Origin of the sequence: Pseudomonas sp. 37 R 15 (genome assembly GCF_900004865.1) — a bacterium.
Taxonomy (GTDB): domain Bacteria; phylum Pseudomonadota; class Gammaproteobacteria; order Pseudomonadales; family Pseudomonadaceae; genus Aquipseudomonas; species Aquipseudomonas fluorescens_AM.
Genome location: NZ_CVTV01000056.1, coordinates 57,672 through 115,342, shown reverse-complemented (window position 1 = coordinate 115,342; position 57,671 = coordinate 57,672). Strand labels below are relative to the sequence as shown.

The following is a 57,671-nucleotide window of genomic DNA, read 5'->3' as shown; positions in this document are numbered from 1 at the left end:
CTCTGCTGAAGGCGCTTGGTTAGTTTGTAAGGCAATACCTACAGAAAACTCACAAAGTTTTCACACACCTGTCCCGATACTCCCGCCCGCGATGCCGCTCATGTTCTGAGCGGCCCGATGTTGCGCGCCTGTGCGCAACGATCATTTTCTGATGGGGCGCTGGATGGCGATGTTCAAACGCAGCACGACGACTGCGAAAGGCTTTGATTGGGCCGGCCTTGGCTGGTTATTCCTGTTTTTCTGGTATTTCTCGGGTATTACCCAACTGCTTATCCAACTGACCGGTACGTCCGGCTTCAGTGGTTTCCGCCAGGCATTCTTCATGAGTGCGCTGTGGCTGGCGCCGATGCTGCTGTTCCCGCGGCAAACGCGGGTGCTTGCCGCCGTGATCGGCGTGGTGCTGTGGGCCTGCTCCATGGCCAGCCTGGGTTATTTCTTCATTTACCAGCAGGAATTTTCCCAGAGCGTGATCTTCATCATGTTCGAGTCGAACATTTCTGAAGCGGGCGAATACGCCACCCAGTACTTTGCCTGGTGGATCGTGCTGGCGTTCATAGCGCACACGGCCTTCGCGGTGTTCCTGTGGACACGCCTGCGCCCGGTGTACTTGCCTCGCGGCCAGTCGATCGTGGCGGCCATCGCCATCGTATTGGCCGTGGTCGGCTACCCGCTGGTCAAGCAGATCGCCACCAGTGACACGATGGAACAGGCCATTGACCGCTTTGAAACGCGGATCGAACCGGCCGTGCCCTGGCAGATGATCGTCGCCTACCGCCGCTACACCGAACAACTGGACAACATGCAAGGCATGCTGACCAGTGCCAGCCAGATTCCACCCTTGAAGAACCTCAAGGACAGCATGGCCGGCCAGCCGTCCACCCTGGTGCTGGTGATCGGCGAGTCCACCAACCGCCAGCGCATGAGCCTTTATGGCTACCCGCGCAATACCACCCCGGAACTGGACAAGCTGCGCGACCAACTGGCGGTGTTCGACAATGTCATCACCCCGCGCCCCTACACCATCGAGGCGTTGCAACAGGTACTGACCTTCGCCGACGAAGAAAACCCGGACCTGTACCTCAAGACGCCGTCGATCGTCAGCGTGATGAAACAGGCCGGCTACAAGACGTTCTGGATCACCAACCAGCAGACCATGACCAAGCGCAACACCATGCTCACGACCTTTTCCGAACAGGCCGACGAGCAGGTGTACCTGAACAACAACCGTAACCAGAACGCCCGCCAATACGACGGCGATGTACTCGCGCCGTTCTCCAAGGCCCTGGCCGATACCGCCGAGCGCAAGTTCATCGTGGTGCACTTGCTGGGCACGCACATGAGCTATCAGTACCGGTATCCGTCGACGTTCGACAAGTTCACCGATCGCCAGGGCGTGCCGCCCGGAGTCAGCGACGCTCAGTTGCCGACATACAACAGCTACGACAACGCGGTGCTGTACAACGACTTCGTGGTCTCGAGCCTGATCAAGGACTACGCCAAGACCGACCCCAACGGCTTCCTGCTGTACCTGTCGGACCACGGCGAAGACGTGTTCGACTCTGCCGGCCATGACACCCTGGGCCGCAACGAAGGCAAGCCGACCGCGCCGATGTACACCATTCCCTTTATGGCCTACGCCTCACCCAAGTGGCGCGAAAGCCACGACTGGAGCTTCGCCGGCGACCTGCAACGGCCTTACAGCAGCTCGCAGTTGATCCATACCTGGGCGGACCTGGCCGGCTTGAGCTTCGATGAACTGGACCGCAGCAAAAGCCTGGTCAGCGACAGCTTCAAGCCGCGCCCCCTGCTGATCGGCAACCCTTACGAGACCAAGCAGAAAGCCTTGATCGACTTCAGTTTGATCAAACCGAAAAAGGCCAACAGCACCGAGGTGGTGATCAAGTAACCGAGAGGCTTGTAACAGAAAGATAACAATCATTCTCGTTTAAGCCTAAAGTTCCCCGTCTCCTTTCGTCTTTGAGCCATACCCGCCCTCTCCGGGGGCGGCCTCAAAGACGACAAGGAGTTCGCCGCGATGCTCGCGCCTTTTACCCGTTCCATCACCGTTACCCTGGGCCTGTTCAGCCTTGCGCTAAGCCCTGAACTGCTGGCCGAAACCGACCCCGAACAAGCCCCCGCCGGAACCCTCGAACTGGGCGCCACCCGCGTCACCGCCGAGGGACTGGGCGCGACCACCGAGCACACCGGCGCCTACACCACGGGATCGATGAGCACCGCCACCCGCCTGAACCTGTCAGTCAAGCAAACCCCGCAATCGATCTCGGTGATCACGCGCCAGCAGATGGATGATTTCAACCTCAACACCCTGACCGACGTGTTGCGCCAGACCACCGGCATCAACGTCCAGCACAATGACTCAGACCGCGTGTCCTATACCTCCCGTGGCTACGGCATCAACAACTTCCAGATTGACGGGATGCTCAACACCTTCGGCTACATGAAGAGCGACGCCGACACCATCATCTACGACCGTATCGAAGTGGTGCGCGGCGCCACCGGCCTGACCACCGGCGCGGGCGACCCCTCGGCCACCGTCAACATGGTACGCAAGCGCCCTACCGCCCAATGGCAGGCGAAAACCGGGATCAGTGGCGCCACCCATGACAACTATTACAGCTACCTCGACGTCGGCGGCCCGCTGGCCTTCGACGGCAAGCTGCGCGGACGCAGCGTACTGGCTTACCGTGACAGCCAATCCTTTCGCGATAACTATGCACTGCAGCGGGCAGTCGGCTACAGCATTCTCGAGGGCGACCTGTCCGACGACACCGTGCTGGCCGTAGGTTTTGACTACCAGGACAAACAGGTACAAGGCACTTCCTGGGGCACCGTGCCCTACTGGAACAGCCAGGGCGGCAAAGCCGGGCTGTCGCGCTCCACCAATATGGCCGCGCACTGGAGTTCCTGGCCACTGACCGACAAGACCACCTTCGCCACCCTCGACCATCGCCTCGGCGGCGACTGGCACCTGAAGGCCGCCTACACCCATCGCCAGAGTGATACCGATGGCAAGGTGTACTACGGCGGCGCAGGCTTGCCAAATGCCGACCGCAGCGGCATGACCGCCTAGGCCAGCCATATGCGCGGCACGTCGAGAATGGAAGCCATCGACCTCAACCTGGCTGGCAGCTACGCGCTGCTGGGCCGCGAACATCAGCTGATGATGGGTTATGGCGAGGCCGCGCAACGGGACATTTCGCCGTTCATGCGCAGCAATCTGCCCAAAAGCTACTACGCCATCGAGGACTGGAAGCACATGGGCGGTATCGGCAAGTTCACCGACGATGTCACCGACCTCAAGGGCGAGCACAGCAAGAAACAACAGAAGGCCGGCTACCTCGCCACTCGGCTAAGCCTGACTGACCGTCTGCACGCCGTACTCGGCAGCCGCTACGGCAGTTGGGAGCTGGAAAGCGCCACCCCCGAATACAACGCCAATGATCAACTGACCGCTTCCGGCAAAACCCGCCAGACTCATAACGATATGTGGACGCCCTACGCCGGGCTGCTGTACGACATCACCCCGCAGTACACCGTCTACGCGAGCTACACCGACATCTTCAAGCCGCAAAGCGCCAAAGACGTCAACAAGAAGTACCTGGAGCCGGTGTTGGGCAGCAACTACGAGGTCGGCCTCAAGGGCAGCGTGCTCAACGAGCGCCTGAACCTGGCGGCCGCGTATTTCTGGAGCACCCAGGACAACGTTGCCGAGCGCGATGACGCGGTGCCGCCCAACCCGGTCACTGGCGAGGAGTACTACAAATCCGGCGGCAAAGGTAACAAGGTGAAGGGGTTCGAACTGGAGGCGGCCGGGGAAATCACACCGGATTGGAACCTGACTGCGGGCTACACCTATACCCATTCGGTAAACGGCGCAGGCCAGCGCAACAATACCGGCCAACCGTTGAACCTGTTGAAAATATCCAGCGCTTACCGCCTGCCGGGGGCCTGGCGCAACCTGACCGTGGGCGGCGCGGTGAATTGGCAGAGCGGTATCCATGACTTCGGCAATCGGCCCACGGGCCAGCGCGATGACGAAGGCAACTCGATCACCACGCGGGCGAAGATCGAGCAACAGGGCTACACCGTGGTCAACCTGATGTCGCGCTACCAGTTCGACGAACAGCTTACGGCATCGATCAACGTCAATAACCTGTTCGACAAGAAATACTACGAGCGCGTCGGTTTTTACAATGGCGTGTATTGGGGCGATCCGCGCTCGATTACCCTGGCCTTGGACTGGAGGTTGTAGCGCCCTGCTCCGCGAAGTTGAAAAACATTAACTTCGCGGGCCAATTTCGTTAATTCCCACTTAATAAGCTAACGCCATAGTCGCCCCACGATCTGATCACGGAGTGACCGGACACTTATCACTTTTAATGGGAATACCGTCATGAAACTTTCGACACTGATGTTTGCCAGCCTGATAACCCTGACCTCCGCCGCGGCCTTTGCAGAGGGCGGTTCAGAGCGCTCCAGGGAGTTCTACAACAACTTCAGCTTCATTCAGCAAACAACCCACGGCAAGGCCGAACAGCAAGTTGTGTCGGCCGATGGCAAACCGACTAAAGCCACTACTGCCGAACCTGCTCAGCCCAACAGTTGATTTAATGCTGAGTTAATTCGCACGTACCCTGTGCCAACCCGCTCCTTTGGCAAAGGTTCTATTGGGCGCCATTCAATGGCGCCTTTTTTTGCAGTGCTTTTATTACAGCGCCTTGTTCCAGAACAACATGCGGCCATGGGCGGGATCAAATACCGAATCGTCAAAACCGAACTTGCGATACGCCGACTGCGCCAGCGCATTGCCTTCAAGCACTTCCAGGGTGATCTTGCAGCAACCGCGCTGCCGGGCGATTTCCTCGACCTTCTGCAGCATCTTCTGACTCAACCCCAAGCCACGAAACTGTTGCGCCACTACCACATCGTGGACATTGACCAAGGGCCGACAGGCGAACGTCGAAAACCCCTCGAAGCAATTGACCAGCCCCGCCGGGACACCCCCAACGAACGCCAGCACACTGAACGCATGAGGGCGCTTGGCCAGTTCCGCAGGCAGTTGCTGCAACAGATCGGCCGCCAAACGGTGGCCGCCGCCCATCGGGTCCTCAGCATAGTGGTTGAGCAGCGAACCGATGGCATCGGCGTGTACGGCGTTGGTGTAGCTGGCTTGCAGCACCAGGATGTCTGGGGTGTCCATTTCCTTCCTCGATAACGACAACCAGGGAACCGATTCCCTTTGAGAAGGGTAATTGTAAGCATGGAGTCGGCAGTAGATGAAGGAGATTAACGACAAATGTCTGACAGAAAGCGCGTAGATTGCGCGCATCCAATGCCTCAAACGAAGTGAACACGGGGTTCTCAGGTGCCGAAGCGCTGCAGCTGCATTTCGCGCAAGCGGCTCAAGGTGCGACGAAAAGGAAACGCCAGGTAGCCTTCGGTATAGAGGCGCTCCAGCGGTACCTGGGCCTCGATGAACAACGGCACTTTACGGTCATAACATTCATCCACCAGCGCGATAAAGCGGCGCACGCTGTCATCATGCCTGGACAACTCTGGCAATTGGCGATCCCCCGCAACCACGCGTTCGGCGCCGTCTTCGGTGCCACGGGCAATGCGACCAGGGCGCTGCTGTGCGCTGAGGTTGGGCACCTCTGCCAGCAGGATGGCCTTGAAGCGATCGCACAGCAGCATGAAATCCATCGCGGCCAGGGGTTGTTCGCAGAGTTCGGCGTAGCGGCACCACAGTACCGCGTCACTGGCCTGCACCGCCGCTATCGTGCGATGCCCCACGTTCACCACCTTCTCGTGGCTGACGGTTTGCCCGTCGCTCATCTGCCTGAACAACGCGGCCAGTACATCGGGCCGATTGACCCAGTAGCGCTGCAGGCCGACGCCGGGATGCAAGCGATGATCCTCGCCGCCGTCCACGGCCACCACCTGCATATGCCGCTTGATCGCCTCGATACCCGGCAAGAACCGCTCACGGTTGAAACCTTCGGCGTACAGCTGCTCAGGGGGTTGATTGGAGGTACACACCATCACCACGCCCTCCTCGAACATCACCTGAAACAGGCGGCCGAGAATGATTGCGTCACCGATGTCATTGACGAACAACTCGTCGAAGCACAGTACGCGCACGTCCCGGCTCAGTTCCCGCGCCACCGCCTGCAGCGGGTCCCGGGTACCGGTGAGCTGGAACGAGCGCTGGTGCACCCAGCCCATGAAGTGATGAAAATGCTGGCGGCGCGCGGGCACACGCAGGCTCTGATGGAACTGGTCCATCAGCCAGGTCTTGCCGCGCCCCACCGGGCCCCACAGGTAAACACCCGCAATCGGCGAACCGCCCTGGTGCAACGCCTGATGACAGGTTTGCAAGGCCTGCACCCCACGGCGCTGAGCGTCGTCGGGCACGAAGCCTTGCTGAGCGATAGCGTGTTGATAAGCGGCGAGCGGCGAGTCGAAAGTCATGGGTGCCAGTATGACGCACAACGCGAACGCCAGCCGCGCAATCTTCGCCCTCAGCCCAGTTCCGCACGCAGTTGGCGCGCCGCTGTGACCAGGTGAATCAACGCCGCTTCCGTCTCCGGCCAGCCACGGGTTTTCAGGCCGCAATCGGGGTTCACCCACAATCGCTCAGCCGGAATCCGCTTGGCTGCCTTGCGCAGCAAGTCAACCATCTGCGCCACCTCCGGCACCCGTGGCGAGTGGATGTCGTAGACGCCAGGGCCGATGTCGTTGGGGTAAGCGAAGGCTTCGAACGCATCCAGCAACGCCATGTCCGAGCGCGAGGTTTCAATGGTGATGACGTCGGCATCCATCGCCGCGATGGATTGGATCACATCGTTGAACTCGCTGTAGCACATGTGGGTGTGGATCTGGGTCTCGTCACGCACGCCGCAGGCACACAGGCGGAACGCTTCGGTGGCCCAGTCCAGGTAGTGTGGCCATTGCGCCTGACGCAAGGGCAAGCCTTCGCGGAACGCGGCCTCGTCGATCTGCACGATCCTGATACCGGCGGCTTCCAGGCCCACCACTTCATCGCGCAGCGCCAGGGCCAGTTGCCGGGCCTGCTCTTGGCGACTCACGTCCTCCCGTGGGAACGACCACATCAGCATGGTCACCGGGCCCGTCAGCATGCCCTTGAGCACCTTGCGCGTGAGGCCCTGGGCATAGCGAATCCACTCCACCGTCATCGCCTTCGGACGGCTCAGGTCACCATAGATCAGCGCCGGTTTCACACAGCGCGAACCGTAGCTCTGCACCCAGCCGAACCGGGTGAAGGCGTAGCCGTCCAATTGCTCGGCGAAGTATTCGACCATGTAGTTACGTTCGGCTTCACCGTGCACCAGCACATCCAGGCCGAGGTTCTCTTGCACCTCGACCGCGTGCCTGATCTCGCTGTGCATCGCTTCGACGTATTCGGCTTCGCTCAACTTGCCGGCCTTGTACGACTGGCGCGCCAGGCGGATCGACGCGGTTTGCGGGAACGAGCCGATGGTAGTGGTAGGAAACAGCGGCAGGTTGAGGCCGGCCCGTTGTTTCTCGATACGCTGGGCGAAGGGCGACTGGCGCTGGCTGTCGTTGGCGCTGATCGCGGCCACGCGCGCTTGCACGGCGGGCTTGTGAATACGCGGCGACGCGGCGCGCGCAGCCTGTACCTCGCGACTCTCAGCCAGCGCCGCCAGCACCTGCGGCGCTTCGGGCTGGTCGAGGGCCTGGGCCAGTACCGCGACTTCCGTGCACTTTTGCAAGGCGAAGGCCAGCCAGCTCTTCAACTCGGCGTCCAACTGGTCTTCGCGCGCCAGATCCACCGGGCTGTGCAGCAGTGAACAGGACGGCGCGACCCACAGACGCTCACCGAGTTTTTCCTGAGCGTGTTGCAACGTCGCCAGGGCTTTTTCCAGGTCGCAGCGCCACACATTACGGCCGTTGACCACGCCCAGGGACAGCACCTTATAAGCCGGCAAGCGATCGAGAATAGTCGGGTATTGCTCCGGTGCCCGTACCAGGTCGATGTGCAGGCCGTCGACCGGCAGATTGGCGGCCAGGCCGAGGTTTTCTTCCAGTCCGCCAAAGTAGGTGGCCACCAGTTTCTTCAACGGGTCACGCTGGATCAGGTTGTAGGCACGCTCAAAAGCGTTCTTCCACGCCTGCGGCAGATCGAGCACCAGGATCGGCTCGTCGATCTGCACCCACTCGACACCCAGTTCGGCCAGGCGCTGGAAGATCTGGCCGTACAGCGGCAGCAGGCGGTCGAGCAGGTCAAGCTTGTCAAAATCGCCGCCCTTGGCCTTGCCCAGCCACAGGTACGTCAGCGGGCCGATCACCACCGGCTTGACGGTGTGGCCGAGGTCGCGGGCTTCCTGGACTTCTTCGAACAACTGCTCCCACCCCAGGTGGAATTGCTGATCGACGCTGAACTCCGGCACCAGGTAGTGATAGTTGGTATCGAACCACTTGGTCATTTCCTGGGCGTGAGCGCCGGCGCAGCACGCATCGCTGACGCCACGGGCCATGCCGAACAACGTCTGCAACGTGGCCTGGCCATCGGCCGGGCGGAAACGCTCCGGGACCACGCCAAACATCAGCGAGTGGGTCAGCACCTGGTCGTACCAGGCGAAATCACCCGCGGGCAGCAGCTCGATGCCGGCCTGTTTCTGCAGGTCCCAATGGGCCTTGCGCAAGTCACGCCCCACGGCGCGCAGGCCGGCTTCATCGAGCTCGCCCTTCCAGAACGCTTCCTGCGCTTTTTTCAGTTCACGGTCGCGTCCAATGCGCGGAAATCCGAGGGAATGAGCGACTGCCATGATGTAAAGCTCCAACATATTTGTATGGGAGCTATTGTCGGGATGAGGCGATAGTGAAACAAACTCAATTTATTCCAGATGATCACAAATTTTTTTCATGATTGATTTAGGAGCGGAAACTTAACGGGCTGCGCCTGGATAAGGCCAAGACAGCTAAAAACCCTAGGGCACCCCTCTGCCATTGACTGATGGCATTACGCCTTGACACCATTCCTCGAAATAGTAGATAAGCCTATGTCTGAACAGCGGACGCTAATGATCTGCGGAGCACCCACTGAAACACCGGTTCAGTAATTGCAGAGTGACTGATCAAGTTATTTTTTCACCTAAAGTACCAGTCCAAGTCAACGTCAAAACCCATCTATGCCAGGAGGCGCTATTCAAAATGAGTATTCAAAATAAATTAGAAAATCTGGTTTTTGCCATTAAAGACAAGCATTCGCTATTGGACGCAGAATCACAAAGACTTCGCGCCCCGGCATTTGTCAGCAGCTTCAACCAAAACAACTATCACGACTGGTGCCGAGCGACGGTAGGCGATGCACTAATAAAGCTACGCCTATTTACCGAGCAAAACTTTAACTTCATTGAAACCATGGGCGTGCTGGCTGTTACACGCTACACTTTTGAACTAAGCATATGGCTACGTCTATTTGAGCTTGACCCCCAATACGGACTGGTATATGCGTCACAACTCATAGACAGTCAGCGCCGTTACTGGCAAGACCAAGAAGCACAACTAAAAAGGGAGATAGTGCTCCTGACGGCTCTGGGAGAAGAGGAAGAAGAACTCATCGCTTTGGAAACCAGGAAATACATTCAGAGCCGCACGTCAGAAGAGACAACAAGCGAGGGGCCTCAGTACCAAACCATTGCCGACATGATTGATCTTAAGGCAGCACGTAAATTTTCAATTTATGCCGATCAGGCAAAGCATAACGGGTATGGATTTATCGCTCATCAAATCGAACATACAGCTTTGCCCCAGGCAGAAAAATCCCTGGAAGAAATTCTGCTTAAAGAATCTTTTTTCCATGCATCCCTCCCACAAGCGATAGCTGATCTTATACCCAAAAGATGGAACTGGCGCGATATGGCCAAAAAAGTAGGAATGCTAGATGAATATGACTACATATACACGTTCACCAGCAAGCTGATGCACGCAACCCCGTCCAGCCTGACAACCAACGCTAAAAACCTGGAAGCACATGAAATTTATGTTTTCCTGAAGTTTGTAGAGATAAAATTTTCGGACGCGATTGAAGCAGCAAAAAAATACTAATCCACGTCTCTTCCCGGGCCTGCTGTGGGGTATGCGCTGCTTCTAAACGAAGCAGAGGCTGGACTGCCAAGTGCATACTCCTCTCTGGTCATCCCCTCTTCTGCTTCATAACGACCAAATCACGGCGCTGCCCTCTCAAGGAACGGTCACACTCAGGCGCTACGCTTAAAAGTAAGCACGCAAATTCCGCCCACTAACCTTTCGATCTGTTCCAAGTGCGGGCACAATGCGTGTCCTTTTTTGGCAGGCACCGCCGCAGGCTCTCAAAAATGATCAAAACGCCGTACTACCTCATCGATAAACAGAAGCTTCTGGTCAACATGCAGAAGATTGCCTACGTGCGCGAGCAGTCCGGCGCCAAGGCTCTGCTGGCACTCAAGTGCTTTGCCACCTGGTCGGTGTTCGACCTGATGCAGCAATACATGGACGGCACCACCTCGTCGTCGCTGTACGAGTTGAAGCTCGGCCGCCAGAAGTTCGAAGGTGAGGCGCATGCCTACAGCGTGGCCTGGGCCGATGATGAAATCGAAGAGATGCTGGACAACTGCGACAAGATCATCTTCAACTCCATCAGCCAGCTGCAGCGCTTTGCCGAGCGCAGCGAAGGCAAGACCCGTGGCCTGCGGGTCAACCCGCAAGTGAGCAGCTCCGATTACCTGCTGGCCGACCCGGCGCGTCCGTTCAGTCGCCTGGGCGAATGGGACCCGGTGAAGATCGAAGGGGTGATCGAGCAGATCTCCGGCTTCATGTTCCACAACAACTGTGAAAACGGCGATTTCAGTCTGTTCGACAAGATGCTCGGCACCATCGAAGAACGCTTCGGCGCGCTGCTGCACAAGGTCCAGTGGGTCAGCCTCGGCGGCGGCATCCATTTCACCGGTGAAGGCTATGCGTTGGACGCGTTTTGCGCACGCTTGAAAGCATTCTCCGAGAAGTACGGCGTGCAGGTGTACCTGGAACCGGGGGAAGCGGCGATCACCAACAGTGCGTCGCTCGAAGTCACCGTGCTCGACACCCTCTACAACGGCAAGAACCTCGCCGTGGTCGACAGTTCCATCGAAGCCCACCTGCTGGACCTGCTGATCTATCGCCTCAACGCCAAGCTGGCGCCAAGCGAGGGCGAACACACCGTGATGGTGTGCGGCAAATCCTGCCTGGCCGGGGATATCTTCGGCGAGTATCAATTTGATCGTCCGCTGGCCATCGGCGATCGGCTGTCGTTCATCGACACCGCAGGCTACACCATGGTCAAGAAAAACTGGTTCAACGGCCTGAAAATGCCGTCCATCGTAGTGAAACAACTCGACGGTACTGTCGAAGTGGTTCGTGAATTTGGTTACGACGACTACCTGTCCAGCCTTTCGTAAGCTGGCGGATAAAGGAGAGATAAAGCAATTGAAAAAGAACGTTCTTATCATTGGTGCAGGAGGTGTCGCCAAGGTGGTGGCCCACAAGTGCGCGCAGCACAACGACGAACTTGGTCGTATTGCTATCGCGTCGCGCAACATCTCCAAATGCCAGGCCATCATCGACAGCGTCAAGGCCAAGGGTAGCCTCAAGGTTCCCGCCGACATCCAGGCCTTCGCGCTGAACGCCCTGGACGTGGAAGCGACCAAGGCCCTGATCCGCGAGACCGACTCGCAGATCGTCATCAACGTGGGTTCCGCGTTCCTCAACATGTCGGTGCTGCGCGCCTGCATCGACACGGGCGTGGCGTACCTCGACACCGCCATCCACGAAGAGCCGGGCAAGGTCTGCGAGACCCCGCCGTGGTACGGCAACTACGAATGGAACCACCTGGAAGAGTGCAAACAGAAGAACATCACCGCCATCCTTGGCGTGGGCTTCGACCCGGGTGTCGTCAACGCATACGCCGCGCTGGCGCAGCAACAGCATTTCGACCGCATTGATTCGATCGATATTCTCGACGTCAATGCCGGCTCCCATGGCAAATACTTCGCCACCAATTTCGACCCGGAAATCAACTTCCGCGAGTTCACCGGACAGGTGTGGAGCTGGCAGAACAGCCAGTGGACCAGCAACACCATGTTCGAAGTCAAGCGCACCGACGACCTGCCGGTCGTCGGCTCGCAGAACCTCTACCTCACCGGCCACGATGAAGTGCACTCGCTGTCGAAAAACCTCGACGTGCCCAACGTGCGCTTCTGGATGAGCTTCGGCGAACACTACATGAACGTGTTCACTGTGCTGAAAAACCTCGGCCTGCTCTCCGAGAAACCGGTCAAGACCGCCGAAGGCCTGGAAGTGGTGCCGTTGAAAGTGGTCAAGGCCGTCCTGCCCGACCCTTCTTCGCTCGCCCCCGGCTACACCGGCAAGACCTGCATCGGTGACCTGGTCAAAGGCACCAAGGATGGCCAGCCGCGCGAGATGTTCATCTACAACGTGGCCGACCACGAAGAAGCCTTTGCCGAGACCGACAGCCAGGGCATCTCCTACACCGCCGGCGTGCCACCGGTCGCCGCCGCGCTGCTGGTGGCGCGTGGTGAGTGGGATGTGAAACACATGGCCAACGTCGAGGAACTGCCGGCCGAGCCGTTCCTGAAAGCGCTGGACGTGATGGGCTTGCCGACCCGTATCAAGGACGCGCACGGTGATCGGGCCTGGAATGCGCCTGCCTGACGGGTGATCGCTGGCCGAACAAAGAAATGCGCCCTCAGGGGCGCATTTTTTGTTGGGGCACGGATACCCAATAAAGCAACGCGATCGCTGTGGGAGGGGGCTTGCCCCCGATAGCGGTGCTTCAGATTCAGGTAAGCAGGCTGACCCACCGCTATCGAGGGCAAGCCCTCTCCCACACTGGATCCGGGTCTACCTGCAGGCACCCCGTGTGCTTTTACAGGTAAACTCCCCTCCTTTCCCTCTTCTGCACGGAGTTCGCCTTGCGTCTGTTCCACACCTCCGACTGGCACCTTGGGCAAAACCTGCACGGCCAGGAACGCGACTTCGAACACGCCTGTTTCCTTGAATGGCTGCTGGACCAGTTGAAGGTCCATCGCCCGGATGCGCTGTTGATCGCCGGCGATATTTTCGACACGGTCAACCCGCCGCTCAAGGCACAGGAGCGCCTGTATGACTTCATCATCAGCGCCCACGAACAAAATCCGACACTGACGATTGTGATGATTGCCGGCAACCATGATTCCGGTTCGCGCATCGAACTGCCCGCACCGTTGATGCGCCGCCTGCGCACCCACGCCCTGGGCCGGGTGTTGTGGCTCGATGATGGCCAGTTGGATGCCGAACGCCTGTTGATCCCGTTGCCGGATGCCAAAGGCAAGATCGCCGCCTGGTGCCTGGCGCTGCCGTTCCTGCGCCCGGCGGAAGTCACGGGCGCGCAGTTGGGCGATGATTACCTGCAGGGCATCGGCCAGGTGCATGAATGGCTGATCGCCGCCGCCAATGCCAAACGCAAAAAAGGCCAGGCGCTGATTGCCATCAGCCATGCGCACATGGCCGGTGGGTCGGTGTCGGAAGACTCCGAGCGCAGCCTGATCATCGGCAATGCCGAGGCGCTGCCGGCCAAACTATTCGATAGAAGTGTCGGCTATGTCGCCCTCGGCCATTTGCACAAGCCGCAGAAGGTGAATGGCGAAGAGCGCATCCGCTACAGCGGCTCGCCGATTCCGCTGTCTTTTTCCGAAATCGGCTACAAGCACCAGGTGCTCGACGTGACGTTCCAGGGCGAAAGACTGGTCAGCGTCGAACCGCTGCCGATTCCGCGTTCGGTCAACCTGCAACGCCTGGAGGCCGCGCCTCTGGCAGAGATCCTCAAACAGCTGGCCGACTTGCCCGATGTGGATTTGCTGGCCGAAACCCAACGGCACCCGTGGCTTGAAGTCCGGGTACGCCTTGACGAACCCCAGCCGGACCTGCGCCAGCAGATCGAAACCGCCCTGCAAGGCAAGGCCGTGCGCCTGGTGCGCATCGCCGCCGAATACGCAGGCGTTGGCCCGCGCGAAGACGGTGACGAAGAGCGTCTGGTCGAACTCGACCAACTCACCCCTCAGCAATTGTTCAGCCGCGCCTGGCAGGACAGCTATGGCAGCGAAGTGGATGAACAGACCTTGAAGGACTTCGCCGTGCTGCTCCAGGAAGTGCAACAGGAGGCTGAACAGCCATGAAGATCCTCGCCATCCGCCTGAAAAACCTGGCGTCCCTGGCCGGGCCGTTCGAAATCGACTTCACCGCCGAGCCGCTGGCCAGTGCCGGTCTGTTTGCGATCACCGGGCCGACCGGCGCCGGCAAGAGCACCTTGCTCGACGCGCTGTGCCTGGCGCTGTTTGGCGCGGTGCCGCGCCTGGGTGATACCGGCCAGGCCAAGATGCCGGATGCCGACAGCGACATTTCCATCGGCGACCCGCGCACCCTGCTCAGGCGGGGCACCGGCGGCGGCTATGCCGAGGTGGATTTCGTCGGCGTCAGCGGCCGCCGCTACCGTGCACGCTGGGAAGCCAATCGCGCGCGCGACAAGGCCAGCGGCAAGTTGCAGAACAGCCGCCAGAGCCTGATCGACCTGGACAGCGAACAGCTGCTGGCCAGTCAGAAAACCGAATACAAGACCCAGCTGGAACTGGCCCTGGGCCTGAACTTCGAACAATTCACCCGCGCGGTGCTGCTGGCGCAAAGCGAGTTCAGCGCCTTTCTCAAGGCCAACGACAACGAGCGCAGCGAACTGCTGGAAAAACTTACCGACACCGCGCTGTATACCCAACTGGGTCGCCGTGCGTTCGATAAGGCCAAGGATGCCAGGGACGTTCACAAACAGTTGCAGGACCAGGCCAGCGGTGTGGTGCCTCTGTCTGGCGAAGCGCGCGCCGAGCTGGATCAACAGCTGGGCCAGGCACAACAGCAACTCAAAACCCGGCAGGCCCAACTCAAGCAGTTGGAGTTGCAGCACACCTGGCTCAAGGAGTTGCGCGAGTGGCAGGAGCGCCAGCAGAGCGCCGCCGAGCAACTGCAGCAAGCCCAACAATTGTGGGACAGCCAAGGCCAGCAGCGCCAGGACCTGACGCGCCTGGACCAGCTCGCGCCGCAGCGCCATCACTTCGTGCGGCGCGCTGAACTCGACGCATTGCTGGCCCCGCTCGCCGCGCAGATTCAACAGCACCTTGAGCAACAAACCGCGCTGCACAGTCGCCAGGAACAGGCGCAACAACAGCAGGCCGCCGCTCAATCGGCCCTGGCCCAAGCCCAGCAGAACCAGGCACACGCCGCGCCCTTGCTGCGCCAGGCCTTCGAAGAACAGACCACCCTCACCCACTTGACCAAAGACCTGGCCAAGCGCACCGAGGACAAACAGCAGCATGAAAGCGCCTGCCGCGAAGGCCAAGCCTTGCTCAAGGGCCTGCAGGACAAGCAGGCCCAGGTCGCCGAGCGTCTGCAAAGCCTGGCCACCGAACTGGAGCGCAGCGCCACCCTCGCGCCATTGAGCGATGCCTGGACGGCCTACCGCGACCGCCTGCAACAACTGATGATAATCGGCAATCGCCTGAAACAGGGCGAGGCCGAACTGCCGCAACTTGAACAGCGCGTCAACGCCGCCGTCGAGCAATTTACCCAGCAACGCGAAGCCCTGGACCTGCTGTACCAGGAGGCCGGCGCCGAACCGCACGCGGTGGCCGAACAGATTCAATTGCTCGCCAGCCTCCTGCAGGACAATCGCAAGCAACAACGCGCCTTCGAAGACCTCGCCCGCTTGTGGGGCAGTCAGCAGCAGCTCGACACACAGGCCGGCGCCCTGGCGCAAAAACTCACCGACGCGGCGCAGCAACGCGAGCAACTGAACCAGACCGGCCTGCAAACCAAAGCCGAACTGACGGTGGCCGAGCAAACCCTGACGGTGACCAAACAACTGCTGGAGCGCCAGCGCCTGGCCCGCAGTGCCAGCGTCGAGGAACTGCGCGAACAGTTGCAGGATGACCAGCCCTGCCCGGTGTGCGGCAGCCACGAACATCCGTATCACCAGCCCGAAGCGCTGTTGCAGAGCCTGGGTCGCCACGATGAAAGCGAAGAGGCCGCAGCGCAGCAAGCCGTCGAGCGCCTCAAGGAAACCCTCACCGAGCTACGCGGCGAAGTGGGTGGGCTGATCGCTCAACAAAAGGAATTTTTGGCACAACAGGAACAGCTGGCGCTGCAGCAGCAGGCGTTGGCGCCAAGCCTTGAAGCGCACCCACTGTACGCGACGCTGTTGCATCAGGACGCCGTCAAGCGCACCGACTGGCTGGCCCAGCAACTGGCCCAACTGACGCAAAGCATCGCCCAGGACGAACAGCGCCAGGGCGCCCTGCTCAACCTGCAACAAAACGCCGGCCGTTTGCAGCAGCAGTTGCAGACCGCCCAGGACGCCAGCCAGCAGGCCCGCCAAGTGTTGCTCGACCAGCAGCGCGCCCTGGCCAGTGACCGCGAGCGCCTCGATACGGAGCTCGCCAGCTTCGCCAGCCTGTTGCCCGCCGCAACCCTGGAAGGCTTGCGCAGTGAGCCGGCGGCGACCTTCCTGCAGCTTGACCAGCAGGTCAGCCAGCGTCTCGAACAACTGGCCCATCAGCGCGATGAACTGGCGGAACAGCAAGCGCGCCAGCAGGCCATTGAAAAACAACAGACCCATCAGCAGCATCGCCAGCAGCAGTTGGAAGCACTGAATCTGCAGGTCGCGCAGCTCTGCACCCAGCAACACGACGCCGAGGCCAAACTCAGCGCCCTGCTCGGCGAGCACAAGAGTGCCGAACAGTGGCAACAGCAGCTGGACCAGGCCGTCACCCAGGCGCGGCAAAGCGAAGCCGACGCCAGCCAGGAGTTGCACGCGGTGCACACGGCGCTGGTGCAACTGGTCGCCGATCTCAAGGCCCTGCTTGAACGTCAGCAAGCGCTCGAGACGGAGCAACAGGCCCTGGACACGCGTATCAATGCGTGGCGCGCCGCGCACCCCGAGCTCGATGATGAAGGCCTGGCCCGTCTGCTGGCCTTCGACGAGGCCCAGGTCACAGACCTGCGCCAGCAGCTGCACACCCGCGAAAAAGCCGTCGAGCAGGCCAAGGTTTTGCTGCAGGAGCGCGAACAGCGCCTCGCCGAGCATCAGGCCTTGCACACCGGCAACCTGGACGCCGAACAGCTGGACACCAGCCTCGCCGCGCTCAACCAGCAACTGGCCGAGGGCGAGAAACACTGCGCCGAACTGCGCGCCCGCCAGGCCGAAGACCAGCGACGCCAGGACGCCAACCACGCCCTGGCCGAACAGATCGCCAAGGCCTATGACCAATGGCAGCGTTGGGCCCGCCTGAATGCGCTGATCGGCTCGGCCACCGGCGACACGTTCCGCAAAATCGCCCAGGCCTACAACCTCGACCTGCTGGTGCACCATGCCAACGTGCAATTGCGCCAACTGGTGCGCCGCTACCGCCTTAAACGCGGCGGCAGCATGCTTGGCCTGCTGGTGATGGACACCGAGATGGGCGACGAGCTGCGCTCGGTGCACTCGCTGTCAGGCGGCGAAACCTTCCTCGTCTCCCTGGCGCTCGCCCTCGGCCTGGCCTCGATGGCTTCCAGTACCTTGAAGATCGAGTCGCTGTTTATCGACGAAGGTTTCGGCAGCCTCGACCCCGAATCCCTGCAACTGGCCATGGATGCCCTGGACGGTTTGCAGGCCCAGGGGCGCAAGGTGGCGGTGATCTCCCACGTGCAGGAAATGCACGAACGCATCCCGGTGCAGATCCAGGTCAAGCGCCAGGGTAACGGCTTGAGCACCCTGGAGGTCAAGTGAGCGAGGCGCTGCTGTATTCGTTCCGGCGCTGCCCCTATGCCATGCGCGCGCGGTTGGCGCTGCGCTATTCAGGCGTACCGGTCGAGATCATCGAGGTGAGCCTCAAGGCCAAACCGGCGCAAATGCTGGCGTTGTCGCCCAAGGGCACCGTGCCGGTGTTGAGCCTTGGCGGCCGGGTGATCGAGGAAAGCCTGGAGATCATGCAATGGGCCTTGGCGCAGCACGATCCCGACGATTGGCTGCTGCAAGGCGACCCTGCGGTGCTGGCGTTGATTGCCGAGAATGACCAGGTGTTCAAACATCACTTGAATCGATACAAGTACGCCGAGCGCTACCCCGAACAACCGATGGAACATTATCGGGCCGAGGGTGAGGTGTTCCTTCAGAAGCTGGAGGACTTGCTGGCGGAGCGTGAGTATTTGCTTGCAGAGCGCATGAGTCTGGCGGACGCGGCGGTGGTGCCGTTCGTGCGACAGTTCGCCCATGTGGATCGTGAATGGTTTGCGGGGGCGCCGTATCCAAGGTTGCAGGTTTGGTTGCAGCGCTTTCTGGAGTCACCGCTGTTTATCGCGGTGATGGCAAAGCCCTGAAACCAACATCAATCAACCTGTGGGAGGGGGCTTGCCCCCGATGGCAATGTGTCAGTCTGCTTATCTGTAGCTGACCCACCGCAATCGGGGGCAAGCCCCCTCCCACAGGTTGATCTGTGTCAGCCCTGGGTCTTGTGATCCAGCGCAGCATAGAAGTTGGCGCTTTGTTGCAGGTACTTCTGGGTATAGGCAGTGGTGCTGGATTGTTTGCCGGTGACTTCCACGCTGGCTGCGGCCGGCAGTGCAACAGTCGCGGAAACAGCGGAAGCGGCGATGATCGAGAAAAGATTGAAGTTCATAGCGGTAACCCTCGTGTGCGTTCGTTTTGGTGGCCGGGGAGGCCTTGGAACCCAACTTACGCCCGAGGGTTGAACCTTAGAAATGCTTTGAAACAGTAGCCGTCATCAATAAAATTAATAGTAAAGCTCAGGCCCCGCGTTTTGGGGCCTGTGGCTTATTGACGCACCAGGAACTTGAGGTCACTCGGCGCATCGATCGGCAATTTCTGCACGGTTTTACCCAGCAGGCCGGTCTTGGGGTCGCGCTCGACCACCACGATTTCATTGCTTTTCTGGTTGGCGATCAGCAGGAACTTGCCGCTCGGGTCCAGGCTGAACTCGCGCGGGTGGTCGCCTTCGACCGAGCGACGCTGGATTTCCTTGAGGTGCGCGGTGGCCGGGTCGATGCTGAAGACGACAAGTTGATTGGCTGTGCCACGATTGCTGACGTAGAGGAACTTGCCATCGCTGGAGGCGTGCAGCGCAGCGCCGGCTTTATCGGACACCGGTTGGCCGGCGGCGAAATCCACCAACTGGGTTTGCGCAAGCTTGCCATCGTTGTAGTCGAAGACCGCCACCTGGGCGCTCATCTCGGTCGTCAGCCAGGCATGCTTGCCATCGGCGCTGAACAGCAAGTGGCGCGGGCCGCTGCCCGGTGGCAGTTGCACGGCGGCCGGCTCGGCCGGGGTCAATGGCAGCTCGTGGTTGGCCTTGGGGTCGTAGCGGTAGGCAAACACTTTGTCCGCACCCAGGTCCTGCACGAATACATACTTGCCGTCCGGCGACGACACCACTGAATGCACGTGGTTGGAAGCCTGGCGTTCAGGGTTCACACCGCTGGCCGGGTGCCCGCTCAACTGCACCGGCGCCGACAGCTTGCCGCGGGTGTCCAGCGGCAAAATCGCCAGGCTTCCGCCCGGGTCTTCCACCACCGAATAGTTGGCGACAAACAGATAACGCCCGTCGGCGGCCACGCTGGAGTGGGTCGGCTCATTGCCCAGGCTCTGCACCTGATTGATCAGGGTGAGCTGATGGTTCTGCGGATCGATGCGGTAGCTGCTGACGCGACCGACCACATCGTCCTGACCCGGACCGTTTTCGTTGACCACAAACAGCTGCGTCTGGTCCTTGGAAAGCGTCAGCCAGGACGGGTTGGCGGTTTTCGCCGCCAGCACCGGCTTGCCGCTGAACTGCCCGGTACGGCTGTCGAATTGCAGGCGATAGATCCCTTCGCTGCTGCCGGCGGTATAGCTGCCGACCAACAGTGCATGGGTATCGGCCGGTGCGGCCTGCACCGACATCGCGCCAACACTGCCGGCCATCAGCAGGGGCCAGAATTTACGCATCATCATCCGCTTCGTCCTCGTCGTTATTGTTGCCGGTGACACCACTCATGCAAACCAGGCGATGCTCGCCCGAGTCACCGGTAAGGGTCCAGCTTTGCAAGGTTTGATCAAACACCGCCGCGTTGACTTGCTCCAGACTGAAACTCCAGCGTTTCTCAGCGCGGCCATCCATGCAGGTGATCAGCAGCAGTTGGTCATCCAGGCTGAAATCAAAGGTATGCAACCCATCAATTTCGACCATCTGGCAATCTTTAAACGCATCGAGCAAAGTAGCGGTGTCGGCAGTCATGACATCAATCATCAAGGGGAAAGACCTCATGATAGGGCAAATTGCTGCATCAACCTAAGCCCCTGACCAGCATGGGGTAACCGTCTACCCCTTCGTCAACGAGAGATCATCCTTAAGTAGTCGAGCATCACTGTGATGTTTGATCGACAAACGTGGAGTCTCTCTTAATGCAACCGTCCCCCTCCAACGCACCACCCACTGACAGCGCCAGCATGGCCGGCGCCGTCAGCGTTGTGTTTGCAGACAGGCCGAACCTTGAAAGCGTTGTACTGAAAACACTGGCCGCAACTATTGACGAAAAATATCCGGGCCTGGCGCTGAATCTATCCCGTACGCAACTGGCCATGCCCGCTGCCGACGGCAGTTATACGTTCGAGCGGCTCACGACAAAAGCCCTCGACTATTTGGCAACGGGAGCACCGATAGACTTCAGCGACGTTGGGGCGCACGCATTTTTCCTCACCGAGAACGTCCCCCACCCCGTCAAGACACCCGCGGGCGAGACGCCGGACATCAAACAAATCGAGAAACTGATTCACGAATTGGCCTGGTCGCTGCCGATCGGGCTACAGGACGCAATGACCGATTACTGGAACCCGATCAGCGAACAACCCAGTCGTTGGAGCTTGCTCAGCGATGCCCTCACGCAAGCGCTGCAAATCAGCACCCTGAGACAACCGGGGCTGACCGATTTCGAGCGCGAGTCTGTGCAACAAATCATCGACCTTCCTGACAATGGTCAGCGCGTTACAAAATACGTAGAACAAAGAACACGGGTCTACGAGCTGGAAACCTACTTGAGCAGCAGCACCGGCAACGCGATTCTGTTTTCCCCTGAGCTGTTGCTCAGGCGCACCGTCGGGACACGTACCACCGTGCTGTTATGCCATCCCGGAGGGAAAATCGAACCCTTTGCCTCGATGGCTGCGTTCAACCAGCACTGGAGCGCCCGGATCAACGACCACTACCTCGTCGACTCAATACGCTGTAAGCGTTACGAATTTCAGAACCATGTGTTCGGGCATCAGGCAGAACTCATCCTGAATCAGCAGTTGAACAACGTCCAAGCCGTGCGCCTGCCCTGTAACCTTGGCCAGACCACTGCGCAAGCGCTTTACCATGAACTCAGCAACCCAGCGTCTTGTTTTACCAGCACAACCCACGTCAATTCGCAGTATCAGCGTTTCCTGAACCCGCAATTACCGCAGTGGCTGCACGGCGCCTCCGAGGCTCAGAAAAAAGACTACTGCCGTTATAGTTTCGGGGTAAGCAGCAGCAAATTGCTCAATAAGGGCCGTACCTTTCTCAGCGATATCCTGGATCTTCAGGCCTTTACCGTTGATGCGTTGACAAGGGCCCTGAGTGCAGAGCAACAACGCGCACAACCGGGCGCCGAGCAAGCTCCGTCACCCGATGCCTATGCCCCCGACAAAGTGCTGCTCACCTTTACCCACAATGCCACCACCTCCGGCACAACGCAGTCGGTGGCGGGCACGCCAATGAGCCTGACCGAACTGGCCATAACCAATCTGAAGGAATGCCCTCGTGTGCCCTTCACGCTGACACATCGTGACGGTCTGGCCTTACCCGACTGGTTGACGGCGGACTTCATCACCCGCACCGATGGTTTGATCAATACGATCAACATCGGCAAGACTTACCCCGAATACCTCAAATCGCGCCTGTTGAGCCCCGCCCCGGAAGTGACCGAGCGCAAGCGCCTGTTCGCCGAGCAGTTGCGCTACCAACTACCGTTGGTGGCGCTTGAGCTGCACCTGAAAAATGAGGGCGGTATCAGCGCCTTGGGCGTCCGCTACGTCGCCACGCTATTGCTGGAAGATCAGGGCGAACGCTTTGTAGACAACCAGTCGATCGTCATGCGTAAGTTGGCGCTGTTGCGCCAAGCGGGAGCAGCACCGGACGTGGTCAACGCCATGTTCATCATTGAAGCGTGGGACGTTACGAAAGGCCCGCATGTGCTTTACCGCCCGCTATACGCCGAGTCCTTACGCGAATTTGCGACCCGTGAAGCCCTGTTGGAGGCGATCGCACAGCCCACAGACCTGCAACAGAGCGTGCTGGCGTGGCTACCCATCGAAGCACGTGCAATCTATGACAAGGGTGGTTTCCAAACGCCGCACATTCCGCCGGGTGGCCTGGATGACGAGCCTGTCCCGGATGATCCTCCCACCCCCGCACAATTGGCGGTGCCTGCAGGTAACGAGCGGCTGACCTATTTATATTATGAACAGTTGCTGCCTTACTTTTACGACTGCAACGTCAAGGCCTTGGTCGATGAGGCCGATGGCAACTCAACGCCCCAGCCAAACCACCGCTGGACCGCACTGCTGGAAACCGGCGGTACGCTGTTCAATGCGTTGTTACTGCCGCAGCGGCGAGACCCTGTCTTGCTCACACCTTGGCTGTGCGAGCTGGCAAACCAATTGCGGCCTTATTTGCCCAATCTCGACAGCCAAGACCCCGTTGCACGAGAGACAGCGACCGCCGAAATGATAGTCAACCTGGCCATATTACTCGTCGAAAGGTCCCCAAATGGCACCCCTCACGCGCCTCTGGAAACCACATTGAAGAACCGCGTAATGCGCCCCCTCGCACCTCGCCTGGCACCGGAACACTGGCCACGCAGCCAAGGCGCACCGCTGACCGAGCACAGCGAAGGCTACTATCTTGGCCCCAACAAAAAACTCAATTCTGCCTTAGAGTTTTCATACACCCACGTCAAAAACAAACTGTCGAGGTATGCGTGGTGGAACGTAATGAGGTTAAACGCGGATCGTCCTGACACACTGCCCGAACCTATACGTTACGGCCCGCGTCGAGGGCTGTATGTGATAGAAGGCGTCTGGCATGCATTTATCGACCCCTTTCTCTACAGGGTCAACCTGCTGGAGGGCGAGCGGGTGATGATAGTCGACGACAGGGACACGACTCGCCCAGGCCCCCATCTCAAACGGGACGGACAAAACCAGTGGTCGCCAGACCTGCGTTTGCGCCTGAGCGGCGGCACGGTTCTCACGCGTATAACCACCGAACGTCGGCGCAGTACCCGGCAAAACACTAGCTTATCGAACAACTCAGAAAGCATCTGACATACCTGAAAGCCAAGGCGCAGCGCGGTGCACGCTACGCCTCATTGCTGGCGGCAGCCGATAGTCCACAGGCTCTGGCGGACGTACAACGTGGCATGCTCGGCAAAAGCCGCGCCTAACGCTTGCTTTTGCCGTTTCCACATTGAATGTGGTGAACGGGGCTCAGTGCGCAAACAGCGAATTGCCCTCCTGCCCCGCCAGCTTTACACCTTTGATCAGCAACCGCCCCAGCGCTGGCAACAGCCACAAAACCCCAGCGCGCAGCCTGAGGTACCCGGCTACCCCTCCTTCTCCACGAGATCGGCGTTAACTCGTCATCAATCGCATGATGTTCGATCAACCAATCGTGGAGACACCTATATGTTGCTACCACCCACCGACGAGCCACAGACCACCGACGTGACGCTCACGCAATCCCCCAACATGGCAGCTACCGTCGATGCACTTTTCGCCGGCCGCCCCAGTCTTGAGTCCGTGATCCAGCACATATTGGCGACAACCATTACGCAAAAATATCCCGGCGTGGCATTGGACCTTCCTCGCACCCAGTTAGCCATCCCCCAGGCCGATGGAAGCTATACCTACGAATGCCTCACGACAAAAGCGCTGGACTATCTGGCAACAGGGGCCGCCTTGGACTTTCGTGCGGTAGGCTCGTACGCCTTTTTCCTCACTGAGCAGGCACCCACGCCCATCACCACCCCCGCCGGTGACGCGCTTGACATGATGCAGATCGAGGCACTGATTCGCGAACTGACCTGGTCGCTGCCGATCGGCTTGCAACAGGCATTGACCGCCTATTGGAACCCGTCCGGCGAGCAACCCAGCCGCTGGAGTTTACTCACTGACAGCCTTGTGCAAGCGCTGCAGATTTCAGTTCTGACCCAGCCAGGCTTGAGTGATATTGAACGCGAGAGGGTACAACAGATCATTGACTTCCCTGAGAGCTATCCTCGCTGGTCGAACAACTACAAAAGCAACACCCTTGCCTACGAGTTGGAAACCTACCTGAACAGCGCCAGCGGCAACTCGGTTCTATTTGCTCCCGAGTTGCTGCTGGAGCGTACCGTCGATACGCGCACGGTCGTTCTGTTATGTCATCCAGGTGGAAAAATCGAGACATTTGCTTCGATGGATGCTTTCAACCAGCATTGGGGCAGCGCCCTCACCGCTCAATACCGCGTCAACTCGCTGAGCTGCAAGCGTTACGAAATTTATGGCGATGCGTTCGGGCATCAAGCCGAACTGGTCCTGAATCAACAATTGCTGGACATTGAAGCGGTGCAACTGCCCTGCGACTTCGGGAAGGCCAAGTTGCAAGCGCTTTACCATGAGCTCAGCGACCCTGCGCTCTACTTTGCCAAGACGACCCAAGTCCAGGCACAGTTTCAAAATGCTCTGCGCCAGCATCTGCCGGATTGGCTCCAAAACGCCTTGCCCATGCCTAAGAAAAACTATTCCCGCTACAGCCTGGGGTTGGCTAACAGCAAGTTGCTAAGCAAAGGCCATACTTTTCTCAGCGGCATCACGGACATCAACGCCTTCACCGCCGCCGCCTTGGCAACGGCGCTCGACGCCGAGCAGCAAAGCATGCCTGCGAGCGACGAAGAGGCTGCGCTACCCCAGACATATGCACCCGACAAAGTGCTTGTCACCGTGACGCTTGTTGCTGACGCCGAAGGCACGTCCCAGAGCGTCTCCACCCAGTCGATGAGCCTGACGGAACTGGTCATCACCTGCCTGAAGGGCCGCCCCGCTGGCACGATCACGCTGGCACACCATGATGGGCTGGCCCTGCCCGACTGGTTGACGGCGGACTTCATCACCCGCACCGGCGGGCTGATTGAGAGACTGGATATCGGCAAGGCTTATTCCGACTACCTGGAAACACAGTTATTGGATTACACCCCAGAGGTTTTCGAGCGCCGGCGCAAGCTCGTCGCCCAGTTATGTTATCAATTACCGCTGCAGGCGCTGGAGTTACATCTGAAACAACCGAGCAGCGTCAGCGCACTGGGCGCCGAATACGTTGCCACGCTGTTGCAGCACCCCATCAACGAACCCTCCATCGCAAGCAAAGGCTTCGCCGACACCCCGTCGGTGATCATCCAACCGTTGGCTCTGTTGCGCGCGCCTGCAGCTGAGCCTGACGTAGTCAGCGCTATGTTCCTCATCGAAGCGCAGGACCGGACCCAAGGTCCCCACCTGCTGTACCGCCCTTTTTATACACAATCCTTCTGTGAGTTCGCCACACGCGACGCGCTGTTGAATGCCATCTCACAGCCAGGAGACCTGCAAGACAGTGTGCTGGCCTGGTTGCCCGATGAGGCACGGACTGTCTACGAAAACGGTGGCTTCCTGGCGCCCCATCACCTGGATGTTTCTCAGGATGACCCGCTTGTACCCGTTTCACCTCCACCTGCTGCACAACTGGCCGATCAACGCGAGGTAGAGCGCTCGCTGACAGCCATGGGCTTCTCGAACGCACAGTCCTTCCTCTACTACTACCTCGTAGAAGCGCTGATCGATGTGGGGGGCGACAGTGCGTCGCTGAATAAAAAAAGACGCTGGACAGCCTTACTGGAAATGGGCGGCGGCCCCTTCAATACGTTATTGCTGGCGCAACACCGAGCACCTGTTTTGCTGACTACTTGGCTTGGCACGGTGGTGAATCAATTGACGCCTGATCTGCCTGCACTCAACAGCAATGAACCCGTCGCACGAGAAGTGGCCATAGCCGATCTGACACTCAACCTGGCTATCCTGCTCGCCGAAAGCATGCCGGTTGCGACGACCTCCGAGCCCGTGGATTGCCTGCTCAAAGACCGCGCATTACGCCTGCCCGCACCTCGCCAATCCCCGCAGGGCCAGCAGCTCCACAGCAACGTGATACTCACGGAAAACGTGATTGGCTACTACGAAGGAGCCAACAAAAAGCTCGATTCAGCACTGGAATTTGAGTACACCTATTTCCGAAACAGAATGCCGTATGGGCATTGGGCGAACATAACCAGCTTTTTCGGCGTTGCCTATTTCAAAGAGCTACCTGCAGCATCGCCGGATGGCCCGTACCGCGGGCTGTACCTGATCGACAACGCCTGGCACCTGATTATCCATGGGATTCGTTTCAAGGTCGTCATGCTGGACGACGAACGTATGGCGATCGTTCGCGATAATACAAGTACGCGTGGACCTCGCGTGAAAGTGGACGAACAAGGCAATTGGTCGTTCGATATGCGGCTGCGCGTGAAAGGCGGTAGCGTGCTCAAGCGACTGACCAGCGAACGCACTCGCAGGGCCCAGATTTCGCCCACCGTTACCGACGCATAGCCTTCAGAACAAGGCAAGACGCCGCCATCGACAAGTAGAAAGTAAAAACGCCCGACGAGCCAGGTCGGGCGTTTTTTCCACATGGCCTATGGGCAACCGGGCTCAGTGCGCAAACAACGAATTGCCCTTCTGCCCCGCCAGCTTCTCGGGCTTGATCAGGAACCGCGCCAGTGCCGGCAGCAGCCACAACGCCCCGAACATGTTCCACAGCAGCATGAAGGTCAGCATCAGGCCCATGTCGGCCTGGAACTTGATCGCCGAGAAGATCCAGGTGCACACGCCGATGGCCAGGCACAGGCCGGTGAACAGCACGGCTTTACCGGTGGACTTGAGCGTCTGGTAATACGCCTCTTGCAGCGGCAGGCCGGCGCGCAGGAAGCTTTCCAGGCGGCTGTAGATGTAGATGCCGTAATCCACGCCGATGCCGACGCCCAGGGCCACCACCGGCAAGGTCGCGACCTTCACGCCGATGCCCATGAACGCCATCAGCGCGTTGCCCAGCACCGAGGTCAGTACCAGCGGCAGCACGATGCACAGGGTCGCCGCCCAGGAGCGGAAGGTGATCATGCACATGGTCGCCACGCACAGGTACACCAGGATCAGGATAATCAGCTCCGATTCCTTGATTACCTCGTTGGTGGCAGCTTCGATCCCGGCGTTACCGGCGGCGAGGATGAATTCCAGGCCATCCTTGTTGTTCTCCCTGGCGAAGTCCTGCACCGCATGCACCGCGCGGTCGAGGGTTTCGGCCTTGTGGTCGTTGAGGAACACCAGCACCGGCGCCAGCGAGCAATTGTTGTTGTAGAGGCCATCGGCACGGGCGATGGAGTTGTTCAGCACGTCCGGGTTGCGCGACAGGGTTTCCCACTTCAGGTTGCCCTCGTTCATGCCCTTGATCATCTGCTTGGACACGGTCACCAGCGAGATCGCCGACTGCACGCCCTCGGTGTTCTGCATCTTCCACATCAACTGGTCGATGGGCGCCATCGCTTCATAGCGCGAGCAGCCTTCGGCGCGGGTCTTGACCATCACCACCAACACGTCGGAGCTGGTGGAGTAGTTGCTGATGATGAAGTTGTTGTCTTTGTTGTAACGCGAATCCGGGCGCAGTTCCGGCGCGCCCTGGTCGAGGTCGCCGATCTTCAGGTTCTGGCTGTACCACAGGCCGCCGCCAAACGCGACCAGGGCCAGCAGCACCGACACCGGGGCGACGGTGGGGCTGGCGAATTTGGCCAGCAGGCGCCAGAACGGATGTTCGCGATTCGCGTCTTTCTTGCTCTTGGCGACAGCGCGCTTGCTGATGCCGACGTAGGAAATCGCCACCGGCAGCAGGATCAGGTTGGTGAACACGATCACCGCCACGCCAATGGAGGCGCCGATGGCCAGTTCGCGGATCACGCCGATGTCGATGATCAGCAGCGTGATAAAGCCCACTGCGTCGGCGAGAATCGCGATCATCCCCGGCAGGAACAGTTGCCGGAAGGTGCGCCGCGCGGCGGTGAGCGCGTTGTCCGCCTCGCTGGATTGCAGGGCGATGCCGTTGATCTTCTGCACGCCATGGGAAATGCCGATGGCGAAGATCAGGAATGGCACCAGCATCGAGTACGGGTCCAGTCCGAAACCGAAGAAGTGCATCAGCCCCAGTTGCCAGACCACCGCCACCAAGGTCGTGCTCAACACCGCAATGGTGCTGCGCAGGCAGTGGGTGAACCACAGCAGCAGAACCAGGGTGATGACGAACGCGACGCCGAAGAACAGCACCACCATGACCAGACCGTCGATCAGGTCGCCGACCTTTTTGGCAAAGCCGACAATATGGATCTTGACGTTGGGGTTCTGGGCTTCGAACTTGTCGCGGATCTTGTCTTCGAGTTCATGGGAAAACTTGCGATAGTCCAGGGCCAGCAACTTGCCTTGGTCCTGCGGGTCCGGATAAGACTCCAGCAGCGGGATATCGACGATGCTCGATTTGAAATCGTTGGCGACCAAACGCCCGACCTGGCCGGACTTGAGCACGTTGTTGCGCAGTTGATCGAGGCTTTGCGGCGAGCCGTTGTAGCTCTGCGGGATCACTTCACCGCCGGCGAAGCCTTCTTCGGTCACTTCGGTCCAGCGTACGCTGGGGCTCCAGAGCGACTTGAGGCCCGAGCGGTCGACGCCGGAGATGTAGAACACCTCGTCGTTGATCTGCCGCAGGGTTTCCATGTACTCCTTGGTGAAGATGTCGCCGTCCCTGGCCTCCACCGAAATGCGCACCGTGTTGCCCAGGTTGGCCAGGTCATTGCGGTGCTCCATCATCTTTTCGATGAAGGGGTGCTTGAGGGGGATCATCTTTTCAAAGCTGGTGGACGGGCGAATCAACGTCGCCTGCCAGAACAGGAAGACACTCACCAGCAGGCAGATCACGATCACTGCCGGGCGGTTGTTGAAGATCAGGCGCTCAAGAAAGGTCGCTTTATCGTTGTGATGACTGCTCATATTTCCCGCCTTCTTCTTATTTTGGCTCTTTATTCAGGAGCGGTTCGGCGCCGGTGGCCGTGGCGACGCGAACGCCGCCCTGCCCAACCAGAATCAAGTTGCCATTACCTGCCGCCGTCACCGCTGACAGCGAAATCCGGTCCGGGCGGTTGAATACGCTGAAGGTCTGGCCATTGTCGTGGCTGACCACCACGCTGCCACCATTGCCCACCACGACGATGGAACCGTCATCGAGCACGGTCGCCCCCGACAGCCCGAATTCGAGGGCACCCCGGGCGGCATTCAACTCGACCGGCTCCCAGGTGCCGCCAAAGTCGGTGGAACGGTAAAGGTTGCCGCGCAGGCCGTAGGCCAGCAGGGTGTGCGGCTGAGCGGTGCCGATCACGCCAAACAACGAGCCCTCGTAGGGACCTTCGAGTTTTTCCCAGGTCTGGCCGTCATCGCTGGAGCGGAACATGCTGCCCTGCTCGCCGACGATGAACAGGCCGGCGCCCTTGATCGAGGCGATGGCGTTGAGGTGGAACTGGTCTTCGTTGTCGAGACGGTCGCTGACGTCTTGCCAGGTCTTGCCGCCATCGGAGGTCTCGATCAGCGCACCATAGGCGCCTACGGCCAGGCCGTGATTGGCATCGTTGAACCACACGTCGAGCAACGGCGCTTCGCGCTTGAGGTCCTGGTATTGCTGGGTCCAGCTGGCGCCGCCGTCGCTGCTGGCAAGGATCTGCGCATCATGGCCAACCGCCCAGCCGTGCTCGGCATCGACGAAGAACACCGCCGTGAGCAGTTGCCGGGTGGGGACTTTGGCTTGAACCCAGGTGCTGCCCTGGTCATCGGAATAGAGGATATGCCCGCGATCACCGACCGCCACCAGGCGCTTGCCGGCGTGGACCACATCGATCATCAGGCCTTTGGCGGCCTTGGGGGATTCAATCGCAAACGCCGCCGCGGCGGGGGTATCGCTGGCGGCCTGGGCAATACCCGGTAATGCGACGGCTCCAAACAGCGAGAGCGCTGTGGCCAGCAACGCAACCTTGCGTGCGGCGCGTGGGCGGCAAACATCCCAACCCATGACAGGCTCACTCATAGACCTTTCTCCCATTTATTATTGTTAGGTCGTGTCGCCTGGCGCAGGGCTCTGAAACCTGCAATCTAGAGCGCCTGGGACAAGCACGGGCCATCCTATCGGGCTTTCGAATCGTCTGACAATCGGCGCTACGTTATCTTTTGTTAACTGACGGCATTTGGCCACAAGCTGAATATCGCTGCATCAGCTGAAATGATGATTCGCCTGCGCCTGGTGATCGCCACCCCCTAATGAATTTTTATTCTATCTATTGAATATTGAGAATATTTATTCCATTAATAGGCTTCCAGAAAACAATAATCCAAAGGACCACGGCGATGCGTGAACTCGGAATCGGCTTGATCGGCACAGGCTTCATGGGGCGCGCCCACGCGCTGGCGTTCAACAACGCCCGGGCGGTCTTCGAATTGCCGGTCACGCTTGCACTGGCGGCGCTGGCCGATGCCGACAGCGAACGCGCACAGCGTTGCGCCAGTGCCTGGGGGTTTGCCCAGGCCCATGCCGACTGGCAGGCCCTGATCGACGACCCCAGGGTCGATGTAGTAGCCATCACCACGCCCAACCACCTGCACTACCCCATGGCCATGGCCGCGATCGCGGCGGGCAAGGCGGTGTATTGCGAGAAGCCGCTGGCGGTCAGCCTGCAACAGGCCGATGCGATGCGTCGAGCGGCCAGCGCGGCCGGAGTGGTGACGCGCGTCGGCTACAACTACCAGCACAACCCGATGATCGTGCTGGCGCGACAGATGATTGCCAGCGGCGAACTGGGCGAGATCATCAGTTTCCAGGGTGAGTTCAGCGAAGACTTCATGGCCGACCCGGCCTCGCCCTGGTCGTGGCGCTGTGAGGTGGAACACGCGGGCGGCGCACTGGCGGACCTCGGCAGCCATTTACTGTCGATGGCCCGTTATCTGGTCGGCGAAGTGGTCAGCGTGTGCGCCGATACCCACACCGTCCACGCGCAACGGCCGGCCTCCCAAGGCAGCAGCGAATTGAAATCCATCGCCGTGGATGACCAGGTGCACGCCCTGCTGCGTTTTGCCAACGGCGCGCGCGGCACGGTGAGCAGCAGTTGGCTCAAGCACGGCTACAAAAACCACTTGAGTTTCGAAATCAGCGGCACCCTCGGCACGCTCGCGTTCGACCAGGAACGCTTGAACGAACTGCGCCTGTGCCGCGTCGGCCAGGACGGTTTCCAGCGTTTGCTCGCCGGCCCTGCCCTGCCCGGCTATGCCGCGTTCAGCCCGGCAGCGGGGCATCAGTTGGGCTACAACGAGCTCAAGACGTTGGAGGTGCAGGAGCTGATCATGGCGCTGGCGGGGCAACGTGGCGATGGCACTGATTTTGAGGCGGCGTGTGCGGTGGAGCGGTTGGCGACGGCGATTCGCATTGCGGCCCGTGAGGCGCGCTGGGTAACAGTGGGCACGGTTTGAACATGTGGGAGGGGGCTTGCCCCCGATTGCGGTGGGTCAGTGACTGAATCATTGGCTGACACTCTGCAATCGGGGGCAAGCCCCCTCCCACATTTGGTCCGCGTCACCTTCGCTATCAGCGCAGGGCTCGGCGTAGTACTTTGCCCACCGTGGTCTTCGGCAATTCCGTGGTGCGAAACTCCACATAGCGCGGCACTTTGTACCCGGTCAGGTATTCCCGGCAATGAGCGAGGATCTGCTCCTGGGTCAGGCTCGGGTCCTTGCGGACCACGATGATCTTGACCCTCTCGCCGGTCACGCCATCTTCCACGCCAATCGCCGCCACTTCCGCCACCCCAGGGTGCATCGCCACCACGTCTTCGATTTCGTTGGGGTACACGTTGAAGCCAGAGAGCAGGATCATGTCCTTCTTGCGGTCCACCAGGCGAATGTAACCGCGTTCATCCATCACCCCGATATCACCGGTGGACAACCAGCCCTCGGCGTCCAGCACTTCGGCGGTTTCCTTCGGACGCTTCCAGTAGCCCTGCATTACTTGCGGACCGCGCACCTGCAATTCGCCCGGCTCGCCGACTTCGGCCAGTTCACCGTCTTCACGCATGAAGCGCACCCAGGTCGACGGCAAGGGCACGCCGATACTGCCGGTGAATGCCATCTCGCGCATACGATGAATGTCGATAGGGCTGATGCTCACCACCGGTGAGCACTCGGTCAGCCCGTAGCCCTCGACGATCGGTACGCCGGTGACGTCCTTCCAGCGCTTGGCCACCGCCGTGTGCGTGGCCATGCCGCCGGCAATCACCAGGCGCAGGTCGGAAAAGTCCCGCGCACAAAATTCCTTGTTCTCCAGCAGGCCGTTGAACAGCGTGTTGACCCCGGCGATCCCGTTGAAGCGCTCCTTGCGCAGGATCATCTGCACCCGCTTCACGTCCCGTGGGTTGGCGATCAGGATATTGCGCCCGCCCAGGCACATGAACATCAGGCAGTTCACCGTCAGGGAAAAGATGTGGTACAGCGGCAACAAGGTGACGTTGGTTTCCTGCTTGTCCTGGTCCAGTTGGTCGCCGACCCAGGCCTTGGCCTGCAACAGGTTGGCGATGATATTGCGATGGCTGAGCATCACGCCCTTGGCATCGCCGGTGGTGCCGCCGGTGTATTGCACAAAGGCCAGCTCATCGCGGTCCAGGCTGACCGGCAGGTACGTCAGCCCCCGCCCCTGCTTGAGCACTTGGTTGAAACGCACGGAACCTTGCAACCTGAAAGCCGGCACCTGTTTTTGCACGCTGCGCAGGATGAAGTTCATCGCCGCGCCCTTGAAGGTGCCGAGCAAGTCGCCGATGGCCGCCACCACTACGCGCTTGACGCTGCTGCCGGACACGACTTTTTCCAGGGTGTGGGCGAAGTTTTCGAAGATCACCACGGTCTCGGCGCCGCTGTCCTTGAGCAGGTGCTTGAGTTCATGGGCGGTGTACAACGGATTGACGTTGACCACCACCGCGCCCGCCAGAATCGTGCCCAGCAGGCAGATCGGGTACTGCAGGCAATTGGGCATCATCAGTGCGACACGGTCGCCCCGTTTCACCCCCTGGCCCTGCAGCCAGGCGGCGAAGGCGTGGCCCTGGATGTTCCAATCGGCGTAGGTCATTGGCGTGCCGATGCTGACATAGGCCACGCGCTCGCGGAATTTTTCCAGGTGCTCCAGGAACACTTCGCGCAATGAGGGGTAATCCTCGATGGCGGCATCGATGTCCGCCGGCACGCCGGGCAGGTAGGCGTTCAACCAGATGCGTTCGGTCTGTTCCAGGCTGATGGCGTTCATGGCAGTGTCCTTATTGTTGTTGTGGATGAGGCTACTTTTCGACGATGGCGGTAATACCCAACCCGCCCGCCGCACAGATCGAGATCAACCCACGACCGCCACCGCGCTCATGGATGGCCTTGGCCAGCGCCGCCAGTTGCCGCCCGCCGGTGGCGGCAAACGGATGGCCGCAGCCCAGCGAGCCGCCGTTGACGTTCATTTTGCTGCGGTCGATAGTGCCCAGCGGCGTGTCCAGGCCCAGCCGCTCGCGGCAGTAGTCCGGGTCTTCCCAGGCCTTGAGCGTGCACAGCACCTGGGCGGCGAAGGCTTCGTGGATCTCGAAAAAATCAAAGTCGGCAAAGCCCAGGCCTTCACGCTTGAGCAGGCGCGGTACGGCGTAGGCCGGGGCCATCAACAGGCCTTCGGTGCCGTCGACGAAATTCACCGCGGCCGTTTCGCCGGTGCGCAGGTAGGCCAGCACCGGCCAGCCATTGGCGGCGGCCCAGGCTTCACTGGCCAGCAATACCACCGAAGCGCCATCGGTCAGGGGCGTCGAGTTGCCGGCGGTGAGCGTACCGCTCTGGTGGTCGAAGGCCGGCGCCAGGCCGGCGAGCTTTTCCAGGCTGATGTCGGCGCGCAGGTTGTTGTCCCGTGCAAGGCCCCGATGGGGGCTGATCAGATCGTCGAAGAAACCGCGCTGATAGGCCGCGTCCAGGCGTTGGTGACTGGTGAGGGTCAATTCATCCTGGGCCAGGCGTTTGATCTGCCAGCGCCTGGCCATTTCTTCGCAGTGCTCGCCCATCGACAGGCCGGTGCGTGGCTCGCCATTACGCGGCAGCAGCGGCTTGAACAACATCGACGGACGCACCTTCAACAGGGTCTTGAGTTTATCGCCCAGGCCCTTGGCCCGATTGGCCGAGAGCAAGGTGTGGCGCAGGGATTCGTTGATGCCGATGGGCGCGTCGGAGGTGGTATCGGCGCCCCCCGCGATGCCCACTTCGATCTGGCCGAGGGCGATTTTATTGGCCACCAGCAACGCGGCCTCAAGGCCCGTGCCGCAGGCTTGCTGCACATCGTAGGCAGGCGTCTGCGCGGACAATGTGGTCGACAGCAGCGACTCCCGGGCCAGGTTGAAATCGCGCGAATGCTTGATCACCGCACCGGCGGCAAACTCACCCAGGCGCTGGCCGTGCAGGTTGTAGCGGTCCACCAGGCCTTGCAGTGCGGCCACCAGCAAGTCCTGATTGGTCTCATGGGCATAGACGGTGTTGGAACGGGCAAACGGCAGGCGGTTACCGCCGATGATCGCCACGCGTCGGCTCGGGGGCGGATTGAAGCTGTATTCACTCATGCAAGGCACTCATTCCAGGCGGTTGATCCCACATAAACAACCCGCGCATATGCGGTTGGTCACCGGCCACAGTGCGCACTTCGAACTCGCGCAGCGGACCGGTCACAGGGTGACTCCACAGGGCGACCTGGCCGGGCAGAAAGATCGGCAACTTGAAATCGCAATGGGCCTCGGCACGGGCCAGGCCACCCGGTGGCTGCTGTGCGGCCAGTGCCCGGCCCAGGGTCCACATGCCGTGGGCGATGGCGCGGCGAAAGCCGAAAATCTTCGCGCCCATTACCGACGTATGGATCGGATTGAAGTCGCCCGAGACCTGGGCAAAGCGGCGCCCCAGATCGGCAGGCAAGACCCATCGCTGAGTGCGCAGCAAGCCCTCTTCCTGTAACGGCAAGGCGTCCACCCACAACTCCCCGATGGGATTTTTCACCTCGCGGCGCAGGTACAGGCTGTCGCTTTCCCACACCAGGGTTTCTTCAGCGTAGGCACGGGTGGCGATGCTCAGCGCCTGCCCCTTGGGATGGGCAACCCAGCGTTCGCAATACACCTCCAGGCGCAGCGCCTGACCTTCATGCAAGCGTTGATGCTGACGAATGCGATTGGCCAGGTGCACCATGCCGCTGGCCGGGTACGGAAAGCTGGGGCGGGTCAGCAGCATCAAATGCAGCGCAAACGCCAGCACATGGGGATAGGACAGCGGCACGCCCTGCTCGCGGCGAAAGCCACAGGCGCGGCCATAAGCGGCAATGGCGGCGCCCGACAGTTCCACCGCCGGGCGTACCAGGCGTTCCCTGGGCAATGGCGGCACGGCGTCGGGCTTGGGCTTGCGCAAGCCGCGCACCTCGTCGAGCAACAGTCGGGTGCGCGAGGGCGGCGGGTCGATAATCTGCGTCACATAGTCCATGGCTCAGGCTCCCAGCAGGCTTTGGCCGCACACCCGCACTACCTGGCCATTGATTCCGCCCGAGGCGGGATGGGCCAGCCAGGCGATGGTCTCGGCCACGTCGATCGGTTGCCCGCCCTGGGACAGGGAATTCATGCGCCGCCCGGCCTCGCGGATCATCAGCGGGATTTTCGCGGTCATCTGCGTTTCGATAAACCCTGGCGCCACGGCATTCACCGTCACCTGCCGCGCCGCCGCCTGCGGTGCCAGGCCCTGCACCAGGCCGATCACCCCGGCCTTGGAGGTGGCGTAGTTGCTTTGGCCGAGGTTGCCGGCAATCCCGGAAATCGACGACACACAAACGATGCGCCCGCCGGGGTTCAGGCCCTGGTTATCCAGCAGCGCCTGGCTGAGCTGCAACGGCGCTTCAAGGTTGACCGCCAGCACACTGCGCCAGGCAACGTCGCTCATCTTGGCGATGGTCTTGTCGCGGGTAATCCCGGCGTTGTGAACCACCACATCGAAGGCGCCGTATTGGCCGACATGCGCCTGCAATAACGCGACGGCGTCCGGCGCGGTGATGTCCAGGGGCAGCGCCGAGCCGTTCACGCTGTCGGCGGCCTGTTGCAGCGCCAGCTGGGCCTGGGGCACGTCGACACACACCACATGGGCACCGTCGCGCGCCAACACCTGGGCAATGGCCAGGCCAATGCCCCGCGAGGCACCGGTCACCAGGGCGCGCCGGCCGGCGAACGGCCTATCCCAATTAACACTCGGCGCGTCGTCCAGCGGTTGTTCCAGGCGTACCACTTGCCCTGACACATAGGCCGAACGACGCGACAGAAAGAAGCGCAGGCTGCTGTCCAACGCGTCTTCGGCGCCGGGCGCCACGTAGATCAATTGCACGGTAATTGCCCGGCGCAGCTCCTTGGCCAGCGAGCGCACCAAACCTTCGAGCGCGCGCTGGGCGACGGCCTGGGGCAAGTCCCGGCAGTGTTCGGGGGCAGTGCCGAGCACCACCACGCGGGCGTGTTGGCCCAGGCGCCTGGCATTGGCGTGAAAGAACCGGTAGAGCTCATCCAGGTGCTGCAGGTCGGTCACACCGCAGGCATCGAAAACCGCGCCTTGCACCTTCACCGTGGACGGCGCCCTGAGGGTCGCGGGTGTGGCGGCGACGGTATCGGTGCTAGTGAAGATGCGCTGCACCTGCTCCGCCAGTCGCCCTGCCCCGGCGACGATCACCGGGTTGGCCAGACCCTGCTGGCCGCTGCGGTGGCGTTGCAGGGGCAAGGGTTGCGGCAAGCCGACGGCCTGGGCCAGGCGACGGCCCCAGGAGGAGTTGACGAAAGAAAGGTAGCTGTCACTCATAGATAGATCCATTCACAACACAATCCTGCCTTGGAAACCCGGTCACCTGTGGGAGGGGGCTTGCCCCCGATAGCGGTGTGTCTGCCCACCCAGATGCACCTTGTAGCCGCCATCGGGGGCAAGCCCCCTCCCACATTGGGACCGCGTTTGGGTTAATTGACCGAAGCATTTTCACTCTGGCTGGCACGCCGCTTGGCGGCGGGCTCCAATGCTTGCTTGCGCTGCTGCAGGGCCTCCAGCAAACCGAAGTCCTGCGGGAAATCGTCGACCTGGATAGCGTGGTCGGCGTATTCCACGTAGCGTGCGAGCAACGCGTCTTCGTCGTCGCTGATCAGGTCCTGCGCCCGTGCCTTGACGCGCCAGCCGGTAAACGCCATGGTCGAGATCGGCATCGGCTCGAGCAGGCCTTGCTTGATGGCGGGCTTGAGCCGTGCCTCGATCAGCTCAACCTGGGGCAACAGGCGCAATCCCAGCTCGCCGTAGGCCAGCTTGTCGATTTCCGGGCGGGGGATGTAGGAATTGGCCAGCAGCCGATCGCGGGTTTCGCCGGGCGTCTGCACCACATCGGCTACCTGGGCCAGCAGGCGATCCGACGGTTTATGCAAGGGAATGCCGAACGGAAAACTTAAACCCCGCAGCACCGCGGCAGCGAGTTTCGAGGGGTAATTGTCGAGTACTTCAGCCAAGGCTTCATGGGCGCGCAGCAGTGCATCCTGGGCCGCCCAATGCACCAGCGGCAGGTCCGCCTGGGGCCGACCGTCATCCTCGAAGCGCTTGAGCACGCAGGACAGGATGTATAACTGCGAAAGAATATCGCCCAGGCGCCCGGTGATACTTTCCTTGCGCTTGAGGGCACCGCCCAGCACGCCCATGGAAATGTCCGAGACCAGCGCCAGCACAACCGACAGTCGATTGGCCTGACGATAGTAGGACGCCAGCGCAGGGTCGGTCTTGGCCGGGGCAGACAGCAACCGGCCACCGGTCAGCGCATGCACCGCCGCACGCACGGTGTTGGCCAGGACAAAACTCACATGGCCGAACATCGCGCTGTCGAACGCCTCCAGTGCCTTGCGCCGATCCGGGTGGCGCGCCGCTTCCATCTCGCGGAACACATAGGGATGGCAGCGGATCAGGCCCTGGCCGTAGATGATCAGGCAGCGGGTCATGATGTTGGCGCCTTCCACGGTGATGGCGATCGGGCTTTGCTGATAGGCACGGGCCAGGAAGTTGTTGGGCCCCATGCAGATGCCCTTGCCGGCGACGATGTCCATGCCATCGTTGACGATCATGCGTGCGCGCTCGGTGACGTGGTATTTGGCAATGGCCGAGATCACCGAAGGTTTCTCACCGGCATCCAGGGACGCCACCGACACCTTGCGCACCGCGTCACAGGCATACAGGTGCCCGGCCATGCGCGCCAAGGGCGCCTGCACCCCTTCGAACTTGCCGATGGGCAGGCCGAACTGCTTACGCATCGCCGCGTAGGCGGTGGTGCCACGCACCGCGACTTTGCCCAGGCCGACATTGGCCGACGGCAGCGAAATCGCCCTGCCCGCCGCCAGGCATTCCATCAGCATGCGCCAGCCGTTGCCGACTTGTTCGCGGCCGCCGATCACCCACTCCAGCGGAATGAACACGTCCTTGCCGGTGGTCGGTCCGTTCTGGAATACCGCGTTCAACGGCCAATGGCGACGACCGCTGTTCACACCCGGATGGGAGGTGGGAATCAACGCGCAGGTAATGCCCAGAGAACCGGCGGCACCGAGCAGGCCGTCCGGGTCTTCGGCGCGGAACGCCAGGCCCAGCACCGTGGCAATCGGGCCGAGGGTGATGTAGCGCTTGTCCCAGGTCACCTTGAACCCCAGCACTTGCTCACCTTCGTGCAGGCCTTTGCACACGATGCCCACATCGGGAATTGCCCCGGCGTCGGAGCCGGCATACGGGCTGGTCAGCGCAAAGCACGGGATGTCCTCGCCCCGCGCCAGACGCGGCAGGTAGTAGTTGCGCTGGGCGTCGGTGCCGTAATGCAGCAACAGTTCGGCGGGGCCCAGGGAGTTGGGCACCATCACCGAAATGGCCGCCGCCGAGCAGCGGGTCGACAATTTCATCACCACCTGGGAGTGCGCATAGTGGGAGAAGCCCTTGCCGCCGTACTGCTTGGGAATGATCATGCCGAGAAAGCCCGCGTCCTTGGTGTACTGCCAGCCCTCGGGGGACATGTCCTGCCACACCTGCGTGGTTTCCCAGTCATTGGCGATGTCGCACAGGGTTTCTACTTCGTTGTCGAGGAACGCCTGCTCTTCGGCACTCAGGCTGGCCGGCGCGGCTTGCAGCAGGCGCTGCCAGTCAGGCTTGCCGCTGAACAGCTCGGCGTCCCACCACACCGTGCCGGACTCGATGGCCGCACGTTCGGTATCGGACATCGCCGGCATGATCGTACGAAACAGCACCAGGGCCTTGCTGGTCAACAGCACACGGCGCAGGGGTTTGATCGCCAGCACCACAGCCGGGAGCAGCACCAGCACCGCCGCGACGGTGACGCCGAATGCGGCCACCACGTTGAACAGATAACCGGCCGCCAACCAGACCAGGCCAGCACCCAGCCAGTGGGGGGCGCAGGCTTGTCGATACGCCAGGGCAATCGCTGCGGCGAAACCCACCAATAACCAGATAACCATGGGGATACCTCTACTTGATTCAGGGTGCGGCACCTGCGGCCGCTCGGATTGAGCGACGGCTTATCGCCACACTACAAACTCGCAAAGACAAATTCAAATTTTGTTTTGAAATTTTTATTTAGTTCTTTGGCGAAAAAATAACGGGCCGAGCGGGTCAGCCTGTCAAGTCATTAACGGGTTGCATCGGCACGCCTGCGCGACCTGTCCAGACAGGTCGCGCGCCATCAACGGTTCAGAACGCGTAAGTCGCTGAAAGGCTGACCACTTCACCCTTGGCGTCGGCTTTACCGTCAAGGGTTGCGCCACCCAGGCGATCCTGGTTGTGCGTCCTGAGCTTGGCCTTCTCGACGAATTGCCGCGAGTACGCGCCGTCGATGCTCAAACCGGGAACCGCGCGGATGTTGTAGCCAAAGCCCAGGGAGGCGAACACCCGATCCCCGTCTGGGATACGCGGGTCACGCGTAGAGTTGCGGGTCGGCGTCTGGTCGGTGGCCACACCGGCGCGGAACGTGAAGTCGTCGGTAAATTTGTAGTCGCCACCCAGTGACACCATCCAGGCGTCCTTGTAGTTATAGGGAATCGACACGAGCTGCGTGCCCTCGGACTTCAATGTCAGTGCCTTGAACGACGACCATTGAGTCCAGGTGACGCTGGCGCCCAGCGTGAGGCGATCATTGAACTGGTGGACCCAGTCGACGGAGGCGTTGGCGGGAACGTCCAATTGGGTGGAAGCCTTGGCGCCGTTGACGTTAAGGTCCAACCCCGGATAAGCCAGCGCCGGCAAGCCGCCTTCGATAAGTGACTTGTTCGCCTCGTCGGCATACAGGCTGTACTTGCCTTCGAGTTTATTCTTGATTTTCGCGTGGTAATTCAGGCCCAGGGTATCGAATTCGGTAGGCTTCCAGACCACCCCGGCAAACCAGCCGACCGAGGTGTTGTCCACCTTGACCCGCATCAGCGAGGAGCCGACGCCGGAAGGGAACGGGATACCGATTTCCGGCGACAAGGCTGCGGCGGAATACAAATCCAGATTCTGGCTTACAAAGCCTTTGGTGTGCTGGACGATGGCGCCGGCACCTACCGAAAACTGGTCATTGACCTTGAACGACAGCGAGCCTGTGACACCTACCGTTTCAATGCGCGTATCAACGGCAAAGTCGCGACCGATCCAATCTTCATCCCAGGTGGTGCGCGCACCCATCGGCACCACCTGACTCAGCCCGAACGCAAAACGGTCGTTGATCGGTACCACCATGAAGCCGGTTGGCAACCAGGCCGTAAAGCCCCCTTGCCCACCATCGCCGGTGCGCGGCGTGGAACTCAAATCCGTAGGGTCGACCGCCGCAGGCGCGTTGCCTGCATAGTCCGTGGCCGTGCCTTTGTATTTAACGTTGATGCGCGCGTAATCGACGGTAAATTGAGATATTGTATGATCGATGAAAGCCATGCCGGCCGGGTTATTGTAGGCCGCGGAAGGATCATTCTGGAACAGTGAGCCACCCCCGAAGGCACGTCCCCATCCGGGAGCGCCGAAGGTCGGCGTGGTGAAACCACCGGCATGTGCGGGTCCCGTTGCCGTGATCAGGCCGCCGAGAATTGCCAGGCTCAACAACGTACGTGTCTGATACTTCTTATTATTCATGCTCCACTCCTTATTGTTCTTATCCTCCGAGATCGGTTGTCCCGACCTGGCCTCCCGCAGCCAGTGCCCCTTGCGAGACACTGGCGTGTTTTAACGTGTGATCATCACGTCAAACGCTCACGGCATTTATGGGGTAACGGTAAAGGCCGGGCTTGGTGTAGCGGTCAGAGCAGTAATTTTGCAGGAGCCGACGGTTTGTGTGCTTGGCACTTTCAGTTGGTTGGTAGAGTTATTGAAGCCGACATTGATGGTCACCGGCGAAGCAGAGCAATTGCTGAGAATTTTGAAATTCACGCCCGACACCGTACCGGTGAACGCATCAGGACCGCCGCTTGCCACGTTCAATGTCCACGGCAGGTTCAACAACTGGGGCACACCGCACAGCGCGTTGGAACCGTTGACCGTTGCGCCTGTGATCGAAGCGCTCGAGCCATCAGCCGCGACGGAACCGGTGAAGGCGATGTTGCAAGTCACTGGGAGGTTCAACGACGCGGGCGAAGTTACGGTGATCGAACCCGATGTAGAGAACGCCGTGCCGGCAGGCGCGATAGTGGCAGCGTTGGCCATCGACACTGCACCAAGGCTCAGGGCGAACGAAGTTGCACAAACGAGGGTTTTCAAGCTTTTCATTATTTTGCCTCACATATAATGGCGAGTTATTTCGCCTGGGATAATGGCCATGAACACGAAGTCACGATGAAACTGCAGAACTTCGCACCCCAGCCAAATTCAATTAAGTCCGACAAACTTATTCAACCACTTTGAAACCAGGCGGCATCTTGATCGACACCGTTTTAATCGTGCAGTCATCACCAATCGGTACATTGGCAGCCTCCAACTTGCCGGTGGCGTTATCCCACGTACCTACTGCGGTAGAAGGACCGCACTTGCCGCCCAGGCCGAAGGCATGCACATCCACGCTGATCTTCGACATCGAGCCGCTTTTTGTATCCTTCGCAATCAAGAGCCATGGCAAGTTAATAGCTTCGACCCGACTGCACTTGAGCCCGCCGTCGAATGTCACCTTGTCGATATTGACCGACGTCCCATCGGCCGCCACCTTGCCCGCGACCTTGATGGTGCAGTCGGCACTGATCAACGCGCCCTTGGAAAAACTGATTGGGCCCTGGGCGGTAAATGCACTACCGGCTGGTTCGATACGGGCGGCCTGCGCCTGGTGGCAGGCGATCAGGCCCAGCGCGGCCAAAACGACATTAACGGTGAACTTGATAGTGACACGAATTACTTGCATGTTTACGCCCTTCCCTTGAATTTATTTTCGTTGGGTAAACAACCGTCTTGCAAATAAGCTAACAAATAATCGACGTAGAAATCCTTATCGAAATACACTCGAAAAAGCGTTTTCTATTTCAAATTAAAACGGCTTGGCGTCGCCACTGTACTTCGCCAGATACTTCACGCGCTGTGACGGCTGAAGATTGGTCAGGGTTATATCGCCGGCATAATGATTCAATACACGATGATCCATCCGTCGGCGCCACAAGTAAGGCACATACGCCCAGACAATCATACTGGCGTAGCCGTAAGGAAGTTGCGGTGATTCATCAAAGTGGCGCAGCGACTGATAACTACGGGTTGGATTGGCATGGTGATCGGAATGCCGTTGTAACTGGAACAAAAAGATATTCGTCACAATCCGGTTGCTGTTCCAGGAGTGACGCGGCGAACACCGTTCATAACGACCGTTGGGCAACTTCTGCCGTTTGAGGCCATAGTGCTCGACGTAATTGACCACTTCTAACAGCGAGAAACCGTAGATGCCCTGGATAATCAAAAACGGGATCACTGCCGCGCCCAGCCAGGCAATCATTGCGCCCCAGAGCAGCACGCTGTACATCCAGGCGCTGAGCACGGCGTTCTTCCAGTGCCAGGCCGGCAGCCCGAGTTTGCGCAGGCGTTCGCGCTCCAGGTTCCATGCCGAGCGTGCGCTGAACCACACCGAACGCGGCAGGAAAGCCCAGAAGCTTTCACCCAGGCGCGAGCTGGCCGGATCTTCCGGTGTGGCGACGCGCACGTGGTGGCCCCGGTTGTGTTCGGTGTAGAAGTGGCCGTAGAAGGTCGGCGCCAGGGTTACCTTGGCCAGGAACACTTCCAGTGGCTTGGGCTTGTGGCCCAGCTCATGGGCGGTGTTGATCGCAATACCGGTGGCAGCCCCGGTGGACATCGCCATGCCCAGATAGGTGAACCCACTGACTTGACCGTGCAACTCGGTGCGCGCGGTCATGAAGGCGGCGGTTTTTGCCAGCCAGTTGGAAGGATCCAGCGTGGCGGTTGCCTGCACAAGCCCGCCGCGAATGATCCAGTCAATGCCGCCGGCGGCGAGCCAACCGGTGATGACCACCGAGGCGATCACAAACAGCACGCCGGTGTAGACGATCCAACGGTAATAGCGTTGGGATTCGAGATGGCTGACGGCAGATTCGGGCGGGTTGCTGACATCCTCACCCAGCAGGCCGTCGATCAAGGGGATCAAGCCGAAGATGACCAGTACACCGACCCACCACAGTTGCTGGATACCGGTGCCGATCGCCAAGGCACCCGAGAGCAAGGGGGTCGCCAGCGGCATGATGCCCAGCCACCACAGGTACCGCTTGCCGTCGGCCCACACGCCTGGAACAGTCAGAGCGGGGTTCATGGCAACCTCCGAGTGCATCCGAAGGCAGAAAAGGCAGTGACGCAGCGCTGAGCGCTGCGAGAAATCGACCATGCGATAAAAGGCGTTCTTTTCATTATTTTATTCGCTCTTAGGCATTTCAAAAACTGTTTCAAATTGGACATTGAAATAATTTTTTTAAATAAATAGCGCGGAATCGTTAGGTCGTCAACTAGTTTATCCAGGCCTTTTTTCCGTGACCGGGCAGTCTCTTTTTCAGACCGTTGGCCAGGTGTCTAGGGCAAGCGTTGACGCGCTGGAACCGCGAACGAAATGGCACGATTATTTGCTCGCCACGGCGAACGGAAGATGTAACACAGCGGCGGCCTGTACAGGTCGAACCCGCCTGGCGACCTGCTCGACCAACGCCACCACGCGCTCGGTGGCGGTGATTGGCAGCATGTGCCCACGGTCTTCCACGACCTGCAGCTTCAGCCCAGACACCTTGCTGGCCAGGCCCTGGCCATGTTTTTGGAAGTCGAGCACTTTGTCACGCGTGCCGTAGATAAGGCCGATGGGCAGCGTCAGCTGCGGGTAGCGCGTGACCATGTCCGGCAAGTGATCATTGACCCGGTTGATCTCGGTGGACGCTGCGTAGAAGTTGTCGGGCCGCATACCCAGCAGGCCACCGCCGCGCGTGGCGAAGTCCGGCGGGGCGGCATCGGGGGCGAACACGCCCTTGACCACCGCCCCCTGGGTCAACAGGCCGACGGGCATCGTCAAGGTGCGCGACATCCAGCGACACAGCCAGGCAGGGCGCACCGCCAATGACAGGAAGACCAACGGCAACATGCGCTGGGGATGGGTCAAGGGCGCCACCAGGATCAAGCCCGATACTGCGTGGGGATGATCAAGGGCCAAGGCCAGGGCAATCGCCCCCCCCAGGGAATGCCCAAGCACCAGCGGCTTGTCCAGGTCGAGGGTCTTGATGAAGGCGGCAATCTGGCGAGCCTGGGCCGGCAGATCCGCCGCCGTGCCACGCTGCCGAGTGGAGTAGCCCGAGCCTGGCCGGTCCACGCTGATAACGCGAAAATGCTCACGTAACTGACCGGATAACGCGTAGGTCAGGTTACGGCTGCTGCCCATCAGCCCGTGGACCATCACCAGCGCCGGGCCTTCGCCTTCTTCTACATAATGAAAGCGCTCGCCATCCACCTCGACAAAGCGCCCATTGATCGGAACAGCCGTTTCGATGCGCCGTGTCATCCACGCACTGAACACCCACAACACAGCGCTCGCGCCTATCACCACACCCGCAGCGACAACCCACTCGACAGCCATAGCTCGGTCCTCTGCTTCCCTGCTGCTGACGACCTGACCGGGATTGATCGAGGCCTCAACTTTCGCGCTTACCTTGGCCCCAACCTCTATGCGCGTCTGTCGGACAAGTCGCATGTATCGAACAAGACCCTGGCGCAGGCGAAATTTTCAGGTAGATTATTTAAAATCTTTTTTAAAATAATTAATTCAATTTTTCTTTGCAATGGTGTTCTATCTAAAACACACAACAAAAAAACGGGAGCACATCCGATGCCCAGAAAGGACAACCTATGAATGCCCACAGTGACAACGTCGACATCGCGATCATCGGCTCAGGCTTCGCCGGCCTGTGCATGGCGATCAAACTCAAGGGAGCCGGGTTCACCGATTTCTTTGTCGCCGAGCAGGCCGACAGCCTGGGCGGCACGTGGCGTGACAACCACTACCCCGGCTGTGCCTGTGATGTGCAGTCCCACGTGTATTCGTTTTCCTTCGCACCCAACCCGGACTGGACGCGCCAATTTGCTCCCCAGGCGGAGATTCGCGCTTACCTGGAGCACTGCGCGCAGCGTTTCGAGCTGGCGCCGTACCTGCGCTTCGGCATGGGCTTGCAGCGGGCGGTGTTCGATGATCAGCAACAGCGCTGGCGACTGACGTTCAGCGATGGCCGCCAGGTCAGCGCGCGCGTGCTGGTGTCGGGCATGGGCGGGCTGTCGCGCCCGGCACTGCCGGACATCCCCGGGCTGGACAGTTTCAAGGGCAAGCGTTTCCATTCGCAGCTGTGGGACCATGACTACAGCCTGAAGGGCAAGCGCGTGGCGGTGATCGGTACCGGCGCCAGCGCCATTCAGTTCGTGCCGCAGATTGCGCCGCACGTCGCGCACCTGGACCTGTTCCAGCGCACACCGCCCTGGATCATGCCCAAACCCGACCGACCTGTCTCAGGTGTCGAACGCTGGCTGTTCAAGCATCTGCCATTTACCCAAAGGCTGGTGCGCGGCGCCTTTTATTGGGCGCTGGAAGGCCGCGTGGTGGGCTTTGCCCTGCACCCGCGCTTGATGAAGATGGTGCAGAAAATCGCCCTGCGCCACCTGCGCAACCAGGTGGCCCGCCCTTCCCTGCGCAAAGTCCTGACACCGGACTACACCATTGGCTGCAAGCGTGTGTTGATCTCCAACGACTACTACCCGGCGTTGTCACGCAGTAACGTCGCGGTGGTGACCGATAACGTGCTGCGCATCGAAGCCGATGGCGTGATCACTGCCGACGGCATCAAGCACCCCGCCGATTGCCTGATCTTCGGCACCGGGTTCCAGGCCGCCGATCCTCTGCCCCGTGACTGCATCATCGGGCGCAACGGCGTCGACCTGATGGACACCTGGCATGACGGCGCCCACGCCTACAAAGGCACCACGGTGCCGGGCTATCCCAACCTGTTCCTGATCGTCGGGCCTAACACCGGCCTGGGGCACAACTCGATGATCCTGATGATCGAGGCCCAGGTCACGTACATCCTTGACGCGTTGCAACAGATGCAGCGACAGCGCATCACCATGGTGGAGGTCAACCCCGCCGTGGAGCAGGCCTACAACGAGCACTTGCAAGGCAAGCTCAAGCGCACCATCTGGAACACCGGCGGGTGCCGCAGCTGGTACCTCGACCCGCGCACCGGCAGGAACACCACGCTGTGGCCCGCCTCGACGTGGCGCTTCAAGCAGATCACCCGGCATTTTGCGCTCAAGGACTACCTGGTCAGCCGGGCGCCGGTTGCATCGGTGCCGCGTCCGGAGCCAACCCCTCATTGCGCCACAGAAGGCAGCCTGTCATGAAGTCATTCAACGGCCGCGTGGCGGCGATCACGGGAGCGGCCTCTGGCATGGGCCGCGCATTGGCCCTGGCCCTGGCACGGGAAGGTTGCCACCTGGCCCTGGCCGACAAGAACAGCCAGGGGCTGGAGCGCACCCTGGACTTGATCAGGGCTTCGACCCTGTCACCGGTGACCGTCACCCTCCAGGTACTGGATGTAGCAGACCGCCAAGCCATGCTGGAGTGGGCGGCGCGTTGTGCGGCCGAGCACGGCCAGGTCAACCTGGTCTTCAACAATGCCGGCGTGGCGCTGTCGAGCACCGTGGAAGGCGTGGACTATGCCGACCTGGAGTGGATCGTCGGCATCAATTTCTGGGGAGTGGTGCATGGCACCAAGGCGTTCCTGCCTTACCTGAAGGCCAGTGGCGACGGGCATATCGTCAACACCTCGAGCGTGTTCGGCCTGTTCGCCCAGCCTGGCATGAGCGGCTACAACGCCAGCAAGTTCGCGGTACGCGGCTTTACCGAAGCGCTGCGCCAGGAGCTGGATCTGCAACGCTGCGGCGTCTCCGCCACCTGCGTGCATCCCGGCGGTATTCGCACTGATATCTGCCGCAGCAGCCGTATCGACGCGAACATGACCGGCTTTCTGATCCACAGCGAACAACAGGCGCGCGCCGATTTCGAAAAGCTGTTTATCACCGACGCCGATCAGGCCGCCAAGGTGATCCTGCAAGGTGTGCGCAAAAACAGGCGCCGCGTTCTGATCGGCCGCGATGCCTATTTCCTCGACCTGCTCGCCCGTTGCCTGCCGGCGGCTTATCAAGCGCTGGTGGTGTTTGCCAGCAAGCGCATGGCCCCCAAGCCACGCACGCCCGTGTTTGAAACCAACGACGAGCCTCGCCTCTGAACAGGAGTACGCCCCATGTTGCCGATTCGCCGTGATATCCGCTTCGCCCTGCCCGCCGGGCGCATCACCAACTGGCATGAGCAAGGCCCGTTCGTGACGCACTTTTTCAATGCCCTGTCGCTGCTGTTTCCCCAGGGCGAGCTGTTTTTCATGGACAGCGTGCGCCATTACCGCACCCGCATCGACGATCCGGATCTGAAGAAGGAAATCCAGGGCTTCATCGGCCAGGAGGCCATGCACAGCCGCGAACACGTGGCCTACAACGAGCTGCTGCAAGCAGCGGGCCTGCCTGCGCACCGCCTCGACCGGCGCCTGAAATTCTTCCTGGACCTGCAGAAGAAACACCTGCCACCGTCATTCAATCTGGCGGTGACCATCGCCCTTGAGCACTACACCGCGATGCTCGCGGAGATCCTGCTGAGCGACCCGTCGCGCTTTGGCGATTCACTCAAAGGCTACCGGCAGATGTGGTATTGGCACGCCCTGGAAGAAACCGAACATAAGGCAGTGGCCTACGATGTGTGGAACACGGTGATCAAGCCTGGGCCCGGACGCTACCTGCTGCGCACCGGCACCATGCTGTTTACCACGGTGCTTTTTTGGCTGGTGGTGCTCGACTTCCACGTGCGCCTGCTGATTGCCGACCGCAAGTCGGGTGGGCATCTGAAGGGGTTCTGGCGCATGCTCAAGTTTCTGTACGGCCCCAAGGGCGTGTTTCCACGCATGCTGCGGCCCTGGCTGCATTATTTCAAACCCGGATTTCATCCCTGGGATCATGACAATCGCGCCCGGCTGCAGGGGATAGATGGGCTGGTCGAGGAGATTGAACAGACCAATCGAGCCTACGAGGCCGCCTAGGCGGCCTGAAAATGTGGGAGCCCACCCGCTTCCACACTCACACCGGGGCCGCCTTGCCCGCTTGATCAAGCCAACGCGGCCCGCTCACGCACAAACTGCGGCATCTCATCCCCCGGCAACGCCCTGCTGAAATACCATCCCTGAATAAACAACTCGGCGCCCGTATTCAGGAACGCCAATTGCTCGGCGGTCTCGACCCCTTCCACCACCACGCCCAGGTTCAATGCCTCGCAGAAACGCAGCATGCCCGTCAGCACCTGCGCGCCCTTGGGATCGTGCTGGGCGACCACGAAGCTGCGATCGATCTTGATGAAATCGACCGGAAACTGGTGCAGGTAGCTCAACGCCGAAAATCCGGTGCCAAAATCATCGATATACACCTTGGCCCCCAACGCCTGCAGTTTGCCAATGGTCTGACGGGTGGCCTGGATATCGCTGACCAGCGCATCTTCAGTGATCTCCACCGACACCCAGCCGTGGGCCTGGGCGAGGATCTCTACCAGGCGATCACCATAGGCCGCATCCTTGAGCGTGAAGCTGGAAACATTGATGGTGATGGGCAATTCAAACCCGGCCTTCTTCCACTTTTGATGTTGGCGCACGGCCTGGGACGCCACCCACACGTCCACGTCCGGCATCAACCGCGCCTGTGCCAGCCATTGCAGGAACTCCCAGGGCGAATGCACCGTGCCCTGAGCGTCCCGGGCCCGCATCAAGGCTTCGCAGCCGGTGCACAGGCCGGTGCGGGTGGAGACTTGTGGCTGAAATTCAAGATAGAAATCGTAATCGCTGATCTGCTGGATGCGGCTCAACTCAACCGCCTGGCGGGCCAGGGTGCGATGGGACGCCAGGATCGGGTCGAACTCCAGCAACCGGCCTTTCTCCTCAAGGCCGCGAAAGGTCATGTCCAGTGACTTGAGGTACACCGTGCCGCCCTCACTGGCCTGGCGATGAATCGCCCGTACATAAGGCGCATACACCAGCGTGCCCAGGCCCAGCAGCACCACCTGCAGCACCACGGCAGCGATATCGCCATGGGTGCTGAGGTAAGCATTGAGCAACACCGGCGCGGTAAACGGCACGCTGGCCACTGCGGGTGACACCCAGCCTAGTTGCACCACTGCCAACGCCGCCATCCCATTCAACGCCGGCACCAGCAGAAACGGGATGAACAACCGCGGGTTGAGGATGATCGGCAAACCGAACAACAGCACTTCGCTGACATTGAACAACGAGAGCGGCAAGCTGGCCATCGCCAGCAACCGCATGGACCGGCTCCTGGAAAACAGCAGGATTGCCAGGAGCAGGCACAATGCGCTGCCCGACCCGCCGATAAACGCGAAGCTGCCCAACAGGCCACTGTTGAGCAGGTAGCGGACCGGCTCGCCCGCAGCCAGCGCCGCACCGTTGAGCGTCACGGCCTGATCCAGCACATCGAACAGCGGCTGCAAGGCGTACACGCCGTGAATGCCAAAAAACCACAATAGCGAGTTCATCAAGGTCACGAACAACCCGCTGCTGTAGGGCGCCTGTAACGCATTGAGCACCTGCGGCCCCTGCAGCTGCGCCACGTAGGGAATCTGCAGCAGCAACGACAGCACCACCACCAGTGCCAACGCGCTGATCACGCCGGGCAACACCATGTTGATCGTGCCTTTGAGGTTGTGTCCGATCAGGTCTTCATGGACCAGGCGTGTCCAACGAAAACGGTGCAGCCAGGCAACGGCAGGCACATTGATCAGCGGCGAAGCGATGGCAATGAACAGCAGAAAGGTGGCTGAAGCCCGAGGGTAGTCACGCAAGAGAAATGTGGCCACCACCACATGGGTCAGGCACAAAAAAGCGATCGGCAGCTGTGGCAAGCGGTGCTGAATGGCTAACATATAACCGATGGAGGCTGCGACGAGCAGCGGGATGACCGAGCTGATGCGGTCATGCAGACCCGCCAGGAAGCTGACGGTCTGAGGGCTGAACCCGATCATCCTGGCGCACTCGGACAGGATAAGGAAACCGGCGGAGACCAGCAGGCAGGGCAGGATCCACAACAAGCCCTCCCGAATCGCACGCAACGACTCGATACTGGCCAGGGCCGCCAAGCGCTGGGTCAGGAATAGTTTGAACAGCGTTTGCGCCATGAGCCGCCCTCTGCCCGTATTCACGGGTTCTGGAGATCAGCGCCGGAATACGCGTCAACGCTACACGCCCTGATGCTCGGAGCGAAAGCTTTTTGCCATCGCCACTGGCGCTTTCGGCGAAAAACTCGGAGACATCGGAAAATACCCACATAAAAAATCGAACTTTCTGATGTATTCCGCTCCCTAATCCTGCCTGAGTCGGTATCATCCCCGCCTTTCCGAGTGTTGAAGGATGTAAAACCTGGATAACACCGGGTGTCTACTCAGGGAATATGGCCTGGATGAAAGCAGGCACAAAGGAGAGAGCGTTACCATGCACGATAAGCAGTCCAGCACCATGCGTCCCCTGTTCGTCACCATCCTGTTGTGGTTGTGCAGTGTGGTGCTGTTATTTGTGATCAAGAATGTCATCGAACTGTTTACCGGGCCCGTCGCGGAAACCTGGATAGACCTGGCGTTGGTGCTCGTCGCCTACCTGATGTTCTTTTTATTGGCACCGGTGCAACGCTGGATCCAGCGCAGGTCGCGTAAGCGCGCTCGGCGTCACGTCGGTGGGCACGCGCCCGACGTCGACACCCATCCCTCTCACTGAGGGGCCTGGCGTTGTCAGCACCTGGCGATAACTACCAACGCGCATTGGACCGATTCCTGCGCGAACACCCGGATGTGGCCGCCGAGCTGGACAGCCTCAACCCCCTGGCGGCCCAGGCCAGGGGGGAAAGCGTGGCGCAGTATCGTACCGAGCGTCTATACGAAGCATTCGAAGCGCAGGCCGAGCGCGAAGGCCTGTTCGCCTGGGAGCTGACCCTCAAGCTGACGACAGAGTCCAGCGAAGCCTTCGAAACCCAGCGCCTTGAGGTGCACAAGGAAGTCGCACAGATGGCCGGCATGAATTGGGCCGACTACTGCCAACTGCATGACTTGAGCGGCTGACGCTGCGGCCAGCCGTACCAGCGAGACCGCTTGCAACCGATGGCCTCGCGCAATTCGGCCACCGTCAGGGTCCGCCGTTGCGGGTCCGCCGCCAACGCCGTACGGAGGGCCGGCCAGCAGCGCCGGGGCAACTGCCAGGGCCGTGGCAGTCTGTGGCCCGCAGGGTGATTGTCACGGCGACGCCCCTGGGCCAGCTCATACAGAACACACGCCACGCCATACAGGTCGGCCGCGGGCGTCAACGTGCCACCGGCGAGTAATTCAGGCGCAGCATAGGCGCGAGTCCAGGCATTCAAGCGGCTGCGACTCACACTCGGCAAGTCCGCCGTGGTCAGCGCAATGGACTGCCCCAGGCCGAAATCGAACAAGCGCACGCCCTCTTCTCCCACCATGACATTGGCCGGTTTGATATCGCCATGCAGCACGTTATGTTGATGGGCGTAAGCCAGCGCATCCAGCAGTTGCAGGGCAATCGGTTGCAGCTCGGCCCAGGGCAGTCCGTCGGGACATTCCAGCAGCAACCGGTCAAGCGTCATGCCATGCAGCAGTTCCATGGTGAAAAAAGCGATCTGGCTGCAGGTATCCACCTCGAACGAATACACCCTCACTACATGTTCATGTCGCAGACGACGAGACAACGCAAACTCGCTGTGCAGCAACACATGGGCATCCGGGCACGCCGATAAAGACTCGTCCAACAGCTTGAGCGCCACACCAGAACAAGGTTCACCGAACTGCTCCTGCAACAGGTCGCGTGCGCGGTACACCACGCCCATTCCGCCCCGGCCCAATACCTGCTCAAGGTGGTAGCGCCCGACGAGCAACACCGGAGTCGATCCTGTCTTCATGACTGCACCACCACTGCGGTCAGGTCGTCGCGCGCCGGGGTGTGCAGCGCGCTGGCAAACAATCTGTCCACCACCTGTCGCGGCCCGCCCGCACTCAACGCCAGACCCAGGTCGGCATGGCTGAGTGCCTGGTAGAGACCGTCGCTGCACAGTAAAAATACATCGCCAGGGCGGGTACTGAGTTCCAGCACCTCGAGCCGCAAGGTAGAGTGCCCGCCGACCGCACGGGTCAAGGCTCTGGCATCAGGGTGAGCGCCAGCTTGCGTTGCACTCAACTGACGCTCGTCCATAAGACGCTGCAACAGCGAATGATCCCGGGAGAGCTGGTACAGGTTCTGCTCGCGCCACAGATAACAGCGGCTGTCCCCCGCCCACACACACGCCGCACGCCCGTGCTCCAGCAATAGCGTCACCACCGTGCTGCCTATCACGCCACTGCCGGGTGCCCCTGGCGCCTGCCGCGCATTCGCCAGCCGCTGGTTGACACCCTGCAAGCTCTGCCGGACCGCATTGACCCGCTGATCGAGACTGCCCCGTGCGGGCAACGAAGCCAGGCTGCTGATCACCCACTGGCTGGCGACATCGCCATGCCGGTGCCCGCCCATGCCGTCCGCCACGGCCCAACAGCCCAGTTGCGGGCAATCGAGCAAGGCATCCTCATTACGCGGCCGTGACTGCCCGCGCTGTGTACGCCCGGCACTGCGCCATGTGGGGCGCAGCGAGTTCACAGTTGCTCCGGCAGGCGAAAGGTGCGCCATGTGTCCATTTCAAATGGGCTGGGTGTTCGCTGGCTCGCCAGCAGGTAATGGGCGCGCAGCCCGGCCAGGTCGGCCTTGACCATTTGCGCGTTGCCACCACTGGCAGGCTCTCGGTGCAGCAGGTCGAAAAACCGGAACAACGACCAGGCGCCGGTGTTCTTCTCGATACCCAGCGGGCGCAGTTCGGCGCCTCTGTCCAGCACGAGGCTGGCACGACCGTTGTCCGCTTCGATGGGCCAGCGGAACGCCATGGGGATGATCGGGCCGTGCCGGTATTCCAGCTGCTGTTCACCCAATCGCAAAGTCGCCCGGTTGACCGACTGATCCAGGCTGTAGGGCGCCAGGGTAAAACGCACGGCCAGCTCGCCCTGCTCTTCGGTGAAAAAGCCACGTCGGATAACCTGGGCTTTCGTCAATTGATCCAGCAGCGAGCGCGAGATGGGTAAACCCTGCCCGTCCATTCCGCGTAACCGGTAGCGCGTGCCATCCGCGCTGACAAAAGAGCGCAGGTAAGCCTCGTAAAAACGCGCCAGAACACCTTGGGGTTTGAAAAACTCACGAAAATCCTCAAGGGCCACATCACTCGAGGCGTGGGCAGCGAACGGATACCGTTGGCGAATCGTCCTGGCGTAAAGCCCCTGCACCTCGCTCTGATAGTGCTGATTGACGTGGGCATAGGCCTGGTCCAGCACATGGCGCCAGGTTTCTTCAGCAATCCCTTCGAACCAGCCGGCCAGCGGAAGCGGCAGACGGGTAGCCGTTTCACGCAGGTCGCCCAGCACGTCCTGCTGGCCGTCCATGCGCCGCTTTGCCCGTAAGAAAGCCGCCTGCTCAGGCGAACCCTCACGGTTCAGCGCCGCCAATTGCAGGTGCAATTGGTCGAGCAGGCCCAACCCCCGGGTCAGCTCGGCGCCGGGGTTCTGCTGCTCGTCCAGCAATTGATGCAGCGGTTCAAAACGCCGCTGCAAGGCCCGGCGAGCCGAGTCGCCCAGGCTCGCCTGGCCCTGCGCCAACGCGGCCTTGGCGATAGTGCCCAACGCACCTGACGGCTGGGCCACCGTGGCCGGCAGCTCAAGGCCAGGCAGCAAGCGGGTGTTCTCGCGAAGCTGCTGCAATAACAGCAGTACCGGCGATTGCGCCGAGGTCAGCCCCGCGAGCCGTTCGGCATCCTCGCGAAGACTGTCGGTTGGCAACAGCCTGACACGCCCCAAGGCGTCGCTCCAGGCCTGGGCGTATTCGCTGAAGTAGCGCTGTTGCAGTTGGGTCATCAAGCGCTGCAAATCCTGGCCGCTCAAGTCAGTGCCTTCCCCCAGTACCCAGTTATCCTGGGCGATGGCGTTCACCAGCCTGGGGCCCTGGGTCTCGAAGTACTGCACGTACCTTCTGGTGTAGAAACCGGGAACAGATGGCTCGATGGCGGCAAATACCTTGCCCTCGGCCAGGCGCAACGGCTCCAGGTCGCGCGATTGTTCGCGCAGCACCCGATACACCACATCGGCCAATGACTCTCCCCGCAGCGCGGCACGCGCCTGAGCCACCAGGTCGTCATTGAGGGGGGCTGAGAACGGCTGTTGGAGCAGTCGCGCCCAATGCTCATTCAGGCGCGTCTGTACCGGCATATCACCGGCAAACCGCAGCGACCAGTAACTCGCCACATGCTGCGCCAGCCACGCGGCATCACGCCGTTCACGCAGATTGAGCATCAGGTACGCACGCAAGTTATCGAGCAGGCGTTCTCTATCGCCGAGGCTGGCGCGTACCTGCTCTTCGAGCAGGGCAGCGGTTCGGCCCAGCAGTCGCTGCTGTAACGCTTGCTCATAGGCGCGCGACACCCGTGGACGGCTGACCTCGCCCTGATACAGGCCGGCACGCTCAATCAGCGGAGTGTCGGCTGCAGGCGCAAACACCTGGGTTGCCGCCCAGAGCGCGTCCAGCAGCGCCAGGGTCGTCAAGGTTTCATCGCTACCCGGAGCAACGGGCGCACTGAGTGCAGCGATGTGAGCCAAACGGTGTTGGTTGATCGCGTAACTGTGCAACCACAGCCCTGCGGCACACGCCAGAACCAGCGCAGCGGCGATTCCCAGCCCCCCGTTGCGCCGCCAGATGCGCTGTCGCTCGCGGCTCTGCAATGCGGCGAGATCCGCCTCGGCAAAGATCACCCGGCTGAACAGCCCCTGCACGAAATGGCTGCGCCTGTCACTGGCACAGGTCAGGTAGAACCCGCGTAAACCGTTGCTGCGCTGGTAGCGATGGGCACAGAACACCCCCTCGATGAACAGGCACAAACGCTCGCCCATTCGCGCCGCCTGCTGGGGAAGCTCAAGCATCTGCCTGCGACGCTCGACATCGCGTTCCTGGTGTAATCGCTCGATCAATTCATTGTGCAGACGTTGCAGTAACTGCTCGAACGCCTGGCGAACCTGGGTAATGTCATTGCCCGCCTTGTCAGCCTCCAGCGGCTGGCCCAGCACCGCATCGACATCGTCCGCCGAGGGTGAGTCGAAGTACTCGATGAACCCCGACAGTCGATCAGCCTGGGTCAACACCAGGTAGACGGGTACCTCCACATGCAGCATCTGCTGGATCTCCTGCAGGCGCGAACGCACATGGCGGGCCGATTGCTCCAGGTCGTGCTCGTTACCGCTCAGAAGCCTGTCTGCCGAGAGTGTCACCACCACGCCGTTGAGCGGACGCACTCGGTGCCGCCACCTCAGCCTGTTCAACAGTGTGGTCCAGCCGGCGACGTCCACCGAACGGTCGGGTTGAACCAGATAGCGCCCTGGCGTGTCGATGAGCACAGCTTCGTCGGCAAAGTACCATTCACACTGTGTGCTGCTGCCCGTCGACCCTGTGTCCATCTGATCGCGCGGTGACTGCAACCCGGCTGCTTCCAACAGCTGGGTCTTGCCACTGCGCGATTCTCCGATCAGCAGGTACCAGGGCAAATCATGGCGCCAACGCGCATTGCGCTCTCCATAGCGAGGGCACGTGTTCAACCGGTGCAACGCTTGCTTGAAACGGCCATGGACGTACTTGCGCTCGTCCTCCACCGCCGCCAGCGAAGGTTGGCTCGTTGGCGAATCCGGCCGTTCGCGTCCGGCAGCACGGCGCCCATCCGCCAGGACCATCGCCAATCCCCACAGCAGAAACAAAACGCTGATGGTGACCAGGCGGGCAGTCGCGCCCTGCCAGAACCGGTGGTCGTCCACGGCCAGCAGCGGTCCGACACACCACACCAGCACAGCGCAGGAAAGCACCAGTATCAGGCTCCAAACCCATACTCTGCCCAGCACGGCGCCCACGCCCTTGAAGAATGCGTTCATTCATTGCTCCCTGCGTTTTTTACAAGGGCGTCCGGGTAGGCTCCGACGCCGAAAGTTGAAGATTCTGCAGTGCGCTGGTCCTGTCTCGCTCCAACATCCAGGAGAACCCTGCGTACATCGCGAGCAAACAGCACAGCGTGAAGGCAACAAACCAGCGCGCAGGGATGACGCATAGGCGCTTGCCGCGCGCACGCCCCTGCCCGGGCGGCAAAACCGGCGCCGACGACGGATTGCCGCGCACCTGCCGGATCTGTCGATAAAGGCCATCGCGAACGGCCTCGAGGTGCAGCATCCCCCGCTCCATCACTCGAAACTTCCCTTCGAACCCCAGGGACAGGCACAGGTACCCCAGCTCAAGCATCGCCACGTGTTTTACCGGATCACGCGCCAGGCGTTCGAGCAACTGGAAGACCTTCTCGCCGCCAAACGTCTCGTGGTGAAAGCGGCTCAACAGGCTCATCTTCGACCAGTCGCTTCGAGCGCCCCACGCCGTGGTGACGACTGCTTCGTCGATCAGGCTGCACAACACGTAGCGCGCAGACATGACCTGAGTGTTCTCAACGCCTCCCTGCAAGGCACGGGTTTCGAATTGAGTCACCGCTGATGACAACCGATCGTTGA

At 60.7% G+C, this 57,671-nt stretch carries 40 protein-coding genes and 1 pseudogene (2 of these 41 cut by a window edge); 18 read left to right on the top strand and 23 right to left on the bottom strand.

Annotated features, from left to right (window positions below; genetic code table 11):
- From BFQ04_RS29745 to BFQ04_RS21515, 4 genes and pseudogenes are all read left to right on the top strand, one after another.
- Positions 1 to 9, top strand: partial view of a DUF6026 family protein gene (locus BFQ04_RS29745; protein ID WP_256544602.1) — the 3' end only. Its footprint begins 168 nt before the window's first position; 9 of the gene's 177 nt are visible here — the last part of the coding sequence; the start codon falls outside the window, past its left edge; its stop codon occupies positions 7 to 9.
- 154 nt (positions 10 to 163) lie between these two features.
- Positions 164 to 1,906, top strand: coding sequence for a phosphoethanolamine transferase CptA (locus tag BFQ04_RS21525; protein WP_065952720.1), 1,743 nt, complete (start codon positions 164 to 166; stop codon positions 1,904 to 1,906).
- Positions 1,907 to 2,035: 129 nt separating this feature from the next.
- Positions 2,036 to 4,273: pseudogene (locus BFQ04_RS21520) on the top strand (TonB-dependent siderophore receptor).
- 141 nt (positions 4,274 to 4,414) lie between these two features.
- Positions 4,415 to 4,627 (top strand): hypothetical protein, encoded by a 213-nt coding sequence (locus tag BFQ04_RS21515; RefSeq protein ID WP_065952511.1) that lies wholly within the window; start codon positions 4,415 to 4,417, stop codon positions 4,625 to 4,627.
- Positions 4,628 to 4,729: 102 nt separating this feature from the next.
- Here the strand turns inward: BFQ04_RS21515 and BFQ04_RS21510 are convergent, their stop codons facing one another.
- The 3 genes from BFQ04_RS21510 to metE form a co-directional block, all read right to left on the bottom strand.
- Positions 4,730 to 5,221, bottom strand: a complete 492-nt coding sequence (locus BFQ04_RS21510; protein ID WP_065952510.1) for a GNAT family N-acetyltransferase — start codon at positions 5,219 to 5,221, stop codon at positions 4,730 to 4,732.
- A 161-nt stretch (positions 5,222 to 5,382) separates the two neighbouring features.
- Entirely contained in the window at positions 5,383 to 6,492 is a 1,110-nt protein-coding gene (gene zapE, locus BFQ04_RS21505; protein ID WP_065952509.1) for a cell division protein ZapE, read from the bottom strand.
- Positions 6,493 to 6,542: 50 nt separating this feature from the next.
- Complete coding sequence (gene metE, locus BFQ04_RS21500) at positions 6,543 to 8,831, bottom strand: 5-methyltetrahydropteroyltriglutamate--homocysteine S-methyltransferase (RefSeq protein ID WP_065952508.1); 2,289 nt, start codon at positions 8,829 to 8,831, stop codon at positions 6,543 to 6,545.
- A gap of 385 nt (positions 8,832 to 9,216) precedes the next feature.
- Between metE and BFQ04_RS21495 the strand changes: the two genes are divergently transcribed.
- The 6 genes from BFQ04_RS21495 to BFQ04_RS21470 all read left to right on the top strand — a co-directional run bounded on the left by BFQ04_RS21495 (position 9,217) and on the right by BFQ04_RS21470 (position 18,480).
- Positions 9,217 to 10,113, top strand: a complete 897-nt coding sequence (locus BFQ04_RS21495) for a DUF5677 domain-containing protein (protein ID WP_065952507.1) — start codon at positions 9,217 to 9,219, stop codon at positions 10,111 to 10,113.
- 269 nt (positions 10,114 to 10,382) lie between these two features.
- A complete protein-coding gene (locus BFQ04_RS21490) occupies positions 10,383 to 11,480 on the top strand; it encodes a carboxynorspermidine decarboxylase (RefSeq protein WP_065887408.1) in 1,098 nt (365 codons plus the stop codon).
- Between the two features lie 28 nt (positions 11,481 to 11,508).
- Positions 11,509 to 12,753: a saccharopine dehydrogenase family protein gene (locus tag BFQ04_RS21485; RefSeq protein ID WP_065952506.1), complete on the top strand. Its 1,245-nt coding sequence runs from the start codon at positions 11,509 to 11,511 to the stop codon at positions 12,751 to 12,753.
- 260 nt (positions 12,754 to 13,013) lie between these two features.
- Entirely contained in the window at positions 13,014 to 14,255 is a 1,242-nt protein-coding gene (locus BFQ04_RS21480; protein WP_065952505.1) for an exonuclease SbcCD subunit D C-terminal domain-containing protein, read from the top strand.
- A complete protein-coding gene (locus BFQ04_RS21475) occupies positions 14,252 to 17,890 on the top strand; it encodes an AAA family ATPase (protein ID WP_065952504.1) in 3,639 nt (1,212 codons plus the stop codon). The genes BFQ04_RS21480 and BFQ04_RS21475 overlap by 4 nt, the downstream gene beginning before the upstream one ends.
- Positions 17,887 to 18,480, top strand: a complete 594-nt coding sequence (locus BFQ04_RS21470) for a glutathione S-transferase (protein ID WP_065952503.1) — start codon at positions 17,887 to 17,889, stop codon at positions 18,478 to 18,480. Before BFQ04_RS21475 ends, BFQ04_RS21470 begins: the two co-directional genes overlap by 4 nt.
- A gap of 119 nt (positions 18,481 to 18,599) precedes the next feature.
- On the opposite strand, the gene BFQ04_RS21465 is transcribed toward BFQ04_RS21470, so the two are convergent.
- From BFQ04_RS21465 to BFQ04_RS21455, 3 genes are all read right to left on the bottom strand, one after another.
- Positions 18,600 to 18,779, bottom strand: a complete 180-nt coding sequence (locus BFQ04_RS21465) for a hypothetical protein (protein ID WP_065952502.1) — start codon at positions 18,777 to 18,779, stop codon at positions 18,600 to 18,602.
- Between the two features lie 155 nt (positions 18,780 to 18,934).
- Positions 18,935 to 20,110, bottom strand: coding sequence for a lactonase family protein (locus BFQ04_RS21460; protein WP_065952501.1), 1,176 nt, complete (start codon positions 20,108 to 20,110; stop codon positions 18,935 to 18,937).
- Complete coding sequence (locus BFQ04_RS21455) at positions 20,097 to 20,393, bottom strand: DUF5629 family protein (RefSeq protein ID WP_065952719.1); 297 nt, start codon at positions 20,391 to 20,393, stop codon at positions 20,097 to 20,099. Before BFQ04_RS21455 ends, BFQ04_RS21460 begins: the two co-directional genes overlap by 14 nt.
- 167 nt (positions 20,394 to 20,560) lie before the next feature.
- Between BFQ04_RS21455 and BFQ04_RS21450 the strand changes: the two genes are divergently transcribed.
- Together BFQ04_RS21450 and BFQ04_RS21445 are read left to right on the top strand one after the other, a co-directional pair.
- Entirely contained in the window at positions 20,561 to 23,503 is a 2,943-nt protein-coding gene (locus BFQ04_RS21450) for a dermonecrotic toxin domain-containing protein (RefSeq protein WP_065952500.1), read from the top strand.
- Positions 23,504 to 23,863: 360 nt separating this feature from the next.
- The gene (locus BFQ04_RS21445; protein ID WP_065952499.1) at positions 23,864 to 26,833 is read left to right on the top strand and encodes a dermonecrotic toxin domain-containing protein; all 2,970 of its coding nucleotides are present in this window, start codon (positions 23,864 to 23,866) and stop codon (positions 26,831 to 26,833) included.
- A gap of 102 nt (positions 26,834 to 26,935) precedes the next feature.
- Here the strand turns inward: BFQ04_RS21445 and BFQ04_RS21440 are convergent, their stop codons facing one another.
- Both BFQ04_RS21440 and BFQ04_RS21435 read right to left on the bottom strand, forming a co-directional pair.
- Positions 26,936 to 29,311, bottom strand: coding sequence for an efflux RND transporter permease subunit (locus BFQ04_RS21440; RefSeq protein WP_065952498.1), 2,376 nt, complete (start codon positions 29,309 to 29,311; stop codon positions 26,936 to 26,938).
- A gap of 16 nt (positions 29,312 to 29,327) precedes the next feature.
- Positions 29,328 to 30,380 (bottom strand): WD40/YVTN/BNR-like repeat-containing protein, encoded by a 1,053-nt coding sequence (locus BFQ04_RS21435; protein WP_175413308.1) that lies wholly within the window; start codon positions 30,378 to 30,380, stop codon positions 29,328 to 29,330.
- 332 nt (positions 30,381 to 30,712) lie between these two features.
- Here BFQ04_RS21435 and BFQ04_RS21430 point away from each other — a divergent pair, with 332 nt between their 5' ends.
- Entirely contained in the window at positions 30,713 to 31,828 is a 1,116-nt protein-coding gene (locus tag BFQ04_RS21430) for a Gfo/Idh/MocA family protein (protein WP_065952496.1), read from the top strand.
- Positions 31,829 to 31,943: 115 nt separating this feature from the next.
- Here BFQ04_RS21430 and BFQ04_RS21425 read toward each other — a convergent pair whose 3' ends face one another.
- From BFQ04_RS21425 to BFQ04_RS21380, 10 genes are all read right to left on the bottom strand, one after another.
- On the bottom strand, positions 31,944 to 33,647 hold the full coding sequence (locus BFQ04_RS21425; protein WP_065952495.1) for an AMP-binding protein: 1,704 nt from the start codon (positions 33,645 to 33,647) through the stop codon (positions 31,944 to 31,946).
- 31 nt (positions 33,648 to 33,678) lie between these two features.
- Positions 33,679 to 34,977, bottom strand: coding sequence for an acetyl-CoA C-acetyltransferase (locus tag BFQ04_RS21420; protein ID WP_065952494.1), 1,299 nt, complete (start codon positions 34,975 to 34,977; stop codon positions 33,679 to 33,681).
- Positions 34,970 to 35,878: a MaoC/PaaZ C-terminal domain-containing protein gene (locus BFQ04_RS21415; RefSeq protein ID WP_065952493.1), complete on the bottom strand. Its 909-nt coding sequence runs from the start codon at positions 35,876 to 35,878 to the stop codon at positions 34,970 to 34,972. Before BFQ04_RS21415 ends, BFQ04_RS21420 begins: the two co-directional genes overlap by 8 nt.
- A gap of 3 nt (positions 35,879 to 35,881) precedes the next feature.
- Positions 35,882 to 37,225 (bottom strand): 3-oxoacyl-ACP reductase, encoded by a 1,344-nt coding sequence (locus BFQ04_RS21410; RefSeq protein ID WP_065952492.1) that lies wholly within the window; start codon positions 37,223 to 37,225, stop codon positions 35,882 to 35,884.
- A 152-nt stretch (positions 37,226 to 37,377) separates the two neighbouring features.
- A complete protein-coding gene (locus BFQ04_RS21405; RefSeq protein ID WP_065952491.1) occupies positions 37,378 to 39,903 on the bottom strand; it encodes an acyl-CoA dehydrogenase in 2,526 nt (841 codons plus the stop codon).
- A gap of 232 nt (positions 39,904 to 40,135) precedes the next feature.
- Entirely contained in the window at positions 40,136 to 41,545 is a 1,410-nt protein-coding gene (locus BFQ04_RS21400; protein ID WP_065952490.1) for an outer membrane protein transport protein, read from the bottom strand.
- Between the two features lie 126 nt (positions 41,546 to 41,671).
- Entirely contained in the window at positions 41,672 to 42,175 is a 504-nt protein-coding gene (praB, locus tag BFQ04_RS28825) for an alkane oxidation protein activator PraB (RefSeq protein ID WP_175413304.1), read from the bottom strand.
- 118 nt (positions 42,176 to 42,293) lie between these two features.
- Positions 42,294 to 42,797 (bottom strand): alkane oxidation protein activator PraA, encoded by a 504-nt coding sequence (gene praA, locus BFQ04_RS21390; protein WP_371914532.1) that lies wholly within the window; start codon positions 42,795 to 42,797, stop codon positions 42,294 to 42,296.
- A gap of 123 nt (positions 42,798 to 42,920) precedes the next feature.
- A complete protein-coding gene (locus BFQ04_RS21385) occupies positions 42,921 to 44,201 on the bottom strand; it encodes an alkane 1-monooxygenase (RefSeq protein WP_065952489.1) in 1,281 nt (426 codons plus the stop codon).
- Between the two features lie 300 nt (positions 44,202 to 44,501).
- Positions 44,502 to 45,500, bottom strand: coding sequence for an alpha/beta fold hydrolase (locus BFQ04_RS21380; RefSeq protein WP_065952488.1), 999 nt, complete (start codon positions 45,498 to 45,500; stop codon positions 44,502 to 44,504).
- A gap of 269 nt (positions 45,501 to 45,769) precedes the next feature.
- Here BFQ04_RS21380 and BFQ04_RS21375 point away from each other — a divergent pair, with 269 nt between their 5' ends.
- The 3 genes from BFQ04_RS21375 to BFQ04_RS21365 are packed head-to-tail and all read left to right on the top strand — an operon-like array spanning position 45,770 to position 49,053.
- Positions 45,770 to 47,308, top strand: a complete 1,539-nt coding sequence (locus tag BFQ04_RS21375; RefSeq protein WP_065952487.1) for a flavin-containing monooxygenase — start codon at positions 45,770 to 45,772, stop codon at positions 47,306 to 47,308.
- Positions 47,305 to 48,195, top strand: coding sequence for an SDR family NAD(P)-dependent oxidoreductase (locus BFQ04_RS21370; protein WP_065952486.1), 891 nt, complete (start codon positions 47,305 to 47,307; stop codon positions 48,193 to 48,195). The genes BFQ04_RS21375 and BFQ04_RS21370 overlap by 4 nt, the downstream gene beginning before the upstream one ends.
- Positions 48,196 to 48,210: 15 nt before the next feature.
- On the top strand, positions 48,211 to 49,053 hold the full coding sequence (locus BFQ04_RS21365) for a metal-dependent hydrolase (RefSeq protein WP_065952485.1): 843 nt from the start codon (positions 48,211 to 48,213) through the stop codon (positions 49,051 to 49,053).
- A gap of 65 nt (positions 49,054 to 49,118) precedes the next feature.
- On the opposite strand, the gene BFQ04_RS21360 is transcribed toward BFQ04_RS21365, so the two are convergent.
- Complete coding sequence (locus BFQ04_RS21360) at positions 49,119 to 51,188, bottom strand: EAL domain-containing protein (protein WP_065952484.1); 2,070 nt, start codon at positions 51,186 to 51,188, stop codon at positions 49,119 to 49,121.
- A 313-nt stretch (positions 51,189 to 51,501) separates the two neighbouring features.
- Here BFQ04_RS21360 and BFQ04_RS21355 point away from each other — a divergent pair, with 313 nt between their 5' ends.
- Positions 51,502 to 51,780: a hypothetical protein gene (locus BFQ04_RS21355; protein ID WP_057722127.1), complete on the top strand. Its 279-nt coding sequence runs from the start codon at positions 51,502 to 51,504 to the stop codon at positions 51,778 to 51,780.
- An 11-nt stretch (positions 51,781 to 51,791) separates the two neighbouring features.
- The gene (locus tag BFQ04_RS21350) at positions 51,792 to 52,121 is read left to right on the top strand and encodes a DUF6388 family protein (RefSeq protein ID WP_065952483.1); all 330 of its coding nucleotides are present in this window, start codon (positions 51,792 to 51,794) and stop codon (positions 52,119 to 52,121) included.
- Here the strand turns inward: BFQ04_RS21350 and BFQ04_RS21345 are convergent.
- The 4 genes in view from BFQ04_RS21345 to icmH are tightly spaced (at most 19 nt apart) and all read right to left on the bottom strand, a layout consistent with a single transcriptional unit that may run on beyond the window.
- On the bottom strand, positions 52,091 to 52,969 hold the full coding sequence (locus BFQ04_RS21345) for a serine/threonine-protein kinase (RefSeq protein WP_065952482.1): 879 nt from the start codon (positions 52,967 to 52,969) through the stop codon (positions 52,091 to 52,093). The genes BFQ04_RS21350 and BFQ04_RS21345 overlap by 31 nt on opposite strands.
- Positions 52,966 to 53,727: a PP2C family protein-serine/threonine phosphatase gene (locus BFQ04_RS21340; RefSeq protein ID WP_065952481.1), complete on the bottom strand. Its 762-nt coding sequence runs from the start codon at positions 53,725 to 53,727 to the stop codon at positions 52,966 to 52,968. The genes BFQ04_RS21345 and BFQ04_RS21340 overlap by 4 nt, the downstream gene beginning before the upstream one ends.
- Positions 53,694 to 57,050: a type VI secretion system membrane subunit TssM gene (gene tssM, locus BFQ04_RS21335; protein WP_065952480.1), complete on the bottom strand. Its 3,357-nt coding sequence runs from the start codon at positions 57,048 to 57,050 to the stop codon at positions 53,694 to 53,696. The genes BFQ04_RS21340 and tssM overlap by 34 nt, the downstream gene beginning before the upstream one ends.
- A 19-nt stretch (positions 57,051 to 57,069) precedes the next feature.
- Positions 57,070 to 57,671: the 3' portion of a type IVB secretion system protein IcmH/DotU gene (icmH, locus tag BFQ04_RS21330; protein WP_065952479.1), read on the bottom strand. 259 nt of this gene lie beyond the right edge of the window; only the last 602 of its 861 coding nucleotides appear in the window; the start codon falls outside the window, past its right edge; the stop codon is at positions 57,070 to 57,072.

Bases quoted from the DNA above. Each gene is read 5' to 3' on its own strand.
- BFQ04_RS21525 (WP_065952720.1), top strand. From the start codon at position 164: ATGGCGATGTTCAAACGCAGCACGACGACTGCGAAAGGCTTTGATTGG.
- BFQ04_RS21515 (WP_065952511.1), top strand. From the start codon at position 4,415: ATGAAACTTTCGACACTGATGTTTGCCAGCCTGATAACCCTGACCTCC.
- BFQ04_RS21510 (WP_065952510.1), bottom strand. From the start codon at position 5,221: ATGGACACCCCAGACATCCTGGTGCTGCAAGCCAGCTACACCAACGCC.
- zapE (WP_065952509.1), bottom strand. From the start codon at position 6,492: ATGACTTTCGACTCGCCGCTCGCCGCTTATCAACACGCTATCGCTCAG.
- metE (WP_065952508.1), bottom strand. From the start codon at position 8,831: ATGGCAGTCGCTCATTCCCTCGGATTTCCGCGCATTGGACGCGACCGT.
- BFQ04_RS21495 (WP_065952507.1), top strand. From the start codon at position 9,217: ATGAGTATTCAAAATAAATTAGAAAATCTGGTTTTTGCCATTAAAGAC.
- BFQ04_RS21490 (WP_065887408.1), top strand. From the start codon at position 10,383: ATGATCAAAACGCCGTACTACCTCATCGATAAACAGAAGCTTCTGGTC.
- BFQ04_RS21475 (WP_065952504.1), top strand. From the start codon at position 14,252: ATGAAGATCCTCGCCATCCGCCTGAAAAACCTGGCGTCCCTGGCCGGG.
- BFQ04_RS21465 (WP_065952502.1), bottom strand. From the start codon at position 18,779: ATGAACTTCAATCTTTTCTCGATCATCGCCGCTTCCGCTGTTTCCGCG.
- BFQ04_RS21460 (WP_065952501.1), bottom strand. From the start codon at position 20,110: ATGATGATGCGTAAATTCTGGCCCCTGCTGATGGCCGGCAGTGTTGGC.
- BFQ04_RS21455 (WP_065952719.1), bottom strand. From the start codon at position 20,393: ATGACTGCCGACACCGCTACTTTGCTCGATGCGTTTAAAGATTGCCAG.
- BFQ04_RS21450 (WP_065952500.1), top strand. From the start codon at position 20,561: ATGCAACCGTCCCCCTCCAACGCACCACCCACTGACAGCGCCAGCATG.
- BFQ04_RS21445 (WP_065952499.1), top strand. From the start codon at position 23,864: ATGTTGCTACCACCCACCGACGAGCCACAGACCACCGACGTGACGCTC.
- BFQ04_RS21440 (WP_065952498.1), bottom strand. From the start codon at position 29,311: ATGAGCAGTCATCACAACGATAAAGCGACCTTTCTTGAGCGCCTGATC.
- BFQ04_RS21435 (WP_175413308.1), bottom strand. From the start codon at position 30,380: ATGGGTTGGGATGTTTGCCGCCCACGCGCCGCACGCAAGGTTGCGTTG.
- BFQ04_RS21430 (WP_065952496.1), top strand. From the start codon at position 30,713: ATGCGTGAACTCGGAATCGGCTTGATCGGCACAGGCTTCATGGGGCGC.
- BFQ04_RS21425 (WP_065952495.1), bottom strand. From the start codon at position 33,647: ATGAACGCCATCAGCCTGGAACAGACCGAACGCATCTGGTTGAACGCC.
- BFQ04_RS21420 (WP_065952494.1), bottom strand. From the start codon at position 34,977: ATGAGTGAATACAGCTTCAATCCGCCCCCGAGCCGACGCGTGGCGATC.
- BFQ04_RS21415 (WP_065952493.1), bottom strand. From the start codon at position 35,878: ATGGACTATGTGACGCAGATTATCGACCCGCCGCCCTCGCGCACCCGA.
- BFQ04_RS21410 (WP_065952492.1), bottom strand. From the start codon at position 37,225: ATGAGTGACAGCTACCTTTCTTTCGTCAACTCCTCCTGGGGCCGTCGC.
- BFQ04_RS21405 (WP_065952491.1), bottom strand. From the start codon at position 39,903: ATGGTTATCTGGTTATTGGTGGGTTTCGCCGCAGCGATTGCCCTGGCG.
- BFQ04_RS21400 (WP_065952490.1), bottom strand. From the start codon at position 41,545: ATGAATAATAAGAAGTATCAGACACGTACGTTGTTGAGCCTGGCAATT.
- praB (WP_175413304.1), bottom strand. From the start codon at position 42,175: ATGAAAAGCTTGAAAACCCTCGTTTGTGCAACTTCGTTCGCCCTGAGC.
- praA (WP_371914532.1), bottom strand. From the start codon at position 42,797: ATGCAAGTAATTCGTGTCACTATCAAGTTCACCGTTAATGTCGTTTTG.
- BFQ04_RS21385 (WP_065952489.1), bottom strand. From the start codon at position 44,201: ATGAACCCCGCTCTGACTGTTCCAGGCGTGTGGGCCGACGGCAAGCGG.
- BFQ04_RS21380 (WP_065952488.1), bottom strand. From the start codon at position 45,500: ATGGCTGTCGAGTGGGTTGTCGCTGCGGGTGTGGTGATAGGCGCGAGC.
- BFQ04_RS21375 (WP_065952487.1), top strand. From the start codon at position 45,770: ATGAATGCCCACAGTGACAACGTCGACATCGCGATCATCGGCTCAGGC.
- BFQ04_RS21370 (WP_065952486.1), top strand. From the start codon at position 47,305: ATGAAGTCATTCAACGGCCGCGTGGCGGCGATCACGGGAGCGGCCTCT.
- BFQ04_RS21365 (WP_065952485.1), top strand. From the start codon at position 48,211: ATGTTGCCGATTCGCCGTGATATCCGCTTCGCCCTGCCCGCCGGGCGC.
- BFQ04_RS21360 (WP_065952484.1), bottom strand. From the start codon at position 51,188: ATGGCGCAAACGCTGTTCAAACTATTCCTGACCCAGCGCTTGGCGGCC.
- BFQ04_RS21355 (WP_057722127.1), top strand. From the start codon at position 51,502: ATGCACGATAAGCAGTCCAGCACCATGCGTCCCCTGTTCGTCACCATC.
- BFQ04_RS21345 (WP_065952482.1), bottom strand. From the start codon at position 52,969: ATGAAGACAGGATCGACTCCGGTGTTGCTCGTCGGGCGCTACCACCTT.
- BFQ04_RS21340 (WP_065952481.1), bottom strand. From the start codon at position 53,727: ATGGCGCACCTTTCGCCTGCCGGAGCAACTGTGAACTCGCTGCGCCCC.
- tssM (WP_065952480.1), bottom strand. From the start codon at position 57,050: ATGAACGCATTCTTCAAGGGCGTGGGCGCCGTGCTGGGCAGAGTATGG.